Source organism: Caloramator quimbayensis, from assembly GCF_900167605.1.
Classification (GTDB): domain Bacteria; phylum Bacillota; class Clostridia; order Clostridiales; family Caloramatoraceae; genus Caloramator_B; species Caloramator_B quimbayensis.
In genome coordinates, this window is sequence record NZ_FUYH01000013.1 from 1 (window position 1) to 57,671 (window position 57,671).

Here is a 57,671-nt window from a genome sequence, read left to right on the forward strand (position 1 = left end):
CGCCCATTTTATTATAGATGCTAATGGGGCAGACATATCGAAAATTTTGCATTTTATCAACTACAAATATGCCATGTATTTTAACAAAAGGCATAAAAGACATGGCCACCTCTTCCAAGACAGATTTAAAAGCAAAATCGTCAAGGATGACAGGTATCTCTTCGCCTTAACTGCTTATGTTCACTATAATGCAACGGATATCAAAGGCTACGAGACAAACCCTCAGGATTATCCTTTTTCATCCTTAGGAATATTTTTAGCTGAAAAGAAGGATGAGTATCAACTTATTGACGATGAGTTTATTTTATCAATGTTCAGCCTGAAAGAAGCTGCTGCAAGGACCATGTACAAGGATTTCATATTTAAAGTAAAAAGCGTAGTAGATGCTCAAAGGGAAGAGTTTAAAAATGAGCCTACGGAATATAGAAGCATGAGGACAGTTCTTGTAAGGGATATATCCCCTGAGAGGATAATAGAAATAATTACAGAAAAGTTTAACATGGATAAGCTTATGATAAGGATAAAAAGGGCAAAGAATGCAAAAGAAGCAAAGGCTGTGCTTTGCTTTGTTTTAAGGAAGTTTTGCGATTTAAAATGCGCCGATATATGCAGGATTTTAGGGAATACGGGGCAAGCTAATGTTTCGAGGCTGTGCACAATAGGCAGAGAGCTTGTAAAGGAGGAAAAGTATAAAGGATTGGTTGATGAAATTTTAAAAATGTGTGCATAAAGTTTTCAATATTAAAGGGAACATTTTGCATTTATACAAAGAATAATGCATGCCTTTTTGAAATTTAATTTATTGACTATAAAAAACTTTGTTAAATATCCGCAAGTCAATAAAAAGTTTTTGCGTTTGTGGTTGAAATATATATTAAGATTGGACAAGCCTATACAAAATAAGGTAAATTATCTAAAAAACAAATAATTTTTTAAGGAAAAACGATGTGGTTGAGTAAACGATAGAGCGATTTTAAAATTTGAATTAGAAGGTAAAATAATAAGTAACCGTCCCAGATACCTACAACAAAAGGGGCATATCGCCCCTTGCTTAAATCATGCAAATTTATTTTTTCATCCCTGTATAAATAAGAATGGCCTCTCTTAAAAATTCAGCTGCTCCTGCCTTTACTTTATCGTAATATGCCTTGAATCTCTCATCATCAACATACATCTGAGCAAGGCCTGCATGAGCTTCCTTTGTATATTTGTCCCAAAAGCAGCATAGCCACTGGCGATGCAAATCTGCAGCCTTCTGTGCAATTTCACAGGATGGGTCGCCCGTCTCCATTGCCTCCTTTAGAGTATCAAGCACAGCTGCACTTAGTTTTTCTACCCTATCATATTCTTCTTTATTCATATTTTTTAACTTGTTATAGGATTTATCAACTTCTTCATCTCCATATTTTTCTCTGATCTCCTTACCATATTTCTCCTCATTTTCTTCAATCATTTTTTGCTTAAATCCCTCAAACTTTTCTTTATCAGTCATAGTAATCCTTCCCTCCCATAATGCAATAGTTTTATCTACATTAGCAATTAACAGGTCCAACTGTCTTCGCTTTGTCAGGAGTTTTTCACGATGTTCTCTAAGCGCATTAATGGCATTAAAGTTTGGCGAAGTTATTATTTCCTTAATTTCTTCAAGGCTTACACCTAATTCTCTATAAAAGAGAATCTGCTGCAATCTATCAACTTCCGCCTTACCATAAATGCGATATCCTGAAGAATTGATTCTTGCCGGCTTAAGAATTCCAATTTCATCATAATATCGCAGAGTCCTGCTGCTAATTCCTGCCATCTTTGCAAGCCTTTGAACCGTATATTCCATTCTCTCACCTCCTAACAAGATAACTATACACCTTTACGCTGCGTAAATGTCAACAGACTATTATAAATTTTTTTGCTTAAGAATTATTTTTATAGTTTTAAGTATAATAAGTAACCGTCCCTCTATGTTTTTATTTTAACAATTAGAAATACTTAGAAATATTAAACAAATTAAAAATATTTAACGATATTCCCGATTGTTAGAAGTTTAACTATTTGAAATTCAAATAATCGATTTTTATAATAATATTGGAAGCTTCCATAGCAAATATCTTTAAGGGGGGATAATATGCTGCATATAGTAAAAAGCATAAACAGTATTCTTTGGGGATACATATTGATATTCTTGCTATGCGGAACGGGAATATATTTTACAATTCTTTTAAAAGGCGTTCAAATAAGAAAGTTCAAGGACGGATTTAAAAGAACCTTTGGAGGAATAAAGCTAAAGGGAGACGCCGCTGGAAAGGAAGGCATGTCATCCTTTCAAGCTCTTGCAACTGCAATAGCTGCACAGGTTGGAACGGGCAACCTTGCAGGTGCAGCAACGGCTATAGCCTCAGGCGGACCTGGCGCAATATTCTGGATGTGGCTTAGCGCTTTCTTTGGAATGAGCACCCTTTTTTCAGAAGCAATATTAGCTCAGGTGTATAAAGAAAAGGTAGATGGAGAAGTTACAGGAGGCCCTGCATACTATATAAAAAAAGGCTTAGGAAGCAACGCTCTTGCTGTATTCTTCTCAATTTCAATAATTCTCGCCCTCGGATTCATGGGAAACATGGTTCAATCCAACTCAATAGGAACCGCTTTTTCTAACATATTTGGAATAAGCCCTATATTCGTAGGAATAATTCTATCAATAATTGCAGCATTTATATTTATAGGAGGAATTAAAAGAATCGCCTCTGTAACAGAAAAAATCGTTCCAATAATGGCTGCTTTTTATATTATAGGTGGACTATTTATAATAATTAGAAATATTGATTCATTTATACCAGCACTAAAAATGATATTCGTAGGCGCATTTAATCCAAAGGCTGCAACAGGCGGCTTAATCGGTGCAACTGTAAAACAGGCTGTAAGATACGGAGTTGCAAGAGGACTTTTCTCAAATGAGGCCGGTATGGGTTCAACTCCTCACGCCCATGCAGTAGCAAAGGTAAAGCATCCTGCTGAACAGGGCGTTGTTGGAATTATAAGCGTATTTATAGATACCTTCATAGTTCTTACAATTACTGCCTTTGTAATTCTTACGACAGGCGCTTTAGATGGGAAAACAACAGGCATAACCTTAACTCAAAATGCCTTTGTAAAAGGAATGGGCTCCTTTGGAGGATACTTTATAGCAATATCTCTATTATTCTTTGCCTTCTCAACTATAATTGGATGGTATTTCTTCGGCGAGGCAAACGTTAAATTTTTATTCGGAAACAAAGGACTTTTGCCCTATAGAATTCTTGTTGTAGTATTTATAGCCCTTGGAACAACCCTTGAAGTTCCTCTTGTTTGGGAACTTTCAGATATGTTTAACGGCTTTATGGTAATACCAAACCTTATAGCATTAATCGCTCTTTCAAAAGTTGTAAAAAAATCCCTTAATGAATATGAAAATTTAAAATAAAGATATGGAGGGACGGTTACTTATTATTTTACTTTTATATTAGTAACCACCCCTATTTTTTTAATTGTACAAATACTAAATTAAATAAGTAACCGTGCATGACTAAAAAATAGCCACAACGACGGAATGAAAAAGTTTGTCACTTGTCAACTGGGTGGCACTTTTTTTTGCGGTATATCTCCTTTATCCGGTATCTAACACTGCGTATTGTCATATATATCCAAATATGGGAATGCTACATTTTCACACTAACCGTCCTTCAAATTATACTTTCACCGCCAAGCTGTCGCCATGCCGGGCACACCAAAAAAAGCGAGGCGGCAGATATTAATCTGCCGCCTCGCCGTCTTTCATGTCAAAAGAGCAACTGAGATATGTTTACTCTATTTATAGTTATTCCTATTTTTATTAATTTTAAAACATTGAAATATTATTTAAATATAAAATATCCCTTATCGTTTTTTGCTAATGTTTTTTATAGCCTTGCATAAATCCTTTACCCTCTTCTTTCCATTCATTCTTATTAGCTGGTTTTGCTTCCCTTCAAGATATCTAAGCTCCCTTTGAAGTTTGTTATAGCTCTCAAGCCTCTTTGCATCAAGAATTCCCTCTTCAATGGCAGCCTTAACGGCACATCCTATTTCTTTATCGTGTCTGCAGTCCCTAAATTTGCATCCCTTCGCAATTTCCTGTATATCCTTAAATGTCTCCTGTATTCCTTCACTACCATCCCACAGCTGAAACTCTCTAAGCCCAGGGGTATCTATTATAAAGCCTCCTGTAGGAAGCTTAACGAGCTGCCTGTGTGTTGTAGTATGTCTTCCTGTATCATCATATTCCCTTATAGAACCAGTTAAAAGCAGCTCTTCTCCTGCAATATAATTAATAAGCGTTGACTTGCCAACTCCTGAAGAACCAAGAACAACTGCTGTCATGCCATTCTTAAGATATTTTTTTATATCATCAATTCCGCGACCATCAACAGTGCTTATTACATGAATAGGGGTTCCTATAGCCACTGCCTCAACCTGACATAGCTTTCCTTCAATATCTGTGCAAAGATCAGCCTTACTCAAAACTATTACAGGGTTTGCATTGCTCTCATAGGCCATAGTAAGATATCTTTCAAGCCGTCTAAGGCTCAAGTCCCCATTTAGAGATGTTACTATAAATACAGTATCAAAGTTTGACGCAAGAACCTGCTCATTTGTTTGTACCCCTGCAGCCTTCCTTGAGAACTTGCTTTTTCTTGGAAGAACAGCATGGATTATCGCCTTTTTCTCATTATGAATAGGAGTTAATACCACAAAGTCCCCAACAACAGGAAAATCCCCTGTTTTCTCTGCTTCATAACGCATTTTCCCCGATATCTCTCCTTGATACTCTCCAAGTTCAGTATATATCCCGTATAAATGCCTTTGCTCTATAAATATCTTCCCAACTATATAATCTTTATCTGCAAAGCTCTTAAAACTTTCTTCAAAATATTTATTCCAACCTAAATCAGTTAAATTCAATTCATAACAACTCCTTTAATTCTAAAAATGGGCATAAAAATACCGCAGAAATAACCTGCGGATTTTGGACATAAAAATAACACGGTACACCCGTGCCTTATATTCACATTATCCAGGCCAAAGGTTACACTAAAACGACTATAGATGCATCGCAGCTACAGTCCAATATTAAATTTTATACTACAATCACCAAATCCACTCTTTTTATCATAAGACATCACTCCTTTGCCTGATTTTTCACACTATTATTATATGCCATAAACAGTTAAATATCAATAGCATCATCAGGGACAGTTACTTATTATTTTACCTTTATATTTTACAGCAACCCCTATATTTTTTTAAATTGAACTGATAGTAAATAAAATAAGTAACAAGTCACGACTAATTAATAACCACAACGAATGTATAAAAAAGATTTCTCACTCATCAATTGCATAGAAATTTTTTTCTCAAATCTCCGGTGCCAGTCACCAAAGATTGGGAAAACTTTTTCACACTAACCGTCCTTTTTACCCTTTTCACTTTTATACCTGCTTAGCAGTTGAGCATAAAGTTCATATAATAAGTAACTGTCCCTCATACTTCTATTAAAATGACAGGTGCTAAAATACATATAATTTTAGCAAACACTGCGTGTAATATTATAAGGATGGTCAATTTAAGCTTTCAAAAGACTACCCTTGGCTTCGCTATACTCAAAATTAGATCAATGAATGTAACAGGACTCTAAAATAGAGTCCTTAAAGCAGAAATTAAAACAAAAATTCAAATTTTATGTGATGCATAATAATTTATTTAAAATTTCTTATGCATTATATTTATTTTCATTGTATATTTATTAATTATTTTTTAAAAGATCCCTATTTTTTCGGAACTCTCGGTGGCACTTTTTAAAATTGTAATAATGCTAAGAAAATATATTGTAAAAAGAAAAACACCAAAGTTATTATAGCATATTTATCTATTTTAAAAGGTAGTATAGATATTCCATCTTCTTCAATAGTTCCTTCTTTAATCATTTTTTCTCTCATACCATTTACGGTATACTCTTTTATATCATTAATAGGTTTACAGCTATTTTTAAATAGCATACTTGCTATATAACCTAATATACAAGTCAGCGCACATCCTATTGCTGGATTCCAGAGCCAGCTTACCTTATATACATTTGCTATTAAAAAACATCCAATCGTTCCAAGTATAAATCCTACTGCTACACCTTTATCATTTGCTTTTAGTGTAAACATAGCTAATAAGAATGAACCGCATGCGGGTCCTGAAAAATATGATATATATTTTCCTACTACATCGAGTACAGATTTAACAGTTCCTCCAAAACCAACAATAACAAATAATATAATAATTACTCCAAATACTGCAGCGATTGACATTGTAAGTTTTAAGGTTGTTTCTCCTTTATCTTTTTTAAAGTATTTTTCATATATATCTTTTATAAATACAGTTGTTAAAGAGTTTAAAAGGGAATCTACACTTGACATAGCAGCAGCAAGTGCACCAGATATTGCTAATCCAAGTACACCTATAGGAAGTTTTTCTAACATATATGTTATCATAATTTCATTTGAAGTTTGAAATTTTCTTCCCCCAAAATATACCCAAAGAATCAAACCAACAGTTAACATTATAAAATACATTATGTTCATTAAAAAAGCACTTGTTAAAAAAGAACTTTTTATACCCTTAAGGGACTTTGCAGTTAAAACCCTTTGCACTTGTACTTGGTCAAAGCAAAAATATCTAATCCACATTATTGTTCCACCTATAAGCGACGCCCAAAAAGTGTTAGTTTTTGAAATATCAAATTGAAAATCTAAAGCCTTCAACTTACCAGCTTCTCTTGCCATACCTATTGTTTCAAAAAATCCCATATTTATGTGTTTTAACCCAAGGAATATTACTGCAAACAAACTCCCCCAAAGAACAATCATTTGAACCACATCTGTCCAAATAACTGCCTTAATCCCACCCATTATTGTATAAGAAATCGAAATAATAACTACTATTGGAACTACAACTTTTAACGGCATTCCTGTTAGTTTTTGTAATATAAGGGAAGGTATAAATACCATTGAACTTACTTGAATAAGTGAATTTATAAAAAACTGTGCAACTGTTAAGTTCCTGCTTATATGGCCTAAGCGGTATTCCATATATTCATAGACTGAAGTTACTCTTACTCTATAAATAACAGGTGTAGTAACGCTTAATGCAAAAAATACTGCAAGCGGGACAGTAATATTTACCATAAAGGGAGCAATACCTTCATTATATGCCCAGCCAGGCCCTCCTATAAAGGAGTTTGCACTTATCATAGTTGCTGAAACAGATAGAGCTATAGGAATCCAGGGCATGGATCTTCCTGCTAAAAAAAAATCTTCCTGTGTTCTGTTATTTTTACCCACAAAGTATCCAATTCCGAGCATAGCTATAAGGTAAATTATAATTATTAAAATGTCTACTGTGGAAATCATTCATATCCCTCCCCTAAAAAATAATATTCATAAGGATTATCTAACTATCAAAGCAGATAATCCTTATGTTTTATAATTTTTAATCTTTATTCAATATTTCTTTTGTCCTTTCAATGATATCAAGTCCCTGCTGCTTTAACCAATAAGGAATATCTATAAATACCCAGTTTTCAGACAGCTTATCTCCCTGTCTATAATAAACGTCAACAACCTGCATATCAGCCTTAATTTGTCCACCAGGAAGGCCTAAAAAGCCTCCTATAGGTTTATTAGTTAAATTAGGCCAGCCAAAGAAGCACGCAAAATTTCCTTCAGCAAACCTGCATACATGTCCATTAAATTTTTTATCTGCCAAGTTGTTTCTAAATGGCAATTGATGCTGTTCCTGATATCTTGGAATAGTATAACTTGCCCCAATGCCTCCTGGTCCATACCATATCATATTCTTTGACCATGTTCTCTCTAAAACCTCAGGTGGACATCCCATAGAACCACTTTCATTTAACTTGCTTAAATCATCTACCATCTTATTTACAAGTTCTAAAGTCTTTTTACCCTCATTTTCATCTGCATCCGTAAGCAAAAGCCCATCATGATTTCTTGGCCCTGGATAAACAAAATAGTTACCAGTTTGTGGAGGAAGAGGATTTATACCTGCCTGCATCATAAAGCCAATAATATCCACAAATAAACCTGTTTGAGTTATTTTGCCATTATCAACACAATTAAACTCAACATATCGCAAACTAATCATCTTCCTTGTATGCCTGATTCCAAGCCAATCCTTATCAAAAAGCCCCATAAAATGTCCCATACTCATAACCCATTGCTCGCCACTTATTTCGTTAATTCCAGCAATAAAAATATCCTGTCGTCTTTGAATATTACTTAAGGAATTCATTAAAGGACTCCAAAAAACCTCTGCTGCCTTTTCACTGCCATGCTGTTCTCTAAATGGGTATACACCCCTCCACAAGTAATCTTCACTTGTATATTTTTTTAACACATCATGCACATTTTCAGAGTTTGAATTTTCAAGGTCTGAAAAATAATCTAATACTAATTTTTTTGCTGCCGAAAATTTTCCCATAATAAAGCCTCCTATATTAGATATATATTGATATTTATATTCTAAACTAAGAATTTAAAGTTTCCTCTGCAGTCTTTACGAAAACCTTAGTTGAAAGAGTTTCCGGTAAAAATGCCCAAACAACAGTTCCCGCTATGAAAACACTTAGAGAAATATTAAATATTCCAAGCATACCAACTGATGTATCAGCAAGTCCCGCTATTGCTGGGAGAGCAAAAGTTGATATTATTCTTCCTCCATTAAAGGATATACCTGGAGCCAAGGCACTGAATTTTTTGGGGAATAGTTCTGTATAATATGCTCCCCAGTGTCCAGAATATCCAACAAATAATCCTAATAAAAAGGATACTGCTTTAAAAGTTGATACATCTTGAGAACCTAGTCTCGTAAATATAAATACAAATATTGCACAGGCCAACATACCAACAGCAGGAATTTTTCTGCCAAATTTATCTGCAATAAAGCCCCACATATTATATCCAATAAGCTGTCCTATACCTTGAATACTGTATATCGCTCCTGCAGTTGCTGCACTAAATCCCAAAACATTTCTTAAATATGTTGTAGAGTTATTTGAAAATGAAGAATACGCAACAAAATTAGCTCCTGAAAGCAGTATTGCACCTAATCCAATCCATAAATATTTCCCTTTGTACATATTAAAATAGTTTATCTTCTCACCCTTATCTTGGGCTTCGATATTTAACTTTTTTGTATATTCTGAATCATCTGGCACAAAGAAAAACACAAGTATAGCAGCTACAAATTCAGGTATTATACAAGTGTACATTAATATTCTCCAATTAGCATCTCCTAAAGCACCATACAGCTTCCCACCAAAAATCATAGCCAGTGAAAATAAGCTTGTTAATATAGCAGCTAATTTACCTCTATATTTTTGTGGGAACATTTCTGCAGCCAAAGGCATAGCAGTTCCAAAAACTCCTCCAAGGGCAAGTCCAGTTGCAAATCGTCCTATTCTCCATAAAGTAAAGCTCGTAGGAACAACAAGTGGAAGATAAGTTGTTACAGCAATAGATATTGCAATAGCTATTAAAGTTTTCTTTTTACCTATTTTCGAAGCAATAGTTCCAAAAATAAAAGTACCAATAATCGTTGCAAATGACATTACTGCAAATATTGCTTCTGTCTGTTTAAAAGTAAATCCAAATCCACCCTTATCCATAGTTGCAACCATCGTTGGTTTAACAAATGTACCAACCATAAAATTATAACAGTAGAAAAAGTACACTGTAATTATAGCAATAAACCCTAAAATTCTATTAAAATTACTCATCTCTTTTCCTAAAACTATTCCTTCATCGTTTTTATTTTGCATAAAATTAACCCTCTCTTTCAAACTTACTTTTATTCATTTATAGGCTTGTCATCTTCAAAATTGTTTTGCATGTTTAAATAAATTTGGCGAAGAACATCCAAACCGTCAAAGGTTATCCATTCTTCTTTAACTTTCATATTTGATATATGGTAATGATTAATTCCTAATATATTTATTGGTTTACCCGTAGGACTGCCAAAATATCCAATACCCTCATGCAAGCCTTTTATTCTCCATCTTACTGCTACATCCCATTCATCTTTTTTATCCCTTTCATTGCACGTAACTCTTTCCACACTAAAACTTGCATTAGGAAAGGATGCAAATAAACTAATAAGCATACCCTGTATTTCATCATATCCAATCAAATCTTTATCACAAATATAATGTATAACAGCATTTTCATGATAATATTTTTGAACTTCATTAAAAAGTTTATAGTTATAAATTCTGCTTGTCATTTCAAGAACAAGTTCTCCAACTGAGTTATTCTTTGCTGTGTATATTTTAGGTGACCTTTGACCTTCCATCGCTTCACATACTCCAAAATGCTGCTGAAGATTTGAATGCTTGATTTTAGAATTTATTGCCATTCTTTTTGCAACTTCATGAGGATCAAAGCCTAACTGTTTTACAATCCATAAATTATCCCTTACAAGCCACTCTTCATGTATTCTATTGTCTTCAACTGCGCAATCCACAGTAGTTCTAAAGTTAATTTTTTTCCCCGTAGCAGGTCCAAAGGAGCTGTCTCCCAAATTTGTGGCTGTTGACATAATTCTATGAGAAGAGAAATATCCATGCTTATCAAAGGAAGACCATATTACATTTTGACCTATAAGCCTTCTATCCGGAAATGCATGTAAAGTTTGAAGGGTTCCTGAAATTACCTCATTAATTCCGCTTACATTGTAGGAGCCTAAATGCATAACAATATTATTGCTATAGGTATCATATATAACCCCAATACCTTTTTCCTCCCAAATTTTATGAGTTATTTTAATAATATAATCTACAAAATCGTTATAATCCTTAGAAAATCCTTGTAAATCCTGTTTTTTTTCACTATATTTAATATAGTCATTATAATCCTTATATCTTAAAGTATTAACTTCTCGGCTGTCACCATAATAAACAATAACGCTTTCAGCAAAATTTTCTTTTACTATATCCTTTTGTTTAACTGCATTTTCATTATCAGACACCATATTCATCCCCCTTACATATGTTAAATTTATAAATTGTAACTTGTTTCTTCCTCCTTTCATATTTTTTATTTTGGAATACGTATTCCATTCCCGTAAAAAAATAAATAAATTTAATATTACCTCCCTTACAATTTTTTAGTAGTTCCTCTTATGATTAAATTTGTATTTATCTTTTTATATATAGGCTTATCTAATCCTTCTTCAATCAATCTAATAAGCACTTCAACCGTACTATGAGCCAAAGTTTGAACTGGCTGAGACACAGTTGTAAGATTATAAGAATGCCATGACGCCATTTCAATATCATCAAAACCTACAATAGAAATATCCTCTGGTATATTTAAACCAAATTCATATCTTGCAGCATCCATAAAGCCCATTGCAATTAAATCACTTGAACAAAATACTGCCTCGGGTCTCTTTTTTTTTAATAGTTCTACAGCTGCTTTATATCCAGAATCATATGTATAATCCGATGATATTTCAAGTATATTATTTATTCCTCTTTCATATAAAGCGTTATAAAATCCTGTCTTTCTTTCAGCTGTCATTGTTGTGTTTTTCTTGTATGTAATATTAACTATATTTTTAAATCCAAGGTTTGCAAAAAATTCTCCAACCATTCTCCCAGCTTCATTATGATCACAATATACTGAACTTATATCTAAATTTTTTATTACTCTATTAAAAAGTATCAATGGAGTTTTATTTTCGATGCACAGCTTAATAATATCGTTTGATAATGCAGCTGAAGTAATAATTAAACCATCAACTTGGTATTGTAAAACTTTTTCTAAAATTTCATCAATATGGTGTTCTGAATCCAAACTAAAAATTAGACATTGATACCCCTTTATTTGAAGCTGTACGACAATATTTAAAATTACTTTATTATAAAATGGTCCTATAGGACCTCCTACTACCAACCCAACAATACCTGTTCTTTTAGAAATCATGCTTCTTGCAATAAAATTCGGTTTATAACCCAGCTCATTTGCAGCCTTCAATATTTTTTCTCTTATTTCAGGTTTTACGCTTCTCTCGGAATTAGGATTAAAAACTCTTGATACTGAAGATTGAGATACTCCTGCCAGCTTTGCTACATCCTTAGAAGTTACAGATTTATTAAATTTAGTTACATTTTTAATTACCGTCATAAGTGTATTTCCCTTTTTTTTAATTTTAGTATTAATTAAGGAATACGTATTCCTTAAAATTATTATATTAAATTTTTAGGCACATGTAAATACAATTCTAAATATTTTATATATTTGTAATATGATTTTCCAATATTTAATTCAAATCAAAAAACCACCCAGCTGACTTTGTCACTTGTCAACTGGGTGGAACTTTTTACTCTTCCCAACAATCTGCGTTTTTAAGACCTTCTATATTCTTTGCCTTAAACTTAGGATCAAGTCCCTGTCTTTTTTGTCCCTCGTAGTCCTTTAAAACCTTAAAGGCAACGCTGCCAAGCATCAGTATAGCAATTATGTTGAGCACTGCCATAAGTCCCATAAATAAATCCGCCAAATCCCAAACGATTTGAAGGGATGCAACAGAGCCCCACATAACCATCCCTACAACTAAAAGCCTGTAAAGGGTTAAATAAGTCTTGTTTGAATTTATAAACTCAATATTTGTTTCTCCATAATAATAATTTCCAATAACAGAGCTGTAAGCAAAGAGAAAAATACAAACAGCTATAAATATGCTCCCCCATCCACCAACGTGGTAAATAAGAGCGCTTTGGGTTAGTTTTATTCCAGTTAAGCCATCCTTAACATATTCCCCTGAAGTCAAAATTATAAAAGCCGTTGCGCTGCATATCAAAAGCGTATCTGTAAAAACGCTGAGGGTTTGAATAAGCCCCTGCTTTGCAGGATGAGTTGTATGGGCAGTCGCTGCAGCATTAGGAGCACTTCCCATACCGGCCTCGTTTGAGAAAAGCCCCCTCTTTATTCCCATCATAATAGCAGCTCCTATTCCTCCCCCTATCGCCTGCTTAACCCCAAAGGCACCCTTTATAATCATTCCAAACACATGAGGAATAAGATTAATATTTTTAACAACAATAAACAAAGCAACAACTACATAGGCAATGGCCATAACAGGAACAATAGCCTCTGCAGTCTTTGCAATTCTCTTTACTCCGCCAAATATAATAAATGCAGTTAAAACAGCAATAACAGAGCCTGTTACATAGGTTTTAATGCCGAAAGCCTTGTCAAAGGCCTGAGATATCGTATTTGCCTGAACTGAGTTAAACACAAGCCCAAAACAAATAGTTATCAGTATTGAGAAAAGTATCCCCATCCACCTTTTCCCAAGGGCTCTTTCCATATAATAAGCCGGGCCTCCACGGTAGTTCTCTCCATCCTTTATTTTATAAACCTGCGCAAGGGTGCTCTCCACAAAGCTTGAAGCACCTCCAATAAGCGCTATAGTCCACATCCAAAATACAGCCCCAGGCCCTCCAACTGTAATCGCAGTTGCAACCCCGGCAAGATTTCCTGTACCAACACGGGATGCAGTGCTTATACAAAAGGCCTGAAAGGATGATACATGGCCTGTGCCCTTTGCACTTCCTGTACCCTCTGTTAAAAGCTTAAACATCTCCTTAAAATATCTTAGCTGAACGAATCTTGTCCTAAGTGAAAAATAAAGCCCTGCTGAAATCAATAAAGCGATTATAACATAGGACCAAAGTAAATTATTTGCTTGATTGATAAAATTAGATAACATTTGGCTCATATAATACCTCCATCTTTGTATAAATATTACTTTTTAATTAGTGCAAAGATTTTAACTTAAACTAAGTTAAAAAAATTAGAGAAAGCAATAGGGGATATTAAGCTTTAATTTTGGCGGAGAAAAATATTATGAATTTAAAACATCCTTTTAAATCTTTTTACTAAATTTTCATACAAATAAGGATGCTTGATTAAATAAACACTCACACATTTTTTAAGTTTATATTATAAATATAAAAAAATCAATACTCCTTTTTTAGGGTGTATCCTTGGGGTGTATCCTTGACCTCTAAAACTTTTTTTCTTTATATTTTCTTTTCTTTTTATTATCTTCTATATATATATATAATTTTAATATAATTTCAAGGATACAAGGATACATCAAGCTCTAAAGCCTTATATATCAAGGGTTTAAGCCGTATCCTTGGGGTGTATCCTTGGGTGTATCCTTGCTATAAATTTCTTATTCTCTAATAAAATAGATAAGAGATACGCTAAAAAAGTAAAATATTAATTTTAAATGCATGTCCTAAAATTCACCTTTCAAACGTTATAAAATAACGTACATTTTTAATATTAGTTTCCCATTCCTCAATAATAAATATTACTAAAAGCCCTAACGCTGTTCACCAAAGAACGCATAAATAGTAATAGTTTTTATTCATGCTTTTTATAAAACTTCAATCAGCTAATTTTAATTTCTCCCCTAAAATATAAATAGTTTGAAAATGATAAATTTATATATATACCCTAAAAGCTAAAAAGTTCACCTTCCACAGAGTTTCGCAGGGGGACGGTTAGTGTGAAAATGTTACATTCCCATATTTGGATATATATTACATATCGGATGCCAAGCACCAGAAATAGTGCCACCCAGTTGACAAGTGACAAACTTTTTCATTCCGTCGTTGTGGCTATTTTTTAGTCATGCACTGTTACTTATTAATTTAACAACATTGATGGAGATTTAGTTGTAATTCAAAAGACAAATGCTGCTGAAAACAGGGACATAGTTGCAGTCTCTTTAGGGGACGAAGCAACTTTAAAGCGTTTTGCAAGAATGGGAGGAAGTGTTCTTTTAATCCCCGAAAATTCAAAATATGAACCAATAAACATACGAGATGAGCAGGCAAGAATTCTTGGAATTGCCGTTGGAATAATAAAAAAGAAGGCATAAAAACGCTTACGCTGCTATCCTTTAAAAAAGCTCCCCTATGTCAACAGTTTTATTACATAACTGTCTGCCATAGGGGAGCTTTTCAGTTTTAGCTGCCATTTCTGCCCCACTTTTTTATAATCACGCTTATCCAATCTTCATTTTTCCTCTCTTCTCGCACATCCTTCGTTTTCCACATATCTAATATTGTAAAAAGAGGAAAAGCATCTATTAATTTTTTTAAGGTGTTTTCGTTATAGTTATTAAACAATCGCCCGCCTCTTATCTCCTGCCCGTCTCCATATTTAAAAGAAGCGAAGATTATACCATTATCCTTTAAGGAATTTGAGAATTTATCTAAAACTTCTTTTATATTAGTTTTGGGTACATGAAGAAGGGATGCACAAGCCCATATTGCATCAAACTCGTTTTTAAAGTTCATTTCCTCAAATCTCATTTTTATAGTTTTCTGACCTGTAAAGTTTGAGCTTAATTTAGTCATTTCCTCCGATGCATCTATGGCTGTAACTTTAAATCCCATATCTAAAAAATATTTAGTATCTCTTCCCGAGCCGCAACCTGCGTCTAAAATATGGGCACTTTTGTTTAAGTATTTTAAAAACTTATCGTATAACTCCTTCATGTCAGCAAAGGCAGTATTATTAAAAAACTCTAAAGCATTTTCATCATAATATTTAATTGAATTCATATAATGCTCCTTTAATTATTTTATAAATCTATTATAATACTCTCCTAACTTTTCATCGCAGAAAGCCTTTATCCAGTCCTTCTCTTCCTGTGAAAGTTTTTTCCAAACATAAGGATTAAACTCTATGTACTCTATGTCCTTGCTTTTTCTTAAAAACCTCATGTCTTCAAATCTTTTAAAAGGATTCTCAAAAATATTTCTCTTTACTAACTTTCTATCGATTTCATCTCTGCAATATATGCTGTTTGGTTTTTCAACATAAAGATTTTTATTCCTTCTATCTTCATAAAACTTGATAAAGTATTCAACCACATCATCAATTAAAGCCTTTCCATTTTCATCGCAGCATTCAAGCATAGCTTTCAAAAGAACTGGTTTATATGAATAGGACATATCCATCTTTTCCACCATTTCAATAAATATGTCCTTCATATTGCTGTGATTAATAAGCCTCCAGCCATATTCCTTTGCGTATTTTAAAACAGTCTCCTTTTTAAAATAATTAAAATATTTACTGCCCGCTGGAACTTTTAAATCAGGTATTATTTTCCCTTCTCTTATGTATCTTGATATTGTTTCTTCCTGAACATCAACCATCCTTACAAACTCTATCTGAGAAATAAGGTTTTTAACTTCCTCCTGCCAGTTAAATAAATCTATATATTCATAATCAGTAACATCTACAGGAAAATCCAAATAAACTGCAGGTTTTTCTCCATTTTTAAGCATATTATTTTCAAATTCTTTAAGATTATCGGGTGCTAAAACATATTCATTAGGTCTGTATTTGTCAATATTAAAAAGCCTATGCAAGGATAATGCATTATTAAACATATTGGCATTATCAATAAAATCAAAAACCATCAAATATTCTTTACCCTCACATTTTCTTGTACCTCTTCCCAATTGCTGAAGATAAATGGTTTTTGACATTGTAGGTCTTGCCATGAATAAAACCTGTGTTCTTGGGCTGTCCCATCCTTCATTCAGCAAATCGCAGGCGCACAATACATTTATTTCTCCATATTCGTATTCTTTTAAAATTCTTTGCCTTTCCTTTGAAGGCATCATGCCTGATACTGCATATGCATTAATATTATTTTCTTTAAGCATATCGGCTATAGTTTTAGCATGATTTACTGATGCGCAGAATATAACTGTTTTTTTATCTTTTACATAATTCAAAAACGTTTCTACTATTATTTTATTTCTCTCTGGCACAAATATTTTACTTTCAAGATCTTGAGAGTTGTACTTTATTCCATTAAATCTTACATTAGAAATATCAACATTGGTTTTTACCCTTATGCATCTTATAGGAACTAATTCCCCTACTTGAACTGCTGTCTTTAAATCTAATTTATGGGCGATATTCTTAAAAAGTTCAAGTATGTCCTCTCCATCCATTCTCTCTGGTGTAGCTGTAAGACCTAAAGTAAACTTTGGCCTAAAATAGCTCAATATTTTTTTATATGTTTCAGCGGCTCCATGATGTGCTTCATCGATAATTATATATTCAAATTCATCTGGACTGAAATTATCTATATTCTGGCTTATACTTTGAACGCTTCCACAAACAATATATGCATCCTTTTCTTTTTTTTCAGCAATATAAATGCCTGAATCTTTCTCAGGCCATAGCTCATTAAACTTTTCCTTAGCTTGAAATACCAAATCCTTTGTATGGGCAAGATATAGTGTCCTGCTTTCTAATCTTTTAGCATCGGATATGGCAGTTACGGTTTTACCTGTACCTGTTGCATGATATAAAAGGGCAATGCTTTCCCCATTTCTTCTCATATTATCTAAATTTTTTAAAGCTTCCTCTTGATGATCCTTTAAAACAATAGCTCGTCCTTTTTGCTTTGGTAAAAAATCTTCAAACTCTTTAAAGAGAGGCATTTCCCCAATAAAAGTAATAAGCTCGTCCTTAACCTTTTCCCTTTGATATTTAAGCTGCCTATATGCCCATCTGTATACTTTCCAGTTTTGATATATTAAGCTGTTTTGCTTTAAAAGATCGTCAAAATATTTGCCTTCATTAACTTTATATGGATTATGATAATTTTCTCCATCTATCTCGAATGCAATTTTATAATCTTCGCACATTAGTGCAAAATCTATAAACCTGTTGTTCCCATAAATATCTACAACTGGATACTGCATAAAAAGATAATTAGTTTTATCCGCACCAAATACATCAGAAAATATATCAATGAATAAATCCTCAGCTAAACTCGAAAGTTTTATTTCATCTTTACCCATATGAATCATCTCTCTTTAATAAATTTTTAGACTTTCTAATAAAATATCAATTAATACAATTTAATTTATCTATTCTACAAAAATACTTATATTCCTATCTGCTATAGAATTTTTTTGGGGGACAGTTCTCTTTTTTTTGCTGTTTCTGTTCAAACTTTAAGGCGGTCTACTCTCTGCCCTAAAAAGCATTTTTTTGAGAACCGTCCCTTTTTAAAAACAAATCTTTATCTAAAACCGTTTTATAAAAGAACCGTCCCTTTTCATTAACGGTTGTCCCTCCAAGCCTTAAAAAGCATTTATTGATGAACTGTCCCTCTTAAATTTTATAAGACCGCTAATATCTATAAATTCTTTATCTATTGTTTTTTCTATAGTTTAACGGTGATACTCCATATTTTTTCTTAAATAGCTTTGAAAAATTATAAACATCATTATAACCTACGTTTTGTGAAATTTCGCTTATAGAGTAGGATGAATTGAGAAGAAGCTGGATGGCCTTTTCAAGTCTTGTTGCAATGATATAATCCTGTGGGGACTTTCCGGTTATATTTTTAAAAATGCGGTAAAAATAACGCCTGTCTATACCAAGCATATTTGAAATTTCATTTATGCTGATATCATTCATATACTTTGCCTTTATATAATCCTTTGCTCTTTTTACATAAATAGATGGGTTGTCCATATTAATACTTTTGTTATTTATATTATAGAGCTTATAAAACATTTCATATATTTTACTGCATAGTAATATCTCTGCATAATCTAAAGATTCTTTAGATTGTTTCATATCTATAAAAACGCTTTCTACATCAGGGCAGTACAAAACATCGTTGTTTAAAAGTCCGGTATGGTTTATTAAATTAAGTACATTGCCTCCGTCAAAGCCTATCCAAATATAACTCCAAGGTTCATAAGAATCCGCAACATAATATGTAGTAATATCAGGTCTTATTAAAAACATCCATCCCTTTGAAAGTTTATATTCTTTATTATCAACAATAAACTTACCTTTTCCTGAAACTATATAATGAATTAAATAATATTCCCTTATAGCCGGCCCAAAGGAATGGTTTTTTTCACAATCTTCCCATCCAAAAATAAGAGGATTTATATCAGAAAAATTTCGATTGATAAGAAGAACATTATGCTGCATTTTTTATCCCTTCTTTAAACTTTATAATGGTTACATTATAACAAAAAATAGATACATTATACAATTTTAATTTATGCTTTTGTAAGTTATATTATAGGCAATATATAATAAGCAATGATTTTCGGGGAGTGATTAATATGGTCAAAATAACATTTATGGGGGCAGGAAGCACTATTTTCGCAAAAAACGTATTGGGAGACTGCATGTGTACCGATTCTTTAAAAGATTGTGTTATAAATTTATACGATATTGATCCTGACAGATTAAAAGAATCTGAAATGATGCTGAATGTTATTAATAAAAATGTTAATGGCGGCAGAGCTAAAATCAATACTTTTTTAGGAGTAGAAAACAGAAAGGCTGCATTAAAGGGCGCAGATTTTGTTGTTAACGCAATTCAAGTTGGAGGATATGATCCATGTACAATTATTGATTTTGAAGTGCCTAAGAAATATGGGCTAAGACAGACAATAGGTGATACCCTCGGAATAGGGGGAATTATGAGGGCGCTAAGGACTATACCTGTATTAGAGGACTTTGCAAGGGATATTGAAAAGGTATGCCCTGATGCATGGTTTTTAAACTACACTAATCCTATGTCTATGCTTTCAGGTTTTATGCAAAGGTATACTAATGTAAAAACAGTTGGGCTTTGCCATAGTGTACAGGTCTGTTCAGAAAACCTATTAAAGTCCCTTGATATGGAGGATAAACTTTCGGGGAGAAAAGAACTTATTGCAGGTATAAACCATATGGCTTGGCTTCTTGAAATTAAAGATAAGGACGGAAACGATTTATACCCAGAAATCAGAAAAAGAGCATTTATTAAGAATAAAAACGAGAAGCATGATGATATGGTAAGATTTGAATATATAAATCGCTTTGGTTATTATTGTACGGAATCGAGTGAACATAATGCAGAATATAATCCTTTCTTTATAAAGTCAAAATATCCAGAGCTTATTGAAAAATATAATATTCCTCTTGATGAATACCCAAGAAGATGTATAAATCAAATTAAGGGCTGGGAAGAACAAAAGAAAAAGCTTATAGAGAATCCTGTTCTTACCCATAAACGAAGCCATGAATATGCTTCTTACATAATGGAAGCTATTGTTGAAAATAAGCCCTATAAAATAGGAGGTAATGTTATTAACAAAGGAGGGCTTATTGAAAATCTTCCAGAGGATGCCTGCGTTGAAGTTCCATGTATGGTAGATAGCAGAGGTATTAATCCTTGTTATGTAGGGAAGCTTCCCTTGCAGCTATCGGCAATGAATATGCTGCATATTAACGTGCATTTACTAACTATAGAAGCTGCAGTTACAAAGAAAAGAGAATATATATATGATGCTGCAATGATGGATCCTCATACAGCTTCAGAACTCTCTATTGATGATATAGTAAATATGGTAGATGAACTTATTGAAAAGCACGGGCATTATCTACCTCAATATAAATAAGGTAAATATATTTTTTTGGGGGACAGTTCTCTTTTTTTTGCTGTTTCTGTTCAAACTTTAAGGCGGCCTACTCTCTGCCCTAAAAAGCATTTTTTTGAGAACTGTCCCTTTTCAGCAATTTAATAGCATATTTTTCCTCCATTCTCCTTCTCCGGTGCCAGGCACCAACAAACATAAAGAAAACCGTCCCAAAAGGGGCAGTTCTCTTTAACACGCAATTATCTCTTTTATTCTAAATTCCCTTCCGCATAGGAGTTCATAGTCTTTAACGTTGCAGTTTGGGCATATACCTTTATTCTCGATTATGTTAAAAACTTTATTGCATTTTCTGCAAAGGGCATTCCCTGGGAGTATCTCAATCTTCAGCTTAGTATCCTGAAGCATAGTACCATCTACAGCCGCAGGATAGCAGGCTTCAACATATCTTGGAATCATGGCTGACAGCTCTCCTATTTGAAGAACCAAAGTATCTATTTTCTTTATATTATTTTTAATCGCAAAGTTTTCAACGGTTTTTACGACTTCTATTACAACTCCTAATTCGTGCAATATAATCACCTCTTAAAAGTTAAGGAGGGGATACTCCCCTTCCTTATTATTCCTTTGACCAAAATGCCGCTTTTATAAATTTTACAGGCTTTTTAACAGCAATTCTAACCTTTCGTTTTAAGGCATATTTCATAACCGTAGGCTTTATCTTTTCAAATTCTAATCCTGATTTATCATACTTTCTAACAAGTTTTATAGCATCAAATTTACATTTTGTAGTACAAAGTCCGCATCCTACGCACATGAATTCATCTACAATCGTGGCACCGCAGCCAAGACATCTTTCAGTCTCCTTCTTAACCTGCTCCTCTGTAAAGGTTCCTCTTAAATCTCTGAAAGTTTCCTTTGAATCCTTTGCATTGTTATTAATAGGTCTTTGTCTTGGCATTTTATCGTATCCATCAAGTATTAGATTTTCTTTATCAAGTGGGCGATAATCCCTCTTTGTACGCCCGAGGATTAAACTTTGACCTGGATGAACATAGCGGTGAATTGATATTGCTGCCTCTTTTCCTATTGCAATTGCATCTATTGCAAACTTAGGACCTGTTATAGCATCTCCCCCTGCAAATACATCGCTCTCCCCGCTCTGATAGGTTACAGGGTCAACCTTTAAAGTCTTATTTGGGTTAAGTTCCATCTTTGAGCCTTCTAAAAGTCCTCCCCAATCCATTGCCTGTCCTACTGAAATCAAGATATAATCTGCCTCAACTGTTATTGTTTCATTCTCATCATATTTAGGACTGAACCTTTTATTTTCGTCAAATACAGAAACGCATTTTTTAAATTCAACCCCTTTAACTTTTCCATTTTCAGCTATAATTCTCTTTGGTCCCCATGAATTGTTTATATCAATCCCCTCAGAAAGTGCCTCTTCTATTTCTTCCTTTAGGGCTGGCATCTCATCCCTTTTCTCAAGGCAGTACATATTAACCTTTGATGAACCAACTCTAACAGCAGTTCTTGCTACATCTATTGCAACGTTGCCTCCGCCTATTACAACAACATTTCCCCTTAGCTTTATATCCTCTCCTAAGTTAACTTTTCTCAAAAAATCTACTCCTGTCATTACGCCCTGAGAATCTTCACCTTCTATATTCAGCTTTCTTCCATTTTGTGCGCCTATTGCTATATAAAAGGCTTCATATCCCTGAGCTCTTAAATCCTTAAGGCTTACTTCCTTTCCAACTTCAACCCCTGTCTTAAACTCAACTCCAAGTTCTCTTAAAATATCTATTTCAGCGTTAACTACATCCTTTTCAAGCCTGAAGGATGGTATTCCGAGGGTTAGCATTCCTCCTAAAGCCTTTTGTTTTTCAAATACGGTTACTTTATAGCCGTCGATTGCAAGATAATATGCGCAGGATAATCCTGAAGGTCCTGCCCCTATTATTGCAATCTTTTTACCATAATTATGTCTTAATTTAGGAACATATCGCACATCCTTTTTCAAATCCTGCTCTGCTATAAATTTTTTAATATCATCTATTGCTATAGGATCGTCTATGTCTCCCCTTGTACATGCAGATTCGCAGTATCTTGGGCAAACACGGCCGCATACTGCTGGGAATGGGTTTTCCTTTTTAATAAGCTCTAATGCCTCAGTATATTTTCCCTGAGCTGCAAGCTTTATATAGCCCTGAATTCCAATGTGGGCAGGGCATTCTGCCTTACATGGGCTTGAGCCAGTATCAACAACAACCTTTCTATTAGTACGATAATCAATATTCCATTTATCCTCTCCCCATTCTGTATCATAGGGAAGCTCCCTCTTTTTCTCCTTTATTGGTGTTTTTGTGCAGAGTTTCTGACCTAATTTAAGGGCATTTGCTGGGCAGCTTTCAACGCATTCCCCGCAGGCAACGCATTTATCCTTATCAACCTGTGAAACATAGTTTGAGCGCACCATATCAGGATTAACATACATCTCAGCGATTCTCATTGAAAAGCAGGAGCACCCGCAGCAGTTGCATATAGCATGGGTTTTACCTGGGCCGTCTAAATTTGGAATGCTGTGCATAAGTCCGTTTTCTTCAGCCCTTTTAATTATTTCAAAGGCTTCCTCACGGGTAATCTGACGGCCTCTTCCTGTACGAATATAATATTCAGCAGCATGTCCCAACTGTATGCACATATCTTCCTTTAAGTGTCCGCAGCCCTCTCCCATAGCTTCCCTCGCTGTACGGCAGGAACAATCGGAAACAGAGAATATTGTGTTTTCGTTTAAATATTTTGAAACTTCTTCATAGGAGGCTCTCCTCGTCTCTCCCATAATAGACTGCTCAATAGGTATAACACGCATAGGCCCTGTTCCAACTGGGAAATTACCTGCAGCTAAAGGCCCTTTTTTTCTTCCATAAGCCTCAAAGGCCCTTGGTATTTGTGGATACTTTTTAGAGTTTTCTTTATTGTTAACCATCATTTCCATGTGGCCTGGAACCCAAACTTCATGCCAGTACTTATCAACGCCGTCGATTTTGTTAACAAAGGCAGCCCCTGCCATGGCAAGTTCCCATAGAAGCTTTTGAGTCTCCTCAATGGATTTGCCGCAAAGGGGAGCGATTTCCTCAGCACTTTTTGGTTTTCTAAACTCGAGGCATAGTCCTACCTCTGCCATTTCTTCTGTAACTACCGGTTCTAAAACCATATACTCAGGGTCTGTTGGCTTTATTTCGTTTTTTGCACCTCTTTTTGTTCCGCTAATCTTATTTGCATAATCGAGAACCTTTTCCTTTACCATTTCATAATCCCCCATATAATTATTTTAATTTTCATTCCATTTTTTGACTTCCTGTCTTAGCCAATCAGCCCATTCCTTTATACCTTCACCTGTTTTAGCAGAGATTGGAATTACCTTTATGTTTGGATTTAGTTTCTTTGCTCTTTCTTTAACTGCCTCTATGTCAAAGTCGAATATTCCCATAGCATCTATTTTGTTAATCAAAAGGACATCTACAATAGAGAACATTAAAGGATATTTCAAAGGCTTGTCATCGCCTTCGGGTACGCTTAAAATCATAGCATTTTTGCACGCACCTGTATCAAATTCCGCAGGGCATACTAAATTCCCAACGTTCTCGAGGATTACAAGGTCTAAGCCTTCAGTTCCAAGACCCTCTATTCCCTGCCTTGTCATTTCAGCATCGAGATGGCACATACCTCCTGTGTGAAGCTGTATTACCTTGGCACCGGTTTTAGAAACAACACTTGCATCAACATCCGAGTCAATGTCCGCCTCTAAAACTCCAATATTAAGTTCGTCCTTTAGGGCTTCAATTGTTCTTAATACAGTAGTGGTTTTGCCAGAGCCAGGGGATGACATTAAATTTAAAAGAAAGGTCTTATCTTTTTTAAGCTCTTCTCTTAAAAGTTCCGCCTGTTTGTCATTGTTTTCAAAAACGCTTTGCTTAATCTCAATTATTTTATATGTATTCATTCAAAACCCCCCATGCTTATAATAATATTTTCCATTTTGTGAACAAAAAAACAATAACGTCAAGATTATTATACCATGCATTCTAAATTAAAAGAATGTATTTTTCAAATATTTTTAATTTTCAAGTTTGATATTTTTTTGACCTGAAAAGGTGCCATCCAATCTATAGTGAAAAATTCATAGGGCAGGCTTGTACTTATAGGGGGACGGTTCTCTTTTTTTGTGATTTGCTTTAGATATATGGCAAAGATAATCTTAGATATGATTCTTTCACTTTTATTAAACTATGGATTTGTTGATATTTGTGGGACAAACTAAGGGGCAGCCTCTTTTTTAAATCATGGAAAAAAGAGAACTGTCCCTCAGCTTGTCTAATTAATTTTTAAGAATATTTGATATATATATTGAAAATAATTTATAAGTGATATATAATACTTATAAAGTTAAGCCCCCTCCCCCATTGGGGGCGGGTAGCAAAGCGTAAACAGGAGGGAAAATATGAACGCTGAGAAGGAAAAAGCTATGCAGCAGCTAAAAACTGCGAGAGGTCAAATCGATGGGATTTTAAAGATGATAGATGAAGGCAGATACTGCGTTGATATTTCTAATCAAATAATTGCAGTTCAATCCCTTTTAAAAAAAGCAAACATGTTAATTTTAAAGCAGCATTTAAACTATTGCGTAAAGGCTGCATTTAAAAGCAATTCTGGTGAGGAAAAAATAGATGAAGTTATGGATATACTTGAAAAACTAATAGGAAAGTAGGTGATTAAATGGAAAAAATATTGAATATTCAAGGTATGACCTGCGCTGCCTGCGCAAAGGCTGTTGAAAGGGCATCACTAAAGGTCAAAGGTGTTACCGAGGTAAACTTAAATTTTGCCGTTGAAAAGCTTTATGTTAATTATGATGAAAATTTAACTTCTATTAATGAAATAATATCAGCAATAGAAAAGGCAGGCTATGTTGCCATAGAAGAAAAAGAGTCAAAGGAAATAATTATTAAAATTGGCGGTATGACTTGCGCCGCCTGCTCAAAGGCTGTTGAAAGGGCAGTTAAAAAGCTCGCTGGAGTTATGAAAGCTGAAGTTAATATTGCAACTGAAAAACTTGCGGCTGAATACGACCCTTCAAAGGTGAGGCTTTCTATGATTAAAGAAGCAATAAAAAAGGCAGGCTATACCCCTATAGATGATGAGGATATGAAAGTTGACAGCGATAAGGAAAGAAAAGACAATGAAGTAAAGGCTATTTTTAAAAACTTTATAATATCGGCATCATTTACTCTGCCCCTTGTTATAATAGCGATGGGGCACATGCTTGGAATGCCTCTTCCAAAAATAATTGATCATATGAAACATCCTTTAAATTTTGCGCTGATTCAGCTGATTCTTGTAATACCTGCTGTTATTGCTGGAAGAAGATTTTACAATGTAGGCTTTAAAACCCTATTAAAGGGAAGCCCTAATATGGATTCTCTTATTGCAATTGGGACATCTGCCGCACTGCTTTATGGTCTCTTTGCAATATATGAGATTTCAAGAGGAAATATGGAATATGCAAAGGATCTCTACTTTGAATCAGCTGCCACGATTATAACCCTTATTCTTCTTGGTAAATATCTCGAAGCAAAGACAAAGGGAAAAACATCAGAAACGATTAAAAAACTTATTAGCCTTGCTCCAAAAGCAGCAAGGATTATTCAAGACGGCAAAGAAATCGAAATACCAATAGACGAGGTTGAAGTTGGAGATATTATTATTGTAAGGCCCGGAGAAAAAATCCCAGTTGATGGAATAGTAATTGAAGGTATAACCTCCATTGATGAATCAATGCTCACGGGAGAGAGCATTCCTGTTGAGAAAAAATCCGGAGATAAAGTAGTCGGTGCAAGCATAAATAAAAACGGAATGATTAAATTTAAAGCTACAAAGGTTGGAAAGGATACAGCACTGTCCCAGATAATAAAACTTGTGGAAGGAGCTCAATCTTCAAAGGCTCCTATTGCAAGACTTGCAGATATTATCTCAGGTTATTTTGTGCCGATTGTTATTGCTATTGCTCTTATTTCAGGTGCTGCCTGGTACTTTGCAGGCAAGGGCAGTATATTCTCACTTACTATTTTCATATCGGTTCTTGTAATAGCATGCCCCTGTGCCCTTGGTCTTGCAACTCCAACCGCAATAATGGTAGGCTCTGGAAAAGGCGCTGAGAATGGCGTGCTTATAAAATCCGGTGCTGCCCTTGAGATGGCTCACAGGATAACTACAATTGTATTTGATAAAACAGGAACGATTACTGAAGGAAAGCCAAGGGTTACTGATATAATAAGTTTAGGATTTGAAGAAATGGATATTTTAAGATACTGCGCATCCTGCGAAAAAGCTTCAGAGCATCCTTTAGGAGAGGCAATAGTTAAAGAAGCTGAAAAAAGAAATTTAAATCTTTTTGATGTAAAAGACTTTTTAGCAATTCCCGGACATGGAATAAAGGCAACTGTAAATGATAGAAATATTGTGCTTGGAAATAAAAAGTTATTAAGGGATATGAAAATAGATATAAAAGAAGTTGAAGATAAATTGGATAGCCTTGCAAGGGAAGGAAAGACTCCAATGATTATAGCAATTGATAATAAAGTATCTGGAATAATTGCCGTTGCTGACGTTGTTAAGGAAAACAGCAAAAAGGCAATTATAAAGCTTCAGGAGATGGGAATTGAGGTTGCAATGATAACTGGAGATAATAAAAATACAGCTGTAGCTATTGCAAGGGATGTTGGAATAAACCGCGTCTTTGCAGAGGTTCTGCCGCAGGATAAGGCATCCTATGTAAAAAAGCTTCAGGATGAAGGTAAAAAGGTTGCTATGGTTGGAGATGGGATTAACGACGCTGTGGCTCTTGCCCAGGCAGATGTTGGTATTGCAATAGGCTCGGGGACAGATGTTGCAATAGAATCAGCAGATATTATACTTATGAGAAGCGACATACTCGATGTTGTAACTGCAATTTTGTTAAGCAAGGCTACGATAAAAAATATAAAGCAGAATCTTTTCTGGGCCTTTGGATACAACACCCTCGGGATACCCGTTGCTGCAGGCGTTTTAACCCTCTTTGGAGGGCCAAGACTTAATCCTATGATTGCAGCTGCAGCGATGAGCTTCAGCTCAGTTTCAGTACTTTTAAACGCATTAAGGCTTAAAAAATTTAAAAGCGTAGTTTGATGTATCTTTATTATGGTAAACTCATGAAAAATAAATTTTAGGAGGTTAAAAATCATGAAAAAAATCAATATCGAAGGGATGTCCTGCATGCACTGTGTAATGCACGTTAAAAATGCATTAAATGAAGTTAAAGGAGTTTCAAAAGTTGATGTAGACCTTAAAGGTAAATTTGCAACTGTTGAAGGTGAAAACATAATTGAGGATGATTTAAGACAGGCTATAGAAGACGCGGGATATGAAGTCGTATCCATTGAAGAAGCTTAAGTTAAAAGGGGACGGTTAGTGTGAAAATGTTGCATTCCCATATTTGGATATATATGACAATACGTAGTGTTAGATACCGGATAAAGGAGATATACCTCAAAAAAAAGTGCCACCCAGTTGACAAGTGACAAACTTTTTCATTCCGTCGTTGTGGCTATTTTTTAGTCATGACCTTTTCTCTTTTTCTTTTGATTTACTTTAGCAATGATTCACAAGGACAAGCATAGGGACAGTTCTCTTTTTTTAAATCGTAAAAAAATGAGAACTGTCCCTATGAAAAATTAAAACGTTTAAATAGCAGAACTGTCCCTTTTTAAATCATGAAAATTTGAGAACCGTCCCTCTATATAAAAATTTCCTCCTTAAGCCCAAAACAAATAAAATAAAAAATTATAATATTAAATCTAAAGCCTGTTTTAAATCATCTATTATATCCTGTGGGTCTTCAAGTCCAACAGCAAGTCTTATAAGCCCATCGCTAATTCCTGCTTCAAGTCTTTCTTCAGCTGTATAGGGCGAATGTGTCATTGACGCTGGATGCTCTATTAAAGTTTCCGTATCTCCAAGGCTTACTGCAAGGGTGCAAAGTTTAACATTATTCATAACTTTCTTGCCCTCTTCAACGCCTCCCTTTATTTCAAAGGCGATTATTGCACCTGGGAGACTCATTTGCTTCTTTGCAAGCTCATATTGCGGGAAGCTCTTTAATCCTGGATAGTAAACCTTCTCAACTGCAGGATGGCTCTCTAAAAACTCCGCAACTTTCATTGCATTTGAGCAGTGCTTTTCCATCCTAACCTCGAGAGTTTTCATACCTCTTAATATTAAATACGCATTAAAGGGGCTAAGACATGAGCCTGTCATATCCTTTATTCCAAACAATCTTACATTTTTTATATATTCCTGCTTTCCTGCAACAAAACCTGCTATAACATCTCCATGTCCATTTAAAAATTTTGTAGCCGAGTGAACAACAACATCTGCGCCGAGCTCAATTGGCCTTTGAATGTATGGTGTACAGAAGGTATTATCAACAACAACCATACAGCCTTCCTTCTCATGGGCAATCTTTGAAATAGCTTCTATGTCTACAACTTCGAGGGTTGGATTAACTGGACTCTCAAGGTAAACAGCTTTTGTGTTTTCCTTCATAGCCTTTCTTACGTTTTCAGGGTCTGTTGCATCAACAAAAGTTACTTCAACGCCGAATCTTGTAAGTCCATGGTTTAAAAATGCGAAGGTACATCCATAAAGTGTATCTGAGGCTATTATGTGGTCGCCAGATTTTAAGATAGTCCAAAGGGCCGATGTTATAGCACCAATTCCAGAACCTGTTGATACTGCAGCTTCTGCGCCTTCTAAAAGTGCAACCTTTTCCTCTACCTGATCATTAGTTGGGTTGCCAAGCCTTGTATATATATGTCCGCCCTCTTCAAGTGCAAACCTCCTGCCGCCTTGTTCTGCTGAGTCGAATATAAATGTAGATGTTTGATAAATTGGAGTTGCAAGGGCTCCCTTGTCGTTATGTTCGTATCCTCCATGTATTGCCTTTGTCGCAAATCCCATTTTCTTTAGTTTCTCTTTATCCATAAATTCCCCTCCGAAATTCTTGATTTGCTTTCTATTATCATATAAGCAAGTTTTATTCCAAAGGGTACAGCCTCAATTTTACATGGATTTTACTTTATTTAATATTTATTTGTAAATTTTTCTTTCCATATAGCATTATTTGTGTAAATATTTTATTACACATGGCAATATTTTTTTACATTTTAATCACTGTAATCATAATTTATTTTGTTTTAATTTTATTAAATTTTCTTAATATTGCTTCATATTATAAAGCCGTTTCATCCTGCCACTTCCAAGGCTTCTTTTTAATAATTCCATCAGCAAAGGGAATAAATATAGATATTATGGATGAAATAAATAAAAGATGGATATACCACGCAAGAGGTATTACTTCAAAGGGCGATACCTCTCCCTTTGTATAGCTTAATAAAATGAGCATTTGTGCCCCATAGGGTATAATCCCCTGCATAATACAAGAAAAAGTATCAAGCAAAGATGCGCTTCTTCTTGGATCGACCTTATATCTGCTGCAAACCTTTTTTGCTATTGAACCGTTTATTATAATTGCTACGGTATTGTTTGCAACTGCTGCATCTGTTACTGCTACAAGAGCTGCAATGCCTAATTCCGCAGATTTTCTTCCCTTCATTATCCTTTGTATCTTATCTAATAAAAATTGTATTCCTCCATCCTTAGCTGTCATATGTGCAAGTCCACCTGTCATCATAGATAAAAGAAATATATCTATCATCCCCTTAAATCCTTCAAATATTTGCTGTGCTGAGGATAAAAGAGTTAAGTTTCCATAGTACAGTCCTATTATTATGGATAAAATTATTCCACCTGTTAAAACTACAAATACATTCACTCCAGATACAGCCATTATAAGAACTAATATATAAGGAAGAACCTTTATGATATTAAAATCATAGTTTTGCATCATTGGTACAGTCTCTATTCTTCCAAATATAAGAAGAAGAATCAAAGTTATAATTGCCGCTGGAAGAGCAATATAAATGTTTACTTTAAACTTGTCCCTCATTTCGCATCCTTGTGTTCGTGTTGCAGCTATCGTAGTATCTGATATTATAGAAAGGTTATCTCCAAACATAGCACCTCCAAGAACGGCTGCCATCGTTAGAGGAAGAGAAAGTCCCGCTTTTTCTGCTAAACCTGCTGCTATTGGACCTACTGCTACAATAGAACCAACTGATGTTCCCGTTGAAAGCGATATAAAACAGGTTATTAAAAACAGCCCTGCGGCTATATAATTTGCAGGTATATAAGTAAGTCCTAAATTTACAGTTGAATCAACTCCACCTATAGCCTTTGATACTGAAGCAAAGGCTCCGGCTAATAGGTAGATTATACACATAATTATAATATTAGAATCTCCGCATCCTTCAACAAAAGTATGGAATTTTTCGTCCAAGCTGCCGTCTTGTAAGATGAAGGCAAAGATTATTCCAACAAACGCTGCAACAGGAGCTGGCAGCTGATAAAAGGCTAACTCTACTCCTTTATGCTGTAGAATTATTCCGCTTCCCAAATATACAATAATAAAAATTATAAAGGGTATAAGTGCTTTAAAGCTCGATTTTCCACTTTTTAAATCTTTTTCCATAGTTTCCTCCTTTTAAAATTATAGCTTTATATTTTACCGCATATTTTTTATTTTTATCATAAAACAAAGATTGTGTAAATATTTATTTACACAATCTAATAAAATTACTTCACTTATAATAGGTGTTTTTAGAATTTTTGTACAAAGTGAGTATTTTACGCTATAAATCGAAATAGAATTAATCTAATAGGTACTTTAAGTTATATTTGTTAGCTTTATTTATAAGAGTTGTGTGAGAAACTCCAAGAGCTTTTGCAGCTTTTCTAAAACTCTTATATTTTTTTAGCGCCTTAACTATTGCTTCCTTCTCTGCTTTTTCAACAACATCATCAAGTTTTAATTCTATATCTACGCTATACTGAGGGCCATTGCTTTTAGAACTGTTTTTTATATCAAATATGAGATTTTCTGTTGTTAAAATATTCCCTTCACAAAGATTTATTCCTCTTTCGATTACGTTTTGAAGTTCTCTTACATTTCCCGGCCAATCATATTTCATAAGTTCTTCTAAAAATTTAATATTAGCACCAGATATTTTTTTGCCTATTTTCTTATTCAGTTTATAGATAAAAAAGTTAACAAGCAGCGGTATATCTTCAATTCTTTCCCTAAGAGGAGGGATATAAATTGGAACAACATTTAATCTATAATATAAGTCTTCTCTGAACAATCCCTTTTCAACCATTTCCTTGAGATTTTTATTAGTTGCAGCAATGATTCTAACATCAACCTTTGTTTCTTTAGTGCTTCCTATCTTTCTGATAACGCCCTCCTGCAGCACCCTTAAAAGTTTTGCCTGAAGGTTTAAGGGAAGTTCACCAACCTCATCGAGAAAAAGTGTTCCCCCGTCGGCCCTTTCAAATAAACCCTCCTTTTCGCTAACTGCCCCAGTAAAGCTTCCCTTTTCATATCCGAAAAGTTCGCTTTCAATGAGATTCTCCGGAAATGCAGCACAGTTAATTGCAACATAGCTTTTATCTTTTCTATCGCTAAGGTTCTTAATTGCAGAAGCGAAAAGCTCCTTCCCTGTTCCGCTCTCTCCCATCAAAAGTATTGTAGAATTGCTCTTTGATACAGAAAGAACTGTTTTTTTAACTCTTTCAATTGCAGGGCTATTTCCTATTATATCTTTAAACGCACCTTCCTGCGTCCCTTGAACTATGTTAACAAGTTCTATAGCCTTATCCATATCTTTTATAGATGCAACAACTCCAATAGTTTTATCATCATCGTCTTTTATAATTCTTCCAGTTGTAATACAGTGCCCCTCTCCTTTTTTATTTTTAAATTTTATTTTGACGTTATCAAATCCCTTACCGCTTTTAACTGAAGATACTAAAGGATTGTTTTCTCCTATGATACTCCTTAAATCCTTTCCAATTACTTCCTCTTTATTGTATTTAAAAACATTCTCGCAATATTTATTAAATATCTCAATTTCAAAGTTTTCATTAGCGCTAAGGATTCCTTCATCTACAGAGTTTATAACAGCCATTAGCTTTCTTTCATTTCTTTCATAATATAAAAGGTCGATTTCTCTTATGGATATGACTTCTTTAATGCTGAGTATGCTGTTTTTAAGCCTTGTTTTTGCATAATCGTCCATAAGCTCCATCTTCACGCACACTTTCTTTGGGAAAACCTCAACCGCTTTTAAATCTATTTTTTCATTATATATTTTTTCAAGGATTTTAAGTGCCATTCCCATTTTGTCCTCAGTATAAATTTCAAACCTCGAATATTTTTCCACTGTAAAACCACCTTTGAAACATCTTAATAACTTTTGTGAGAAATATTTGGGACAAGTCTGGGGACAGTTCTCTTAATTTCACGAACTTTGCTCAGACTTGGACAGGCTTAGGGACAGTTCTCTTTTTTATGCTATTTTTAAAAATTAGGGGGCTGCCATTACCCCAATTTCAATTTAAAAATAAGACAAGCTCCGGGACAGTTCATTTGTTTTTACAAACTTTATTATTTTTAAAGATTAAGGGGCAGGCACCAATGACATAAGTGTCACAATTAATAATGAAAACAAATATATTGTTGTTTGCTCTAAATCATTGTAATTTATGGAATTTTGACATTGCTGTATTACAAGCAAAGGTGTTTTCAGAGTAGTTTTCTTATTTTAAACAAGAATTTTATATTAAAATGCAAAAATAAATGAACTGTCCCTCTTAAGGAAGGTTCATTTATTTAGATAAGTGTTGCTCAAATCACGTATTGTTAAAAAGAATAATTATCCTGAGATGAAAGATTTAGTTCTTCATAGGTACAAAGTCCACTATCGAGAGCTTTTTTCCTTAGTACCAAGTAGAGCTCTGCATTAGCGGCATCTTCATAGGGCATTACAAATATAACTCCTATAATCAGTGCAAGCATTCCAAGAATATACCAGCCTATAAATGATAAATCAAGAACGAATATATTAAACTTTTCTCCCATAGTCATCTGATTACTAAGCTCAATTGCTCTGTTATAATCAATTTGTGGATTATCCGCAAGTATATAGGGCACCATTCTATAGGCGTAGGATTTTACAATACCTGGGATTATAAGAAGAAGTGTCCATAAAAATATGAGTATTGCCTTATAGAGCATCGTCCAAAGAACATTTGTATAGCCATTTTTAAAAGAAAACCCTACATAATTGAAATTAATATCCCCCTGTGCAGATTTTACAAAATATTTTCTTCCTCCGACTTCAAGCTGATATCCTACAAATATCCTAAATAATATAAAAACAATTCCAATTACAATTAAAATTTGATATATTTCTGGATTATTACCTGATATACCTCCTGCATCTCTGCCGGCACTTCCCCCGCTTCCTCTGTTTCCTCCTCCAACCAGTGCAATTATTATACTTACAAGAAGCGCCTGCCAATAATTACTTCTCAGTACAGCTTTTGCCCTATCCTTAAGTTCTGCTCTTGTCCACATAATAACACTCCTATCATAAATTAATATATTTATATTTATTACAGAAATTTAAATTATATAACATATTCCCCAGACATTATTTTTTCAAGATTATCAAGAAGAAATTTTTTACCTCTATCATTTATAACAACCTTATCATACTCTTTTCCGTTAAAGTTTGCTCTTATTGTTTCAAATCCATACTCAAAGGATTTTTCATTTGTAACTGTAGTTTTTCTCCCCTGCTCACTTTCTTTTTCGCTGAGTATTCCAATCTTCTTAAGATTCTTATTAAGTTCCACTCCCGTAAGGCATTTGCTCTTTGTCCTATCGATTACACTGTTTATGCATCTTGAAAACTCATTAACCCCTATTTTCTCTTCAGGAAATTGAACCCTGCTTTTTTGTTCAGAAGTTATTATAAATTCAGATGGTTTACTAACTACAATTTTTTCTCCGTTTATAAGTTTTTCAAGAGAATTTGCCACATAAAACATACACCTTATCATTCGTGGATCATTCATGTAATTTTCTTCATCGATAGGCTGATTGTTAACAGGGTTTATTCCATTTGCCATCTTTAATATTATTTCTTTAGCCTTTATAAGTTTTTCTCTATCATTAATCACACTATCACCCCTACATACAAATATTATATCAAAAATTGGGGGACAGTTCTCTTTTTTATCTATTTTAAATAATATTTGTTATTAAAAAATAAAAAAATTGCATATTTAAAAGACAGCGTTTTATTTAAGCCATATTTTAAGTGAACTGTCCCTTTGAATTTTCAGGAATAATGAATTAAAATAAAATTGCATGTTTTTGTAAGGAAAGGGGTTATTTTAAGGTTGGAAAATGTCGAAAATACTCAAGCTATATTATCAAAAATGCAAAATATAAAAATAAAAATCGTATTCAAGAGCATCGTTTCTGGTATTTTTTCTGGATTTTTAGTTGTTCTATACAGGATTGCTCTTGAAAAGGTAAGCATTTTTTCTCACTATACGTATAATTTTCTTCATAAAAATCTTTTGTTTTTCCCTTTATGGATAATTTTAATGATTATGTTGGGCTACTTTGTTGGTTATATAATAGAAAAAGAACCTATGGCATCTGGAAGTGGTATACCTCAGGTTGAAGGTATGCTTTTAAGAAAGCTTAACATGAATTGGATACGCATTATTATTGCAAAATTTGTAGGAGGATTAATTTGTATAGGAGCTGGTTTATCCCTCGGACGTGAGGGCCCATCAATTCAGCTTGGTGCCTGCGCAGCTCAAGGTGTTAGCAAAAATCTTAAAAGCAGTAAGATTGAAGAGGAATATCTAATAACTGGCGGGGCAAGTGCCGGTCTTTCAGCTGCATTTAGCGCTCCCTTAGCAGGAGTTATTTTTGCACTTGAAGAAGTACACAAAAACTTCTCTCCTATAGTTTTAGTTTCAGCTCTTTCAGCTTCAATTGTAGCTGATTTTATTTCAAAATATTTTTTCGGCATGAAACCAATTTTTTATTTTTTTAATCTTTCTCCTATCCCTCTAAAAAACTATCCATATATAATATTACTGGGAATAATACTCGGATTATTAGGTGTCTTATTTAATAAGTCTCTTTTAAAGTGTCAGGATTTATATGCAAAGCAAAATTATATTAAAAAAAGAGCATACCCCATTATACCTTTTATTTTAGCAGGATTTTTAGGGCTATTGTTGCCTGAAGTTCTTGGCGGTGGTCATGAGATAGTTGTTTCCCTAATGAATAAGCCTGTCAGTCTTTATATGCTTCTTATAATTCTTTTTGCAAAGTTTCTTTTTACAATGATAAGCTATGGCTCTGGAGCGCCAGGCGGAATTTTCCTCCCTCTTCTTTCAATAGGTGCACTTATAGGAGCTGTTTATGGTAATATAATGCATTCTCTTGCTCTCTTTAATTCTCAATTCATTCCAAATATCATTATACTATCGATGGCAGGTTATTTTTCTGCAATAGTTAAAGCACCAATAACAGGTATAATCTTAATCACCGAAATGTCTGGGGGTTTTAACCATCTTCTATCTATTTCAATAGTATGCCTTACATCTTATATAGTTGTTGAAGCATTAAATTCAAAGCCTATATATGAAGTTTTACTCGAAAGGTTATTAAGTAAAGGCACAGATAAAATAGAAAAAGAATGCAAAGCAAAGATAATTATAGAAGCGCCGGTTTGCATGTCCTCTCTTTTAGAGGGAAAAAAAATCAAAGACATTAAATGGCCTTCCTCTTGTCTGCTTGTTGCTATAAGAAGAGGTGAAAAAGAAATCATCCCTAAAGGAAATACAGTAATGTATGCAGGTGACTACATTATAGTTCTTGCTGATGAAAACAACTCGGCAGCTATAAAGGAATGTTTATGTAAATATGGACAAACAGTAAAGGGAGACGCAGAGGGGGACGGTTCACATTAACTTTTGAAAAATATTCTAAAAGGGGACAGTTCACTTTAATCTTTGGAAAATATTTATTAACCAAAGCTAACACAAATCATAAATATTCAAAAGGGACGGTTCATATTTTTATCTTATTTCTCACAAATCATGCATAATACTTCCCTCTATTGGTAATACTTATTTTATAAGAAAAATATTATCAATGGAGGGATTATTATGCCTCGAACCGCACGCAAAAAAACTGCAGACAGCATATTTCATGTTATGGTTAAAAGTGTTGGTGATACAATCCTTTTTAGAGAGTTAGAAGACAAAGACGCTTTTTTAAGTATTTTAAAACACTATAAAGATATTTTTTTGTTTAAAATCTATGCCTTTTGTCTTATGGATAATCATGCTCATTTTATTATCGATGCTAACGGCTCTGATATATCCAAGTTTATGCATGGAATCAATCAGCGTTATGCCCAGTACTTTAACAAAAAATACACTCGCTGCGGCCATGTGTTTGCAGACCGCTTTAAAAGCATAATTGTCGATGATGACAGATATCTTGTTACTTTATCTGGCTACATACATAAAAATCCTTTAGATATTAAGGCCTATAGCGATAAAATAGAGAAATACCCCTACAGCAGCCTCGGTATATATTTAGGGCTTTTTAAAGATAAATATGAACTAATTGATCCTTATTTTGTATTGACTCAATTTAGCAATAATATAAATAAAGCAAGGGAGCTTTATGTAAAATTTGTTGGAAAATGCAACGATCCTAAGATGAAGGCAATAGTTGAGTTTGAAGGCGACGGAAGCGAGTATAGAAGCGAGAGAAAGATACTTATTAGAAATTTCAAACCCGACAGAATATTAGAATTTGTAGCAAACTACGCAGAATGTATAAACCCTGATGTTTTTCATATAAAAGGAAAAAGAGGAACAAAAGAGTACAGAGCCCTTTGCATACTTTTAATGCGCTCTTTATGCAATATGAGCCACAAGGAAATCTGCGCCCTTGCCGGCAACATAACTATATCACAGGTATCATCTCTTTGCTCCGAAGGATTTAACATATTAAAAGACAATCCAAAATACAAAAACTTAATAAGGGATTTTATATCTTCTGTGAGCTAAAAACTAACTATATATCATTCCATTCATCAAATCCTTCTCTCACTCCCGTATAAAAAAATTCTGTGTGCCTACATTTTGGACAAACATATACATTGAAAGTCAAATTCTCTTCAATATCGAATAATGCGCTAAAAAGCCCTCTATTATTATCCTGTGAATCAAATCTGTATTCCTTGAGATATTCCATCTGGTATCCGCATCTTAAGCATTGAAATTTATTTTCCATTTAAATTCCTCCATTTCATAGAAATTTTCGTAAATAATCTTTTTTGATTAAACAAGCTTAAAAAGTGAACTGTCCCTAAATCTTCTTTGCTCATTAATCATTAAAATAACTGAACCGTCCCTTAAATAATATCAAAATACATAACCTTACTTAACTCTTTAAACCCCTTTTCTAAATAAAAATTAAGAGCATTTTCATTGAACAAGTAAACTTTAAGTTCTATTCTATCAATTCCCTTTCCTTTTGCCCATTCTATAACCTTTTCTAAAAGCATAGTTCCGATTTTTAAGTTTTGATATTCCTTTTTAACAACAATACTATCAAGCTGTACCCATTCTCTCTCCCTAAAAACGCCAAAGTTAGGTGGCTTTAAAATATAGCACTCAGCAAGTCCAACAATTTTAGATTCAATCTCAGCTACAAACAAAGCTTTTCTTTCATCACTAATAATATTTTGTATATAACTTTTGTCTCTTGGAATCTTATTAGGCTTTACAAATAGCTCAGGATGATTTAACCTGTGGTATTCATCAAGCTCTTCATATATTTCACTTAAATTTTTATAATCCTCAATTATAGCTTCCCTTATTAGCACATCCACTGATTATACCTCCCCTAATTTTATTTGTATAAATCCGCTGAAAGTTTTTTTAAAATCTCTTCATCAGCTACTTCATAGCCGCCATTATTCTTTATTATCCCTCCTTTTTCTATAAGAATATTAAAGGTTCTAATAAGGTGCCTATAACTTGTACCTAAAAGCTCAGAAATTTCCTTTAGATTTTCATTAATCTTAATAACCGACTTTCCATTACAATTTAATTTTTGACCAGTTGCAAGTATATAACTTGCCAGTCTATTTTCAAGGGGGTATAAAAGATTAATCGAACAATTATTTGAGCACTTATCAAGCTTATCCCCAAGGGAGCCGCACATAAACCTTAAGAATTTAACATCATTTAGCAAGTATTTCCGTGCCGTCTCCATAGATATCCCAATACAGTATGTATCCTGTATCGCCTGAACATTATTAGTTGCCGGTTTTACGCTCATCATTTCCATATCCCCAATTATTCTAAAATCGTCATAAAAGCATATTAAAAGGGATTTCCCGTTGCTCATAGTTATATAAATCTTCACTTTGCCTTCAACAAAGAAAAAAAGATAAGGTACATCTTCTCCTTCTTTACATATATACTCATTTCTTTTAAAGTAAAACAGTTCCATGAAGCATTTTATATCGTTATCAAATATCTCATTAATTCTATGATTTAAAATATATTTTTCTAATCTTCTTTTATCATTAATTTTAATCATATCACACAGCCCTCCGCTTTACCATCTAATGTTTTCAAAATTGGTAAATATTTTACACCCCTCACCCCAAAATTATTATTTTATATTTTAATATGACATATGTCATACCTAATTTCAAGCTCTAAATGATAAATTATTAATATAAGAGAACTGTCCCTTTAAATCCCTTAAAAAGCAAACTTGTTAATTTCTTTTTTAATCATAGATAACAAATACTCCCCAAATAGCAATTATCCACCAGCGTCGCTGATGGATAATTGCTTTATAATACTTTTTTAACATCGTATAAAGACGTTAATACCAGCCAATTCTGAGGGAAAAATCTACCTATCGTCCAGTAGCTAACTCCTCCAAGATTATACTCATCAACAAGCAAAAGTTTTGCCTCTATGCTTCTTGCATCTTCAAACCAAACCACATGCTGTTTACCCTGTGAATCATAATAATTAAAAAATGGTGCTTTTGATTTCGTATCAAACTGAATTGCAGCTCTATTTCTCCGTGCAAGCTCTACAGCGCCAGTATTTGATACAGTTTGTGCCGCTGTGTTTGGCCTGTAGGGTAATGTCCAATCATAACCATAATTAGGCATACCCATCAATATTTTTTCTGAAGGTATTTCTGTAACGGCATAATCAAGAACTCTTCTAATCTCATTAACTGGAGCAACTGCAAGAGGAGGCCCAAAGGTATATCCCCATTCATAGGTCATTAATATTACAAAATCTACCGCTGCTCCATGGGCAGCATAATCATGTGCTTCATACAAAAGTCCCTTCTGATCCTTTGAAGTTTTTGGTGCAAGAGAAGTTAATAGTATATATCCAAGTGGAGTTAGTCTTGCTTTAATTTTATTAATAAACTCATTATATTTTACTCTGTCATCAGGATAAATATATTCAATATCAAGATTAAGGCCGTAGTAGTTTTTAGCCTTCATCGTAGATATTATGTTATTAATTAGCTTTTCAGAAAGTGCATTATTAGTAAGAATACTGCGTGCAATGTCGCTATTAAATCCTTTCCCTTCCTCAATATTGGTTACAACCATTATAGGGGCAACCTTGTTATCCCTTGCCAATTTTATTAATTCACTATCATCTATTGTAGATAATGTTCCATCCATCTTTATTTCATAACTAAATATGCTAAGGTAGGTAAGATAAGAGAAAGTCTTTCTTAAAACATCAGGATTTGTACTTGGGAAAGCATATCCGTTTACATAAATGCTTCCAAGCTTTTTAGTTCTATCGGGTATAATAATGAACTGTCCCGGTTGAATCATTGATGGGTTTGTAATATTGGGGTTAGCTGAAAGTATATCATCAATACTTATCTTATACTGCTTTGCAATAGAATAAAGTGATTCTAACGGCATTACCTTATGAACCCTTGTACCCTCTTTTATAACAAGAGTTTGACCTACAACAAGCTGATTAGGATTAACAAGTTCATTATCAGAAGCGATTTTTTCAGGTGAAACACGATAAAGCCTCCCAATTGTATAAAGGCTCTCACCCGGCTTTACAACATGGATTATCAAAAACACCACACCTTTAAAAATACTCTATTCCAATATATGCAAAAAATTGAAAATAGAACACTATAAATAATCTTAAGATATTAAAATCCCAATCAGAAAAGTAACTAAATTAGATAAAACAGTATAAAAAGCTAATACTTTCTTGTTTAAAGGCTTAGTATATGCTCTGTAAAGAAAATATTCAATAAATACAATAGCTAACTCCTCAATATAAAATACAACATAGGATGCCTTAAAGGAATAAAGTTTAAATGCAGCAAGAATAGATGCTTGAAGCAGCAGTTGAGTAAAGATATTTACATAAACAACGACTTTTTTAGGTTTTATTTTAAATGGAATAGATATTAAAAGCTCTATAATTACAGTAAAAATAATAAGAAATATAAAATATTTAAAATCATAAGTTCTAAAGGGAGATGATATTTTTATAACCTTCCCTGTACTCATATCGAATATAACTTCTGCTCTAAACTGATGAGGGGTAATTTCATTGCTTACAACAATCTCCCCCTTTTCATTCTCAGTAATAATCTTGAAGGTTTCGGGCACACCATGATAAGTAAAGTAATGAACCATCATATTCTTTTCCTTATCATACTTACCATGCAAATCTCCAAATAACAGCCAATTTCTTATATGAGCCGCAATCCACCCATCTTTATTATATTTATAAAGATTAAGATTTTTTAACTCAGGACTATATTTTCTGTCATTAAAATCATCAAATTTAATAGCATAGTTTTTTTCATTTACTAAAAGGTCAAGATAATAAGATTGTGAGTTAAAGTTTTTTACATATACAGTTATAGAAGGTTTAGGCCCCATATCCGCCTTTGCACCGTTTGAGAAAATAATCATAAATAAAAACACTATTAAAAAAATCTTTTTAAAATTTAATCTTACCCCATCTATTCTCCTCCTAACTTTTTTAAGGGACAGTTCATTTTTTTCTCTAATAAAAAATATTTAAGGGACAGCCGCCAATTTCACAAGTATCTCCATTAAAGATTAAAACAAAATATGTAGTCTGTTGTGTAAATTTTTCCTTAAAACATGGTAAGTTATCATTATTTTGGTAAATCAAATGTGCTTACAGAGTAGCTTTTTTTATTAATAATACTTGCTAATTTATTTTCATATATTTTAAAACCGCTTTAATAAAAAAACATATTAAACTTAAATATCTATTTCATATCAAATCGTAAAAATAAAAGAACTGTCCCTTTTTATCAATTCCCCTCTAACCAATTTTTAAATTTTTTGTACTGTACCTTTTGATATAGTGTACTTATAAAAGGAAATACTCTACTTAAAGCATTTATTATTACAAAAACTTTAGATGGATATACACACTTTTTATTTTTTTCTATTCCTTTAATTACACATTTTGCAACATACTCTGGAGATTGTGCTGGAAACGGAACTGGGGCTGTTTTTTTTGATGTATTAAAAAAATTCGTCCTTGTTGCTATAGGATATACTACGATTAAATTAAACTTTCCCATTTCAAATCTAAATGACTGGTGAAAAAAATCAATTGCAGCTTTAGTAGAGCAGTAAAGAGCATACCCTGGAAGAGGCATCTTTGCCATTGCTGATGCTGTAATTACAAAAGTAAAATCCTTCCCATCATAAATTTTATTCATCCTTTCAAGGCAATAAATAGGAGCAAATACATTTGTTTTATATATTTTCTCTATATGCTCATAATCCTCATCATCTATCTTTTCAAAGTATGCAAATCCTGCATTAGATATAAAAACATCTATTTTTTCAAAATAATTTAAAGCGAAATCAAAAAGCTTGTCCAAATCTTCCTTATTCGCCACATCACATTTAAACGGATAAACATTTTTATTAATTGGTATTTTTTCAATATTTCTTGAAACAGCTATTACTTTGCATCCCTTTTCTATTAGTTTATATAATATCTCAAGTCCAATCCCAGAGGATGCCCCTGTGAGTATGACATTTTTGCCATTTAAGTTCATTTATTAATCACCTCCACTTTTGACTTTGGAAATACGATATTAAAATTGCTAACCCTTATAACAGCTAATGGCTTAAAAAATTGTATATTAGGAAAATATTTTTCATTTATACTAATTTCTTTTATCTTAGAAAAGTTACCAATGCCATGCCCATAAAAATTTGTATAAAATAATTTATTATCGTATTTTTGTAATAGAGGAAAGGGCATTAATTTAGTATTAACAGGAAACTTTAGTTTATTATTTTTAAACATTATTTTTATAATTTCCTCTCCATCCTTTGAAAACAAAAATTCTTCAATATCTTTTTCTTTTTCTATATGTGCGCAGCAAATCTCCTTTGGTATTCCCCAATTCCTAATTCCATTAACAACGCTATCCTCTGTGGATACATATATTTTGGAAATAGTATTTAATTTATTACCATTAAAATTAAACTTTCCTGGTATAAAAAGAAGTTCCCTATATGGCCCCACATCAGAAATTTTATAATCAACTATCATAACACATCCTATACCACCAGATGTATTATCTCTTAAAAACTCTTGAGTATATAAATTGTTTTTTATGAAATCCTTCTTAAACTTATAAAGAATTATATAGCCATCGCCCATAAGATTCCAAGGAGCTTCCTTATACATAAAAATTCCCCTCTCATTCAATTTCTTATACTATTCAGTTTAATTATACCATATTTTCTAAAAATAAACGGGGACAGTTCATTTTTTATTATTGTAATTAATCTCGCTTAAAGTTAAAATTTATCAAATATATAAATAAACAGAATAATCATAAAACTAATTACTTAATTCGAATTTTTTTATAGTGTATAAAAAAGAGAACCGTCCCCTTTAAACCTTTTAAAGTATCTATCCGTACTCGTCCATTTTTTAACCATTTTGTTAATCAAATTTTATATTAATATAATAAAATAATACATATATTCACTACAGGGGGGTAAAACAATGAAAAAATATATCAAGAATTTCTTAATCTTAACCATTTTATTATCGTTTCTCTTTACTATCGGCTGCAGTTTTCAATCATCAAAGGCTTTAAAACCTGTAAAAATATCAGATAAGAGCATAAAGTATTCTAATGAAAAAATGGAGGTAGATTTAAAAATACCTGTAATATCTGAGTTAAAGGATAAGAATATAGAAAAAAAATTAAACGATAAAATCGAAAAGTATATATTATCTTTTAAAGAGGAAATTGAAAAAATGGCTGAAGAAGACTATAAAGCCCACAAAGAAACTCCTGAAATCCCTTATAATCTTCACAGTGCAATATCTCAATATACCGTTAAATATAATAAAAACGGTATTTTAAGCATTCCAACAATACTTTATAGTTATACTGGTGGAGCCCACGGCATGACCTACAAAGTTTCATACAATTTTAACTTAAATGACGGCAGCGAGATTTTACTTAAGGATTTATTTAAAGAAAACATTGATTATAAGAGTTTAATAATAAACGAGATTAAAAAGCAGATGAAAGAAAACAAGGATATGATGTACTTTGACGACGCGTTTAATACAGTTTCAAAACTTGAAGATAATCACCCATTTTATATTGAAGATGATGGAATCGTAGTATATTATGGACTTTATGAAATTGCTCCCTATGCAGCAGGTATACAAGAATTTAAAATACCCTTTACAACATTAAAGGATAAAATAAAATTTGATTTTTAATTTTAAAGCCTTTCAGCTTTTTAAGCTAAAAGGCTTTTTATAATAAATAAAAGAGAACTGTCCCCCATTGCCTATGTTACTTTTTAGCATTTGATAATGCAGTATTTAAAATGTTTATTAGCGAATCTAAATCCTGACTTAACTGTGTAAGTCCATTCGTCCTATTGCCTTGAATAGATATAATATTTTGCAGCTCTGCTTCAATACCATCATAGTCTTTATTCTTAAAAAGTTCCTTAATTTTACTGCGGCTGTCTTTTATTAAACCCTTTGTTGATAGCAGGGTATTCTTATGTGATTTTATTAAATCTACTTGAGACTGAATTTTAGCAATATCCTCATCCGTAAGCTGTAATTTATTGTCTTTTATTCGTTTTATGATATCCTTCACAGCAGCTTTTTTAGTCTTTATTTGTTCCCTAATTCCTTTATTGGTATCATGGTTCTTTTTTATCGTTTCCTTATAGTTCTTAAACTGATCCTTTTTTGCTTCCTTTACCTGTTTTAACTCTTGTTTTTTAATAAGGTTTTGCTGCTTTTTTAATAAAACCTCACCTATGGTTTTTGTGTTAGTCTCAGCACTTGCTTGTGCAAAGGGAACTAATACTGAAAATGCAAGTATAGCTGATAGCATCTTGATTTTTAAGTTTTTCATTTAAACACTCCTTTCTTTTTTTAATTATTATCTTTAATATAATATTATCACTTAAATTAAGGGGAATTCTCCGATAAATTGTGGCAAAAATGTGGCAAATAATCTCTTAGATAAAATAAATTATATCTTTATGATATAATTTATTATTAAGAGGAGGTAAAAATATGGAAAACAAACTTATTTATCTTGCTGATGATGAAATTAAAATACAGCAGCTTATTAAAATGTTTCTTGAAAAGGAAAATTATAAAGTAGAGGTTTTTTCAGATGGCGAATCGCTGCTTAAGGCATTTAATATAAAAATACCTGACATGATAATATTGGATATAATGATGCCTTTAATAGACGGGCTATCTATATGCGCTGAAATTAGAAAAATAAGCTCTATACCTATTATAATAATATCTGCTAAGGATAGTGAATCAGATAAAATTGCCGGGCTTATGCTTGGAAGCGATGATTATCTTACTAAGCCTTTTAGTCCTGTTGAATTGATACTTAGAATAAAAAGTATATTCCGGAGAATGGAATTTGACAAATCAGAAAGCAGTGATAAATCAATTTTAAAAGCCACTGATATTATTATTGATAAGGAAAGAAGATGCGCATATTGCAATAATCAAGACTTAAAACTTACACCTTTGGAATTTAGTGTATTATGTTATCTTATAGATAACATCAACAAAGCTGTTTCAAGAGAAGAATTATTAAATAAAGTTTGGGGATTTGAGAGTGATATTGATACGAGAGCAACAGATGATACCATCAAACGAATAAGAAAAAAATTATCAAATGTCAATTCAAATTTAAAAATTGAAACTCTTTGGGGATATGGTTTTAAAATATCCACTGACAATAATGATGGAAGGAGTTAATATATGGATGCTCCTAAAAAAACAATAGGTAAAACCATTTTCTTTTCTTATATGGAAATAATAATAATACAAAAATATATTACTAAGAATTTAGATGATTTAAATTTTGTTAAAATTAATAAAGCTTTAAAACAAACTCAATCCTTTTTAGATATAAAATATGCAATAATAAAAAACAATAAAAAAATTATATATCCAAAGAATGAAAATAGTGAAGAACTTATTTTTTTACAAAATCAGCTCATTCCGTTTATTACAAACAAATATCATAATCTAAATAAAAACAATTTCTTTTCTTTTAAAATGGCTTCAAAGAAATCAATAGGTAAAATTATTTATTTAAACGATGAATATTACTTGGTTGTTTATTCTGATTTTTCTAAATACAGAAAATATTCTTCAATAGTAAACTTAATTTTGCTAATTATACTTTTATTTAGCTTAATTATAACATTTATGATTTCAAAAAAAGTTTCAAAAAAGATTTCCTACCCTATAATTCAGCTTTGTAAATATGCAGATAAAGTTGGAAATCGTCAATATGATGCAGAGGTTATTGAATATGATTATAAGGAGATAGATCAGCTTTCACAGACTATGAATAAAATGGCAGTTCAACTTTCTTCTTATGATTCTACGCTTAAAACCTTCATACAAAATGCTTCACATGAACTTAGAACACCTCTTATGTCAATACAAGGATATGCAGAAGGCATAAAATATAATATTGTTGAGGATACAGATAAAGCAGTTAATATAATTATTGAGGAAAGCAAACGGCTCACAGATATAGTAAATGTTCTTCTTTTTTTGTCAAAAGTAGATTCTATGCAAGAAAAATTTACTTCCAACATGATAAATATTGAAGATATAATAAAAAATTGTATTGAAAAGGTTGAAGGAATTGCTGTTATAGATAAAAAGAAAATAAACTTTTGCCCCTATAATTATGACTTTGAAATAACAGGAGATGAAGAAATGCTATCCCGGGCATTGATTAATATAATTAGCAATAGTTTAAGGTATTGCATTAAAAATGTAAATATAAACATTGATTCAAACGATAAAAATGTATCAATTATAGTAAAAGATGATGGCCCTGGCATTGATAGAGATGATTTAGAGCATATATTCGAAAGATTTTACAAAGGAAAGGGAGGCAAATTTGGCCTTGGACTTGCAATTTCTAAAAGTATAATTGAAAAGCATAGCGGCAGTATAATTGCAAAAAATAACGATGAAGGAGGCGCATGTTTTATAATCACGCTGCCTATTAGTAAGTAATTATAATTTAATGCAAATATTTAAAGGTTTATAGTTTTTTCTATAAACCTTTAAATATTTAATTTCTATTTTATATCATTTAAAAGTGCAGATGGATTTTTTTCATAATATATATATAATTTATGAAGCGGCCTTGTCATGGAAACATATAAAAGTTTTATGTCAAGTTCATTTTCAGTATATTTGTCGCTATCCGCATTTGCAATCATAACAGCATCAAATTCGAGACCCTTTGAAAAATAAGAAGGCACTATTACAATCCCTGCTTTATATTCCTTTTCCTTACCTGTTAAAAGCTGAATATCCTTATGATATTTTTTAAGAAGAGTATTCATCTTCATGCATTCATCTATGGTCTTACATATAACAGCAATCGATTTAAAGCCATCTTTTTTAAGCTCGTTTATTTTTGATGATATATCCTTTGCGGTATCTTGAAGGCTTTCTTTTTTAATAATCTCAACTTTATCTCCGTGCCTTATTACAGGTTTGCCAGGTATTATGTTTTCATCCTTAATTTTAGTTATAACGCTGTTTGCAGCATTCATTATCTCAACAGTAGTTCTGTAGCTCTGTTCAAGATTTACAATTTCACATTTTTTATCTTCAAACACATAATTTTGAACATCCCTCCAGCTTTTTATCCCTCTATAGGAATGTATTCCCTGGCAAAGATCCCCTAAAATCGTTAGAGAAGTATCCTTTGCAATCTTCTTTAAAACATAAAACTGAAACACGCTAAAATCCTGCGCTTCGTCCACAACTATGTGTTTAACATTTATTTTTTCATCAATACCATAAACGCAGTACTTTATATACATTATTGGTGCTAAATCCTCGATTTCAACAAATCCTTTATTTAAAATATCAATCGTATACTTTCTTAAAAATTCAGCTTCATTTTTATTTAAGCAATTTCCCATTAAGCTTAAAAACAGCTCCTCATTTTCAAAAAATTCCCTGTAATATTTTAAAGGCTCAATTTTTGAAATAGATTTCACATAATCATTTACGGCTTTTTTGCATATGCTCTCAAGTTTTGATATTGATTCGTTTTTTGAATCAATTATTTCAGATAAGATTTTCCTTCTCTCCTCACAATCCTCCATATCACGTTTAACAGCTGCAACTTTTCTGTCACATTCAAATTGGAAAGAAGCCCTTATAGAGTCTTTCTTCTGTTTCAGCCTGTTTGACAGATGTTTTTTAATTTCAAGAACTCTTTTATGCATAGAAAGATTCTTGTATTCATTTAAGAAAAGGCTTTGTATCTCATCGTATTTATATATAACATAATTCCCTACAGTAAAATCCATCTTAGGAAGAAAATCCTTCTCTATTTTTTCAAGGTAGGCATCCATTATTTTTCTAAACTCAATCGATGCCTTAAACTCTGATTCACTTCTTATCAGATTGTTTAATTCTATTTCTTCCTCAGTATTGTTATTATCAACAAATCTTATAAGCTTCTCATTTTCATCGGCAATTTTGAGCTTTCCGCCTATCATCTCAAGGGCAAAATCCTGATAGGTAGTCTGCTTTACCCTGTCAACTCCAAGTTCAGGAAGAACTTCCGATATATAATTTAAAAAGAACCTTGTAGGAGCAAGTATCATAAAGTTTTCTGGTTCAAAGGATTTTTCAAAGGTATATATAAGATAAGCTATTCTGTGAAGGGCTATAGTTGTCTTACCGCTGCCGGCAGCTCCTTGAACGATGAGGGGCTTCCACATATCAGCCCTGATAACTCTATTTTGTTCAACCTGAATAGTAGATACAATATCCTTAAGCCTGTTATCAGCATTAGCCCCAAGATAGGACTGCAAAAACTCATCATTGGTAGTAATATCTATATCAAAAATATTATTCAGCTTCCCAACATCTATAGAAAACTGCCTTTTTAAAGAAAGTTTTCCTTTTATCCTTCCCTCTGGGCAGCTATAGGAAGCGTCGCCTATTCTTTCTTCATAATAAAGATTTGAAATAGGTGCACGCCAATCAACTATAATAAGCTTTTGGTCCTCTTCCCGCATCAAGGACATCTTGCCTATATAAATCTTTTCCTTTTCTGCTGAATTATTCTCTTTAAAATCAATTCGTGCAAAATAAGGCTTTTTTCTTGCAGCATTCAGGTTCTTAAGCTTTATTTGTATTCTGTCATGAAACATAGTATTTATCATAAGGTCAATATACCCTTGGCTGCTGTCATCCGATAATCCCTTTTTACTCTTTGAAACTTCAACATCAAGCCTATCTTTCTCATGTATGGCATTTTCAAGGCTCTTTTCAACATAATCTAAAGTATACTCAAGCCTTTGCAGCTCTTCTAAATAGTCTGGGTGCTCTTTAAGTGGCATAAAAAAACCTCCCTAAAATAATTTTAGGCGAATGTTTTGATTATAGCCCAAAACTAAAAAAGTGTAAATAAAAAATTAGGGACAGTTCATGTTTTTTTGCTAAAAGTACGAGGGCATCCATAAAAGTTTGGGGGACAGTTCTCTTTTTTTTGCTATTTACCTTTGTTGACCGCTATCTTTGCATTCTGAGGCATCTATCCTGCTTCTTTTGCAGCTGACTTTTACCACCGAGATGTGGTCCATGCAGGGAGCATTATAAAAGCCTCCAGCTAAAAAGCTGAGAGGCTCTTTAAAATGCTTTTTTAAGAGAACTGTCCCTTATGATTTTATGTCAACTTTTATGTTTTGCTCCTGTGCCAATGCTATACTATTTATCAAAACAAAGGCTGCTGCGAAAAATAGTACGCCATAAATGAACATATATTTATATCCAAATATGTCTATTACTGCTCCTAAAAGCGGCGGTGAGACTATATTTGCAATAGATGAGAAAAGATAGTAAAGCCCTGTGTAGGTTCCTGTTTGGCCTTTAGGTGCCATATCAGTTACAAAGGGATAGGAGTTTATGTTTATAAGCGCCCAGAAAAATCCACATACTACAAAAATTCCTCTTATTAAATTTATATTCTTAATAAAAGCAATCACTAAAAAGCAGCAGACAAGCCCTAATATACCTATGGATATGGTTTTCTTCTTCCCTATTTTAGTTCCTATTATCCCAGCAGGTATTGCAAAAATCAAAAATGATATAGAAATAAATGTAAAAGATATTGAAGCAGCGCTTGTTTGAACTTTCAGATAATTTTCTCCATAAAGAGTAAAGAAAGCCTCAATCCCAGAGAAAGCAATAAAATAGCTGCAAATTGCAATAAGAAGAAATAGAACATTTTTAACATTGCCCGAGGCTTTTATTCCGCTTATAAGTCCAACTTTTTCCTCCTTGCTGCTCTCATATCCTATAACATCCCTTTTTTCCTTAATAAAGTTAAACAAAACGATAAAAGAAATCAGCATAAGTGCAGCACAAAGGTAAAATGGATATTTCATTCCTTTATTCCAAAGTATTGAACCTACAAAATAAGCAATAACAGCACCTACTCCTCCCATAAAATTTATTATGCTGTTTGCCTTGCTTCTGTTTTCCTTATGCGTTATATCAGGCATTAAGGAAATTACAGGAGAGCGGAATATGCTCATTGAAAGATTCATAAGTACTATAAAAATTATAAGAGTAATAAAACTTTTGTGGTTTGCAAGCAGAATAATAAACAAAGTCGCAAGGGGCATACCTACCATTATAAAAGGCATCCTTTTCCCAAATCTTGTATCTATCCTGTCGCTCATCATTCCAACGGTAGGCTGTACAAATACCGCAAAATAGTTATCTATTGTCATAATAAACCCTATAAGCGCTGCACTGCTTATATAGCTGCTTAAAATTTTAGGCATAAATGCGTTATAAACAGACCAAGTTACACTTATTGCAAAAAATCCAAAGCCAAGCAAAAAGGTTTTCCTATAATTAATCCTATTCATGGCTCTCCTCCATCAACTTTTTAAGCTTATCTGGATAATTAGTAATAATTCCGTCGATTTTCTCCTTAAGTAAATATTTCATATATCTTTCTTCATTTACCGTAAAGGTATTTATCATTACATTCTCCCTTTTAATCTCATCAATTACCTCCTTTCTTAATGTATAAAAATATGGATGAAGTGCATCAGCACCAACAAACCTGCAATACCTTTCCGGTCTATATATTCCTTCCATATATAAAAGCCCTGTTTTAATCTCCTTTGATAATCTTTTGCACATCACCATTGAATAATGATTAAAACTCGATAGGATAACCTTTTTCTCTATACCATATTTATAAATCGTATCTATCAGCTTTTCTTCTATTTTGTCGTAGATTATAATTCCCGATTTTATTTCAAAATTTATAACTATGTCCTTATCTTTTACAAGTTCAATAAGCTCTTCAATTGCAGGCACCTTTTCACCAGCAAACTCCTTAGAAAAAAATCCCCCCGCATCAAGCTTTCTTATATCATCAAAACTAAAATCCTTCACAAATCCTGTACCATTTGTAGTCCTGTCAACCCTCTCATCGTGCATGAGTATAAGAGAACCGTCCCTTGTCATCTGCACATCGGTTTCAATGCCTGTGCATCCCATCTCTATCGCTTTTTTAAATGAAAGCATAGTATTTTCAGGGTAATAGCCGCTTGCTCCTCTGTGGGCAAAGTTTACAGTCATAGAATCATCTCCTGATTTTTTAATATTTGATATATATTTCTTTATTTATAACAATATTCCTTCTAACCGGAAAAAATAATTATTTCTTCAAAACGATGTATATTAAATCCCAAACAAAAAGTTTTGGTACATTAAACCTTATTGCTTTCCCTTGGCCATGGGGTACATATTCAAAATCAAGCTCTATACTTTTACCATCATTAAAATCAGGAGATGCGAGATAAATCCCTTCTATATCATCAACAATTAAAGCAGTTACTTCTATATCTTTTATTGTCTCTGGTCTTTTAGTCTTTGTTTCATTCCAATTCATATTTTCTATTCCTGTAAAGTTCACAAGATTAATAATTTTATAGCCTAATTTTTCAGTAATAAGTGTCCAAACTTTATCAGTCTCTGCCTTCGGTGAAAATTTCGCGCCTTCAAAAATATACTCTCCGTTAATTCCCCCTGTACATGTCATTGTCGTGTCTACTATACTAAAATCATATAAAAGTTCCTCATACCTTACTATAAAGTCATAATAGTTTCTCAACTCTTTAATAGATTTCTTATCGTTAAGTTCTCTATATTTTGGAAAATACGGATCGTTTAACACTCCATATTTTTCACCAAGTAAAAGATGAAAAGCGCCGCTTGCAAATATAACTGCCATTGCCATAATCGCTGTGTTTTGCGCATGCTCAATTTCAACATTTAAATCCTTCGAAAATGGTTTTATATATGCAGCAAGAACCACCTGCTTCAAAGGTGCATATCTTTTAGCATTTGTTATTATATTGTACAAATCCTGATAGGTATCATTAGGGGGCCAAACCTCAATATATACACAATCTGCATCAGCTTTAGAAACGGTATCCACAGGCCAATTGTTAACAGAATTGAATGCTACAATAACATCGCCAAAACTATTTTTTAGAGATTTTTTAACGTCATTAATAAAGTCAGGAAAATCCTCTCTCAAACTTCTAATAGTTTTTTTATCTTCTATAATACTTACTGCTTCCTTTGGGAAACCGTATTGATCCATATGAATTCCATCAAATCCAATTTCTATAGCCTTTTTAAATTCATTTATTATATGCCTTCTCCACGGGTTATACTTTGAGATATCCATAACATAAAGAAAACCATCAAATCCTATGGGCTTTCCTGTATTATCATAAAGTGCCATATCCTTATTTTTATTATAAAACTCTGGTCCTGCTGCATAAACCGCTCCATAAGCAAGGTTTTTCATTCCATATTTATGTGAAATGTTCATTTTCTCCTTAACAACATCAAGTGATAATTCACGCCCTAACGGATCAATAAATACATTCTCTTGAGGAATTAAATCGTGATGCCTGTACATCCAATCGTAAAACTGTACAACATTAAGGTGGAATTTATTCATAATTTTTAAATCCTCTTCATCTCCTAAGTCCTTAATAAAGAAGTCCGATAAAAACCCATATCTTGGTGCATAATTGCAAGATTTTAATACATCAAAACTGCTATTTGAAAAGGAAATAACTTGTCCCTCTTCGTACAATTCTGCTTCAAATCCATATCCTATCATGTCTCCTTCACCTATGACATTGTCAATATCGATTCTTATTTCTTTCACTGATGGGTTAATATCTAATTTTTTAGTATAAATTCTATCGCTTAGATGATAAATACTATATATAAAAAAATAGGTTTTTGCTTCTTTCAATTCTTCGAATTCTACTATGATTTGAACTTTATCCTTTTTATCAAAACTTGCTTTAGCTGGAAATATATCTTTTATACCCATTGTGTTTATCCACCTTACCTTTCAATATAAATCATGTCCCAATACTTAAGTTCAGGTATATTTATTTCAATGTATTTTTTACCATCATATTCCTTTACCTTGTATTTTAAGCTTATAGTTTTCCCGCCATTAATATCAGGAGATGCAAGATATACTTTTTTTACATTTAAATCATCAGTATAATACCTAAGCTTCAAATCCTTCTTAAAATTAGGGGAAGGATATACTCCATAATCATCTCTCCACCAGTTGTATTTAATTCCAGTAAAATTAATCATCTGTATTACATCATATCCTTCTTTAATTTTGCTGTAAGCCCATATCTTATTTGGTAATGCCTTATCACTAACCTCAGTACCTTCAATTTCAATCCTACTATTCCCTTCTTTAAGTCCATCCCTTAATAAATTTTCATATGCAACAAGAAAATCATAATAGCTTCTCATTGCATTTTTTAAAGGCTCAGTCATAGTAAGGTTATCATTAGGGAAATATTCCTTTGCAAGCATTCCTGTATCTCCAAGTTCTATATGGCTTCCCCCAGCTGCAAATATTGAGGCATCACAAAGTCTTACACTATTCTCATTAAATTCACCCTTTGATTCAGCCTTTTCATAGTTCATATATGCAGCAATAACAGTCTTCTTTTTTCCTTCTGTCAGCTTATCCCCCATATCGATTACCTGCTTTAAGGATAAATAAGTTAAATAGTCAGAGGGCCAAAGTTCTGAGTAGAGTATGCTGACTCCGCTTTTTGCAATTTCATCTATTCCATAAGTATTAACGGTATTAAAAACTGCTTCCTTTGTGCAGTTTTTAAGTGCTTCATCTATAAATTCACTGTAAGTTGATTTCAAATCCACATCATTCCCATAATAATCATAAAGATAACCCCTATTTCCTAATGTATCCATATGCCATATATCAAAATTGAGCAGGCTATTTGCTTTTTTTTCCTCATTAAATATATAGTTTTGCCATTCAGAGTTTGAAGGATTAAAAACGCATAAAGAAGATTCCCATGATGAGGGGAGGGTATGCCCATCCTGCTGCGTGTGCTCATTATCTTTATAAAGGCCCCATTCAGCCTTAACTTTGTCCTTAATATAATCAGTATAGGCACCATATATAAGATTATAATTAGCTGCTAAAATATTTTTTTCGTGGGCAGAATCAATATAACCCTTTAATGTATCAAGGTATATTTCTCTGCCTGCTATATCCTTCCACACTCTGCTCCCATCCTGTGGAAGCGGCTTATGGTGAGCATCCTGCCAATCATAGAATTGCAGAACATTTATATGATATTTACTAAGCTCCCCTATTATTTTCTTTGTCTTTTCTATATCCTGCTTTGGGAAATCAGTAATATACCCATAAATAGGAAATACACTCCACTTTGAAGAAACGTTAACTGCAGTATTTCTGTAATCGTATATTTTTCTACCCTTTACAGCATAAGCCTCTATCAAATAACCTTTAAAGTCATCGTTAGGAAGAGTAATAGTAACTTTTATATTACAGCTCTTCCCTTTTTCTATGCTTAAATTTTCCTTAATAACACCTTTGGTTTTTCCAAGATGTTTTAAATATAAATAAACTATTCCATTAAAATCTTTATTTGTAGTATTTTTAACTTCTATATTTATATTTGCTGTATCATTTGGGTTATATCTTGCTTTATCTGTATATATATCTTCTAAAATTTTACCGCTATACAAAACCTTATTATTTCCATCAACAGCAAAGTTTCTAATGCTATAAACACTATAAATAAATAGTATTAATATTATCGAGCTTATTACAGCCGTAATCCATTTTTTCAATCAAATCACCCCTAATCAACCTTTAACAGCTCCCTCAGCACCACTTCTTTTTATAAACTGCTTGTTAAAGATTATAAAAATAATAAGAATAGGTATAAGAACTATTATGGAACCTGCAAAAATCAATCCCCACTCTGTTGCTCTTCCATTTTGTAAAAGCTTCATTGCAATAGGAAGAGTTCTCTTGGATTTTGATGTTAAAACAACAAGGGCTGTGAACACCTCCATCCATGTCCCTGTAAAGACACCTATTGCCAAAGTTCCAAGGGCAGGTTTTGAAAGAGGCAGTATAATATGCCTGTAAATAGTCCATCTGCTGCCTCCGTCCATTATAACTGACTCCTCAAGTTCTTTTGGTATAGTTTCGAAAAAGCCTTTAAGGAAAAACGTATTTCCTGCAACTCCTCCACTAACGTATAAAAGTATAAGACCAGTATAGGTATTTATAAGTTTGAGCTTTTGAAGAACTGTAAATTGTGAAATTATTGCAAGCACAGCCGGCATCATGAGAGAAAATACATATAGATTAAATATTATTTTTTTACCCTTAAAGTTAAGCCTTGCAAAGCCATAGGCAGAAAGAGTAGATACAAACATAGTAAGTATTGTTGCCATACTTGATACAAATACGCTGTTTAAAAAATACCTTCCGAAGCTCTCTCTACCCCATACTTTTTTATAGTTAACAAAACTTATTGCTTTAAAAGATTCTGGAAGTATTTGAGGTTTTGTAGGAAGTATATAGGAATTGGGAATAAGTGATACAGTTATCATGTTTAAAAAGGGTATTATGGCTGCTATAACAAACATCAGCAAAAATAGATGTAAAAAAATTTGACCTATACTATATTTTTTCACCATATCCCTCCTAAAACTCTATTTCAGTTTTCTTTGTAATCTTATTCTGCAGAACTGATATTGTTATTAGTATAGAACCCATTATGAGGCTTATTGCAGCTGCATATCCAAAATCAAAGCTTGTAAATGCCTTATTGTACATATAGTTTAATAGAACGTCAGTTTGTCCAAGAGGTCCCCCGTTTGTGATAAGCATTACCTGTAGAAGTATATTAAATGCACCTATAATTAGGGATATTATTATAAAATAAGTTCTTGAACTTAAAAGAGGAAGGGTAATTTTGTAGAAAAGCTGTTTTTTATTTGCTCCGTCAACCATCGCTGCTTCGTATAAAGATTTAGGCAAATCCTGAAGTGCAGCGGTATACATCATCATTACCCATCCTATTCCTTTCCATATACACAGCGACCATATTACTATATTTGCAGTTCCTGCATTTTCAAACCATCCTATAGGCTTACTTATAAGATTGAGTTTTAAAAGAAAGGCATTAACTAAAGAACCGCTTGTTGGCTGAAACAGATATTTAAATAATATTGCTACTACCAGCCAATCGGAAATCACAGGTATATAGAGCATGAACCTGTAAAAAAGTTTAAAACGTCTAAGAGAATCTATAGCTATAGCTATAATAATTCCTATAAACCATTGAAAGGGAACTGTTACTAAAACAGCAAGGAATGTATTTTTAAGTGCGAGATAAAACTTTTGACTTTCCTCAAGTATTCCACCTGATACAAAGGCCCTTTTAAAATTTGCTAAACCTACGAAGGTACTTGGCTTATTTGGGTTTATACTGTAGTTCATAAAGGCTATTATAAAATTTTTAATAAGCGGATAAAGCATAAAAACAACAAAAAGCAAAAATCCTACCCCTATAAATCCCCAAGCCTCGAGGGCCTCTCTTTGTTTTTTGCTTAATTTTTTCTTTGGATAAGGATTTTTAGCCTTTATTAAAGCTGCTTTTTCCATATACTTCACCTTCCTATAATAAAGGATTAAGAGCTCTGCCCCTAATCCTTTATAAAATTGATTACTTCTGACTTAAAAGTTCGTCTATTTTAGCTGCTGCAGCATCAAGAGCATCCTTTGGAGTTGCTTTCTTTCTAAGTGCCTTTTCAAAGGCCTCTCCAATTACGTTAGATATTTCTCCCCACTTTGCACTGGGGGTTCTTGCCCATGTGCTTGAAAGCTGTTCAACATAAACCTTTAATATTGGATTGTTTGTTACAACATCCTTATTAGCTG

General features: G+C 33.0%; 47 protein-coding genes (1 of these 47 running past the window's edge). 12 read left to right on the forward strand and 35 right to left on the reverse strand.

The window, feature by feature from the left end; genetic code table 11:
• Positions 1–730 (forward strand): hypothetical protein (locus B5D15_RS15445; RefSeq protein ID WP_078696853.1); only part of this gene is annotated, 730 nt, incomplete at its 5' end.
• A gap of 336 nt (positions 731–1,066) precedes the next feature.
• Here B5D15_RS15445 and B5D15_RS09330 read toward each other — a convergent pair.
• Positions 1,067–1,831, reverse strand: a complete 765-nt coding sequence (locus B5D15_RS09330; RefSeq protein WP_078696854.1) for a MerR family transcriptional regulator — start codon at positions 1,829–1,831, stop codon at positions 1,067–1,069.
• Positions 1,832–2,119: 288 nt separating this feature from the next.
• On the opposite strand from B5D15_RS09330, the gene B5D15_RS09335 reads away from it, so the two are divergent.
• Entirely contained in the window at positions 2,120–3,451 is a 1,332-nt protein-coding gene (locus B5D15_RS09335; RefSeq protein ID WP_078696855.1) for an alanine/glycine:cation symporter family protein, read from the forward strand.
• 452 nt (positions 3,452–3,903) lie between these two features.
• Here B5D15_RS09335 and rsgA read toward each other — a convergent pair whose 3' ends face one another.
• The 7 genes from rsgA to B5D15_RS09370 all read right to left on the reverse strand — a co-directional run bounded on the left by rsgA (position 3,904) and on the right by B5D15_RS09370 (position 13,854).
• Positions 3,904–4,968 (reverse strand): ribosome small subunit-dependent GTPase A, encoded by a 1,065-nt coding sequence (gene rsgA / locus B5D15_RS09340; RefSeq protein WP_078696856.1) that lies wholly within the window; start codon positions 4,966–4,968, stop codon positions 3,904–3,906.
• 893 nt (positions 4,969–5,861) lie between these two features.
• On the reverse strand, positions 5,862–7,463 hold the full coding sequence (locus tag B5D15_RS09345; RefSeq protein WP_078696857.1) for a sodium:solute symporter family transporter: 1,602 nt from the start codon (positions 7,461–7,463) through the stop codon (positions 5,862–5,864).
• 79 nt (positions 7,464–7,542) lie between these two features.
• A complete protein-coding gene (locus tag B5D15_RS09350; protein WP_078696858.1) occupies positions 7,543–8,553 on the reverse strand; it encodes a polyketide cyclase in 1,011 nt (336 codons plus the stop codon).
• Between the two features lie 46 nt (positions 8,554–8,599).
• Positions 8,600–9,892, reverse strand: coding sequence for an MFS transporter (locus tag B5D15_RS09355; RefSeq protein WP_078696859.1), 1,293 nt, complete (start codon positions 9,890–9,892; stop codon positions 8,600–8,602).
• Positions 9,893–9,921: 29 nt separating this feature from the next.
• Complete coding sequence (locus B5D15_RS09360) at positions 9,922–11,100, reverse strand: ester cyclase (protein ID WP_242948725.1); 1,179 nt, start codon at positions 11,098–11,100, stop codon at positions 9,922–9,924.
• Positions 11,101–11,225: 125 nt separating this feature from the next.
• Positions 11,226–12,257, reverse strand: coding sequence for a LacI family DNA-binding transcriptional regulator (locus B5D15_RS09365; RefSeq protein ID WP_078696861.1), 1,032 nt, complete (start codon positions 12,255–12,257; stop codon positions 11,226–11,228).
• Positions 12,258–12,453: 196 nt separating this feature from the next.
• Positions 12,454–13,854, reverse strand: a complete 1,401-nt coding sequence (locus B5D15_RS09370) for an alanine/glycine:cation symporter family protein (RefSeq protein WP_078696862.1) — start codon at positions 13,852–13,854, stop codon at positions 12,454–12,456.
• A gap of 954 nt (positions 13,855–14,808) precedes the next feature.
• Between B5D15_RS09370 and B5D15_RS09375 the strand changes: the two genes are divergently transcribed.
• A complete protein-coding gene (locus B5D15_RS09375; RefSeq protein ID WP_078696863.1) occupies positions 14,809–15,030 on the forward strand; it encodes a LexA family protein in 222 nt (73 codons plus the stop codon).
• A gap of 88 nt (positions 15,031–15,118) precedes the next feature.
• On the opposite strand, the gene B5D15_RS09380 is transcribed toward B5D15_RS09375, so the two are convergent.
• From B5D15_RS09380 to B5D15_RS09390, 3 genes are all read right to left on the reverse strand, one after another.
• A complete protein-coding gene (locus B5D15_RS09380; RefSeq protein ID WP_078696864.1) occupies positions 15,119–15,718 on the reverse strand; it encodes a class I SAM-dependent methyltransferase in 600 nt (199 codons plus the stop codon).
• A 15-nt stretch (positions 15,719–15,733) separates the two neighbouring features.
• Positions 15,734–17,983, reverse strand: coding sequence for a DEAD/DEAH box helicase (locus B5D15_RS09385; RefSeq protein ID WP_242948726.1), 2,250 nt, complete (start codon positions 17,981–17,983; stop codon positions 15,734–15,736).
• A gap of 352 nt (positions 17,984–18,335) precedes the next feature.
• Complete coding sequence (locus tag B5D15_RS09390) at positions 18,336–19,136, reverse strand: AraC family transcriptional regulator (RefSeq protein WP_078696866.1); 801 nt, start codon at positions 19,134–19,136, stop codon at positions 18,336–18,338.
• Positions 19,137–19,273: 137 nt separating this feature from the next.
• On the opposite strand from B5D15_RS09390, the gene melA reads away from it, so the two are divergent.
• Positions 19,274–20,599: an alpha-glucosidase/alpha-galactosidase gene (gene melA / locus B5D15_RS09395; RefSeq protein WP_078696867.1), complete on the forward strand. Its 1,326-nt coding sequence runs from the start codon at positions 19,274–19,276 to the stop codon at positions 20,597–20,599.
• A gap of 207 nt (positions 20,600–20,806) precedes the next feature.
• Here the strand turns inward: melA and B5D15_RS09400 are convergent, their stop codons facing one another.
• Genes B5D15_RS09400 through hypB form a run of 3 tightly spaced genes read right to left on the reverse strand, consistent with a single transcriptional unit; the run spans position 20,807 to position 24,584 of the window.
• Complete coding sequence (locus B5D15_RS09400) at positions 20,807–21,148, reverse strand: hydrogenase maturation nickel metallochaperone HypA/HybF (protein WP_078696868.1); 342 nt, start codon at positions 21,146–21,148, stop codon at positions 20,807–20,809.
• Positions 21,149–21,194: 46 nt separating this feature from the next.
• Complete coding sequence (locus B5D15_RS09405) at positions 21,195–23,888, reverse strand: FAD-dependent oxidoreductase (protein WP_078696869.1); 2,694 nt, start codon at positions 23,886–23,888, stop codon at positions 21,195–21,197.
• Positions 23,889–23,912: 24 nt separating this feature from the next.
• Positions 23,913–24,584 (reverse strand): hydrogenase nickel incorporation protein HypB, encoded by a 672-nt coding sequence (hypB, locus tag B5D15_RS09410; RefSeq protein WP_078696870.1) that lies wholly within the window; start codon positions 24,582–24,584, stop codon positions 23,913–23,915.
• A 498-nt stretch (positions 24,585–25,082) separates the two neighbouring features.
• On the opposite strand from hypB, the gene B5D15_RS09415 reads away from it, so the two are divergent.
• Genes B5D15_RS09415 through B5D15_RS09425 form a run of 3 tightly spaced genes read left to right on the forward strand, consistent with a single transcriptional unit; the run spans position 25,083 to position 28,069 of the window.
• Positions 25,083–25,349 (forward strand): metal-sensing transcriptional repressor, encoded by a 267-nt coding sequence (locus tag B5D15_RS09415; protein WP_078696871.1) that lies wholly within the window; start codon positions 25,083–25,085, stop codon positions 25,347–25,349.
• An 8-nt stretch (positions 25,350–25,357) separates the two neighbouring features.
• On the forward strand, positions 25,358–27,805 hold the full coding sequence (locus B5D15_RS09420) for a heavy metal translocating P-type ATPase (protein WP_078696872.1): 2,448 nt from the start codon (positions 25,358–25,360) through the stop codon (positions 27,803–27,805).
• Between the two features lie 51 nt (positions 27,806–27,856).
• Positions 27,857–28,069: a heavy-metal-associated domain-containing protein gene (locus tag B5D15_RS09425; protein ID WP_078696873.1), complete on the forward strand. Its 213-nt coding sequence runs from the start codon at positions 27,857–27,859 to the stop codon at positions 28,067–28,069.
• A 390-nt stretch (positions 28,070–28,459) separates the two neighbouring features.
• On the opposite strand, the gene megL is transcribed toward B5D15_RS09425, so the two are convergent.
• From megL to B5D15_RS09450, 5 genes are all read right to left on the reverse strand, one after another.
• Positions 28,460–29,659, reverse strand: a complete 1,200-nt coding sequence (megL, locus tag B5D15_RS09430; protein WP_078696874.1) for a methionine gamma-lyase — start codon at positions 29,657–29,659, stop codon at positions 28,460–28,462.
• 247 nt (positions 29,660–29,906) lie between these two features.
• Entirely contained in the window at positions 29,907–31,265 is a 1,359-nt protein-coding gene (locus B5D15_RS09435; RefSeq protein ID WP_078696875.1) for a Na+/H+ antiporter NhaC family protein, read from the reverse strand.
• Positions 31,266–31,443: 178 nt separating this feature from the next.
• A complete protein-coding gene (locus B5D15_RS09440) occupies positions 31,444–33,015 on the reverse strand; it encodes a sigma 54-interacting transcriptional regulator (protein WP_078696876.1) in 1,572 nt (523 codons plus the stop codon).
• A 479-nt stretch (positions 33,016–33,494) separates the two neighbouring features.
• The gene (locus tag B5D15_RS09445) at positions 33,495–34,211 is read right to left on the reverse strand and encodes a DUF975 family protein (protein WP_078696877.1); all 717 of its coding nucleotides are present in this window, start codon (positions 34,209–34,211) and stop codon (positions 33,495–33,497) included.
• A gap of 53 nt (positions 34,212–34,264) precedes the next feature.
• Positions 34,265–34,819 carry a hypothetical protein gene (locus B5D15_RS09450; protein WP_078696878.1) on the reverse strand — a complete coding sequence of 185 codons (555 nt, stop codon included), beginning with the start codon at positions 34,817–34,819 and terminating at the stop codon, positions 34,265–34,267.
• Between the two features lie 222 nt (positions 34,820–35,041).
• Between B5D15_RS09450 and B5D15_RS09455 the strand changes: the two genes are divergently transcribed.
• On the forward strand, positions 35,042–36,637 hold the full coding sequence (locus tag B5D15_RS09455; RefSeq protein WP_078696879.1) for a chloride channel protein: 1,596 nt from the start codon (positions 35,042–35,044) through the stop codon (positions 36,635–36,637).
• A gap of 198 nt (positions 36,638–36,835) precedes the next feature.
• Positions 36,836–37,750: a transposase gene (locus B5D15_RS09460; protein ID WP_078696880.1), complete on the forward strand. Its 915-nt coding sequence runs from the start codon at positions 36,836–36,838 to the stop codon at positions 37,748–37,750.
• A gap of 7 nt (positions 37,751–37,757) precedes the next feature.
• On the opposite strand, the gene B5D15_RS09465 is transcribed toward B5D15_RS09460, so the two are convergent.
• The 7 genes from B5D15_RS09465 to B5D15_RS09495 form a co-directional block, all read right to left on the reverse strand.
• Positions 37,758–37,976, reverse strand: a complete 219-nt coding sequence (locus B5D15_RS09465; protein ID WP_078696881.1) for a zinc ribbon domain-containing protein — start codon at positions 37,974–37,976, stop codon at positions 37,758–37,760.
• Positions 37,977–38,097: 121 nt separating this feature from the next.
• Positions 38,098–38,577 carry a GNAT family N-acetyltransferase gene (locus B5D15_RS09470; RefSeq protein WP_078696882.1) on the reverse strand — a complete coding sequence of 160 codons (480 nt, stop codon included), beginning with the start codon at positions 38,575–38,577 and terminating at the stop codon, positions 38,098–38,100.
• 20 nt (positions 38,578–38,597) lie between these two features.
• Positions 38,598–39,293 carry a transcriptional regulator YeiL gene (gene yeiL, locus B5D15_RS09475; RefSeq protein WP_078696883.1) on the reverse strand — a complete coding sequence of 232 codons (696 nt, stop codon included), beginning with the start codon at positions 39,291–39,293 and terminating at the stop codon, positions 38,598–38,600.
• Between the two features lie 262 nt (positions 39,294–39,555).
• Positions 39,556–40,836 (reverse strand): glycosyl hydrolase family 18 protein, encoded by a 1,281-nt coding sequence (locus B5D15_RS09480; protein ID WP_078696884.1) that lies wholly within the window; start codon positions 40,834–40,836, stop codon positions 39,556–39,558.
• A gap of 72 nt (positions 40,837–40,908) precedes the next feature.
• Positions 40,909–41,694 (reverse strand): hypothetical protein, encoded by a 786-nt coding sequence (locus B5D15_RS09485; RefSeq protein WP_078696885.1) that lies wholly within the window; start codon positions 41,692–41,694, stop codon positions 40,909–40,911.
• 371 nt (positions 41,695–42,065) lie between these two features.
• The gene (locus tag B5D15_RS09490) at positions 42,066–42,827 is read right to left on the reverse strand and encodes an SDR family NAD(P)-dependent oxidoreductase (protein WP_078696886.1); all 762 of its coding nucleotides are present in this window, start codon (positions 42,825–42,827) and stop codon (positions 42,066–42,068) included.
• Entirely contained in the window at positions 42,824–43,468 is a 645-nt protein-coding gene (locus B5D15_RS09495) for a hypothetical protein (RefSeq protein WP_078696887.1), read from the reverse strand. Before B5D15_RS09495 ends, B5D15_RS09490 begins: the two co-directional genes overlap by 4 nt.
• Positions 43,469–43,792: 324 nt before the next feature.
• Here B5D15_RS09495 and B5D15_RS09500 point away from each other — a divergent pair, with 324 nt between their 5' ends.
• Positions 43,793–44,527, forward strand: a complete 735-nt coding sequence (locus B5D15_RS09500) for a DUF3298 and DUF4163 domain-containing protein (RefSeq protein ID WP_078696888.1) — start codon at positions 43,793–43,795, stop codon at positions 44,525–44,527.
• A 76-nt stretch (positions 44,528–44,603) separates the two neighbouring features.
• On the opposite strand, the gene B5D15_RS09505 is transcribed toward B5D15_RS09500, so the two are convergent.
• Positions 44,604–45,182 (reverse strand): hypothetical protein, encoded by a 579-nt coding sequence (locus tag B5D15_RS09505; protein WP_078696889.1) that lies wholly within the window; start codon positions 45,180–45,182, stop codon positions 44,604–44,606.
• 164 nt (positions 45,183–45,346) lie between these two features.
• On the opposite strand from B5D15_RS09505, the gene B5D15_RS09510 reads away from it, so the two are divergent.
• Together B5D15_RS09510 and B5D15_RS09515 are read left to right on the forward strand one after the other, a co-directional pair.
• Positions 45,347–46,057, forward strand: coding sequence for a response regulator transcription factor (locus tag B5D15_RS09510; RefSeq protein WP_078696890.1), 711 nt, complete (start codon positions 45,347–45,349; stop codon positions 46,055–46,057).
• Between the two features lie 3 nt (positions 46,058–46,060).
• Positions 46,061–47,341, forward strand: coding sequence for a sensor histidine kinase (locus B5D15_RS09515; protein ID WP_078696891.1), 1,281 nt, complete (start codon positions 46,061–46,063; stop codon positions 47,339–47,341).
• Between the two features lie 65 nt (positions 47,342–47,406).
• Here the strand turns inward: B5D15_RS09515 and helD are convergent, their stop codons facing one another.
• The 8 genes from helD to B5D15_RS09555 form a co-directional block, all read right to left on the reverse strand.
• Positions 47,407–49,698, reverse strand: coding sequence for an RNA polymerase recycling motor HelD (gene helD, locus B5D15_RS09520; RefSeq protein WP_078696892.1), 2,292 nt, complete (start codon positions 49,696–49,698; stop codon positions 47,407–47,409).
• Between the two features lie 318 nt (positions 49,699–50,016).
• Complete coding sequence (locus B5D15_RS09525) at positions 50,017–51,234, reverse strand: SLC45 family MFS transporter (protein WP_078696893.1); 1,218 nt, start codon at positions 51,232–51,234, stop codon at positions 50,017–50,019.
• Positions 51,227–51,958, reverse strand: a complete 732-nt coding sequence (locus B5D15_RS09530; RefSeq protein WP_143287275.1) for a glycerophosphodiester phosphodiesterase — start codon at positions 51,956–51,958, stop codon at positions 51,227–51,229. Before B5D15_RS09530 ends, B5D15_RS09525 begins: the two co-directional genes overlap by 8 nt.
• Positions 51,959–52,037: 79 nt before the next feature.
• Positions 52,038–53,738 (reverse strand): glycoside hydrolase family 66 protein, encoded by a 1,701-nt coding sequence (locus tag B5D15_RS09535; RefSeq protein ID WP_078696895.1) that lies wholly within the window; start codon positions 53,736–53,738, stop codon positions 52,038–52,040.
• A 14-nt stretch (positions 53,739–53,752) separates the two neighbouring features.
• Positions 53,753–55,564, reverse strand: a complete 1,812-nt coding sequence (locus B5D15_RS09540; RefSeq protein WP_078696896.1) for a glycoside hydrolase family 66 protein — start codon at positions 55,562–55,564, stop codon at positions 53,753–53,755.
• A gap of 15 nt (positions 55,565–55,579) precedes the next feature.
• Positions 55,580–56,422: a carbohydrate ABC transporter permease gene (locus B5D15_RS09545; protein ID WP_242948727.1), complete on the reverse strand. Its 843-nt coding sequence runs from the start codon at positions 56,420–56,422 to the stop codon at positions 55,580–55,582.
• A 10-nt stretch (positions 56,423–56,432) separates the two neighbouring features.
• Positions 56,433–57,395, reverse strand: coding sequence for a carbohydrate ABC transporter permease (locus tag B5D15_RS09550; protein ID WP_078696898.1), 963 nt, complete (start codon positions 57,393–57,395; stop codon positions 56,433–56,435).
• Between the two features lie 61 nt (positions 57,396–57,456).
• Positions 57,457–57,671, reverse strand: partial view of an extracellular solute-binding protein gene (locus B5D15_RS09555; RefSeq protein ID WP_078696899.1) — the 3' end only. Its footprint extends 1,081 nt past the window's final position; only the last 215 of its 1,296 coding nucleotides appear in the window; the start codon falls outside the window, past its right edge; the stop codon is at positions 57,457–57,459.

Bases quoted from the DNA above. Each gene is read 5' to 3' on its own strand.
- B5D15_RS09330 (WP_078696854.1), bottom strand. From the start codon at position 1,831: ATGGAATATACGGTTCAAAGGCTTGCAAAGATGGCAGGAATTAGCAGC.
- B5D15_RS09335 (WP_078696855.1), top strand. From the start codon at position 2,120: ATGCTGCATATAGTAAAAAGCATAAACAGTATTCTTTGGGGATACATA.
- B5D15_RS09345 (WP_078696857.1), bottom strand. From the start codon at position 7,463: ATGATTTCCACAGTAGACATTTTAATAATTATAATTTACCTTATAGCT.
- B5D15_RS09350 (WP_078696858.1), bottom strand. From the start codon at position 8,553: ATGGGAAAATTTTCGGCAGCAAAAAAATTAGTATTAGATTATTTTTCA.
- B5D15_RS09355 (WP_078696859.1), bottom strand. From the start codon at position 9,892: ATGCAAAATAAAAACGATGAAGGAATAGTTTTAGGAAAAGAGATGAGT.
- B5D15_RS09360 (WP_242948725.1), bottom strand. From the start codon at position 11,100: ATGGTGTCTGATAATGAAAATGCAGTTAAACAAAAGGATATAGTAAAA.
- B5D15_RS09365 (WP_078696861.1), bottom strand. From the start codon at position 12,257: ATGACGGTAATTAAAAATGTAACTAAATTTAATAAATCTGTAACTTCT.
- B5D15_RS09370 (WP_078696862.1), bottom strand. From the start codon at position 13,854: ATGAGCCAAATGTTATCTAATTTTATCAATCAAGCAAATAATTTACTT.
- B5D15_RS09380 (WP_078696864.1), bottom strand. From the start codon at position 15,718: ATGAATTCAATTAAATATTATGATGAAAATGCTTTAGAGTTTTTTAAT.
- B5D15_RS09385 (WP_242948726.1), bottom strand. From the start codon at position 17,983: ATGGGTAAAGATGAAATAAAACTTTCGAGTTTAGCTGAGGATTTATTC.
- B5D15_RS09390 (WP_078696866.1), bottom strand. From the start codon at position 19,136: ATGCAGCATAATGTTCTTCTTATCAATCGAAATTTTTCTGATATAAAT.
- melA (WP_078696867.1), top strand. From the start codon at position 19,274: ATGGTCAAAATAACATTTATGGGGGCAGGAAGCACTATTTTCGCAAAA.
- B5D15_RS09405 (WP_078696869.1), bottom strand. From the start codon at position 23,888: ATGGTAAAGGAAAAGGTTCTCGATTATGCAAATAAGATTAGCGGAACA.
- hypB (WP_078696870.1), bottom strand. From the start codon at position 24,584: ATGAATACATATAAAATAATTGAGATTAAGCAAAGCGTTTTTGAAAAC.
- B5D15_RS09415 (WP_078696871.1), top strand. From the start codon at position 25,083: ATGAACGCTGAGAAGGAAAAAGCTATGCAGCAGCTAAAAACTGCGAGA.
- B5D15_RS09420 (WP_078696872.1), top strand. From the start codon at position 25,358: ATGGAAAAAATATTGAATATTCAAGGTATGACCTGCGCTGCCTGCGCA.
- megL (WP_078696874.1), bottom strand. From the start codon at position 29,659: ATGGATAAAGAGAAACTAAAGAAAATGGGATTTGCGACAAAGGCAATA.
- B5D15_RS09435 (WP_078696875.1), bottom strand. From the start codon at position 31,265: ATGGAAAAAGATTTAAAAAGTGGAAAATCGAGCTTTAAAGCACTTATA.
- B5D15_RS09445 (WP_078696877.1), bottom strand. From the start codon at position 34,211: ATGTGGACAAGAGCAGAACTTAAGGATAGGGCAAAAGCTGTACTGAGA.
- B5D15_RS09460 (WP_078696880.1), top strand. From the start codon at position 36,836: ATGCCTCGAACCGCACGCAAAAAAACTGCAGACAGCATATTTCATGTT.
- B5D15_RS09465 (WP_078696881.1), bottom strand. From the start codon at position 37,976: ATGGAAAATAAATTTCAATGCTTAAGATGCGGATACCAGATGGAATAT.
- yeiL (WP_078696883.1), bottom strand. From the start codon at position 39,293: ATGATTAAAATTAATGATAAAAGAAGATTAGAAAAATATATTTTAAAT.
- B5D15_RS09485 (WP_078696885.1), bottom strand. From the start codon at position 41,694: ATGATTATTTTCTCAAACGGTGCAAAGGCGGATATGGGGCCTAAACCT.
- B5D15_RS09490 (WP_078696886.1), bottom strand. From the start codon at position 42,827: ATGAACTTAAATGGCAAAAATGTCATACTCACAGGGGCATCCTCTGGG.
- B5D15_RS09495 (WP_078696887.1), bottom strand. From the start codon at position 43,468: ATGTATAAGGAAGCTCCTTGGAATCTTATGGGCGATGGCTATATAATT.
- B5D15_RS09500 (WP_078696888.1), top strand. From the start codon at position 43,793: ATGAAAAAATATATCAAGAATTTCTTAATCTTAACCATTTTATTATCG.
- B5D15_RS09505 (WP_078696889.1), bottom strand. From the start codon at position 45,182: ATGAAAAACTTAAAAATCAAGATGCTATCAGCTATACTTGCATTTTCA.
- B5D15_RS09510 (WP_078696890.1), top strand. From the start codon at position 45,347: ATGGAAAACAAACTTATTTATCTTGCTGATGATGAAATTAAAATACAG.
- B5D15_RS09515 (WP_078696891.1), top strand. From the start codon at position 46,061: ATGGATGCTCCTAAAAAAACAATAGGTAAAACCATTTTCTTTTCTTAT.
- helD (WP_078696892.1), bottom strand. From the start codon at position 49,698: ATGCCACTTAAAGAGCACCCAGACTATTTAGAAGAGCTGCAAAGGCTT.
- B5D15_RS09525 (WP_078696893.1), bottom strand. From the start codon at position 51,234: ATGAATAGGATTAATTATAGGAAAACCTTTTTGCTTGGCTTTGGATTT.
- B5D15_RS09530 (WP_143287275.1), bottom strand. From the start codon at position 51,958: ATGACTGTAAACTTTGCCCACAGAGGAGCAAGCGGCTATTACCCTGAA.
- B5D15_RS09535 (WP_078696895.1), bottom strand. From the start codon at position 53,738: ATGGGTATAAAAGATATATTTCCAGCTAAAGCAAGTTTTGATAAAAAG.
- B5D15_RS09550 (WP_078696898.1), bottom strand. From the start codon at position 57,395: ATGGAAAAAGCAGCTTTAATAAAGGCTAAAAATCCTTATCCAAAGAAA.